Source organism: Chitinophaga solisilvae (assembly GCF_009928525.1).
Taxonomy (GTDB): domain Bacteria; phylum Bacteroidota; class Bacteroidia; order Chitinophagales; family Chitinophagaceae; genus Chitinophaga; species Chitinophaga solisilvae.
In genome coordinates this window covers 1-57,671 of the sequence record NZ_JAABOK010000025.1, presented here as the reverse complement: position 1 = coordinate 57,671, position 57,671 = coordinate 1, and the positions used below count along the sequence as shown (strand labels likewise).

42 protein-coding genes (1 of these 42 running past the window's edge) are annotated in these 57,671 nt (G+C 50.7%); 23 read left to right on the top strand and 19 right to left on the bottom strand.

Annotation, left to right across the window (positions count from 1 at the left end):
• The 5 genes in view from GWG06_RS29285 to GWG06_RS29265 are tightly spaced (at most 44 nt apart) and all read left to right on the top strand, a layout consistent with a single transcriptional unit that may run on beyond the window.
• Positions 1 to 626, top strand: the final stretch of a protein-coding gene (locus GWG06_RS29285) for a DUF4983 domain-containing protein (protein ID WP_127040444.1). 1,123 nt of this gene lie to the left of the window's left edge; 626 of the gene's 1,749 nt are visible here — the last part of the coding sequence; the start codon falls outside the window, past its left edge; the stop codon is at positions 624 to 626.
• Between the two features lie 27 nt (positions 627 to 653).
• Complete coding sequence (locus GWG06_RS29280; protein WP_160718033.1) at positions 654 to 2,114, top strand: M60 family metallopeptidase; 1,461 nt, start codon at positions 654 to 656, stop codon at positions 2,112 to 2,114.
• Positions 2,115 to 2,136: 22 nt separating this feature from the next.
• Positions 2,137 to 3,801 (top strand): LamG-like jellyroll fold domain-containing protein, encoded by a 1,665-nt coding sequence (locus GWG06_RS29275; protein WP_160718032.1) that lies wholly within the window; start codon positions 2,137 to 2,139, stop codon positions 3,799 to 3,801.
• Between the two features lie 10 nt (positions 3,802 to 3,811).
• Positions 3,812 to 5,539: a LamG-like jellyroll fold domain-containing protein gene (locus tag GWG06_RS29270; RefSeq protein ID WP_160718031.1), complete on the top strand. Its 1,728-nt coding sequence runs from the start codon at positions 3,812 to 3,814 to the stop codon at positions 5,537 to 5,539.
• Between the two features lie 44 nt (positions 5,540 to 5,583).
• Entirely contained in the window at positions 5,584 to 5,847 is a 264-nt protein-coding gene (locus tag GWG06_RS29265; protein WP_160718030.1) for a hypothetical protein, read from the top strand.
• A gap of 87 nt (positions 5,848 to 5,934) precedes the next feature.
• Here GWG06_RS29265 and GWG06_RS29260 read toward each other — a convergent pair whose 3' ends face one another.
• The gene (locus GWG06_RS29260) at positions 5,935 to 6,321 is read right to left on the bottom strand and encodes a VOC family protein (RefSeq protein ID WP_160718029.1); all 387 of its coding nucleotides are present in this window, start codon (positions 6,319 to 6,321) and stop codon (positions 5,935 to 5,937) included.
• Between the two features lie 337 nt (positions 6,322 to 6,658).
• Here GWG06_RS29260 and GWG06_RS29255 point away from each other — a divergent pair, with 337 nt between their 5' ends.
• Positions 6,659 to 8,188, top strand: a complete 1,530-nt coding sequence (locus tag GWG06_RS29255; RefSeq protein WP_160718028.1) for an alpha-N-arabinofuranosidase — start codon at positions 6,659 to 6,661, stop codon at positions 8,186 to 8,188.
• Positions 8,189 to 8,346: 158 nt separating this feature from the next.
• Complete coding sequence (locus GWG06_RS29250; protein WP_202183158.1) at positions 8,347 to 9,510, top strand: aldose epimerase family protein; 1,164 nt, start codon at positions 8,347 to 8,349, stop codon at positions 9,508 to 9,510.
• Between the two features lie 119 nt (positions 9,511 to 9,629).
• On the opposite strand, the gene GWG06_RS29245 is transcribed toward GWG06_RS29250, so the two are convergent.
• The 3 genes from GWG06_RS29245 to GWG06_RS29235 all read right to left on the bottom strand — a co-directional run bounded on the left by GWG06_RS29245 (position 9,630) and on the right by GWG06_RS29235 (position 15,189).
• Complete coding sequence (locus tag GWG06_RS29245) at positions 9,630 to 11,105, bottom strand: RagB/SusD family nutrient uptake outer membrane protein (RefSeq protein WP_235938592.1); 1,476 nt, start codon at positions 11,103 to 11,105, stop codon at positions 9,630 to 9,632.
• Between the two features lie 11 nt (positions 11,106 to 11,116).
• Entirely contained in the window at positions 11,117 to 14,179 is a 3,063-nt protein-coding gene (locus tag GWG06_RS29240) for a SusC/RagA family TonB-linked outer membrane protein (protein ID WP_160718026.1), read from the bottom strand.
• A gap of 389 nt (positions 14,180 to 14,568) precedes the next feature.
• Positions 14,569 to 15,189, bottom strand: a complete 621-nt coding sequence (locus GWG06_RS29235; RefSeq protein WP_160718025.1) for a DUF4159 domain-containing protein — start codon at positions 15,187 to 15,189, stop codon at positions 14,569 to 14,571.
• 161 nt (positions 15,190 to 15,350) lie between these two features.
• Here GWG06_RS29235 and GWG06_RS29230 point away from each other — a divergent pair, with 161 nt between their 5' ends.
• From GWG06_RS29230 to GWG06_RS29190, 9 genes are all read left to right on the top strand, one after another.
• Positions 15,351 to 16,334, top strand: a complete 984-nt coding sequence (locus tag GWG06_RS29230; RefSeq protein WP_127039967.1) for an AAA family ATPase — start codon at positions 15,351 to 15,353, stop codon at positions 16,332 to 16,334.
• A gap of 5 nt (positions 16,335 to 16,339) precedes the next feature.
• On the top strand, positions 16,340 to 17,227 hold the full coding sequence (locus tag GWG06_RS29225) for a DUF58 domain-containing protein (RefSeq protein ID WP_202183157.1): 888 nt from the start codon (positions 16,340 to 16,342) through the stop codon (positions 17,225 to 17,227).
• Positions 17,228 to 17,229: 2 nt separating this feature from the next.
• A complete protein-coding gene (locus GWG06_RS29220) occupies positions 17,230 to 18,561 on the top strand; it encodes a BatA domain-containing protein (protein WP_262888746.1) in 1,332 nt (443 codons plus the stop codon).
• Positions 18,554 to 20,686: a DUF4175 domain-containing protein gene (locus GWG06_RS29215; protein WP_160718023.1), complete on the top strand. Its 2,133-nt coding sequence runs from the start codon at positions 18,554 to 18,556 to the stop codon at positions 20,684 to 20,686. The genes GWG06_RS29220 and GWG06_RS29215 overlap by 8 nt, the downstream gene beginning before the upstream one ends.
• A complete protein-coding gene (locus GWG06_RS29210; RefSeq protein WP_160718022.1) occupies positions 20,683 to 22,131 on the top strand; it encodes a hypothetical protein in 1,449 nt (482 codons plus the stop codon). Before GWG06_RS29215 ends, GWG06_RS29210 begins: the two co-directional genes overlap by 4 nt.
• Before the next feature lie 181 nt (positions 22,132 to 22,312).
• Positions 22,313 to 23,950, top strand: a complete 1,638-nt coding sequence (locus GWG06_RS29205) for a TldD/PmbA family protein (protein ID WP_202183156.1) — start codon at positions 22,313 to 22,315, stop codon at positions 23,948 to 23,950.
• A 10-nt stretch (positions 23,951 to 23,960) separates the two neighbouring features.
• Positions 23,961 to 25,295: a TldD/PmbA family protein gene (locus tag GWG06_RS29200; protein WP_202183155.1), complete on the top strand. Its 1,335-nt coding sequence runs from the start codon at positions 23,961 to 23,963 to the stop codon at positions 25,293 to 25,295.
• 145 nt (positions 25,296 to 25,440) lie between these two features.
• On the top strand, positions 25,441 to 27,075 hold the full coding sequence (locus GWG06_RS29195; protein ID WP_202183154.1) for a TldD/PmbA family protein: 1,635 nt from the start codon (positions 25,441 to 25,443) through the stop codon (positions 27,073 to 27,075).
• A 3-nt stretch (positions 27,076 to 27,078) separates the two neighbouring features.
• Positions 27,079 to 28,416 (top strand): TldD/PmbA family protein, encoded by a 1,338-nt coding sequence (locus GWG06_RS29190; protein ID WP_127039952.1) that lies wholly within the window; start codon positions 27,079 to 27,081, stop codon positions 28,414 to 28,416.
• Positions 28,417 to 28,546: 130 nt separating this feature from the next.
• On the opposite strand, the gene GWG06_RS29185 is transcribed toward GWG06_RS29190, so the two are convergent.
• The gene (locus GWG06_RS29185; protein ID WP_235938591.1) at positions 28,547 to 28,963 is read right to left on the bottom strand and encodes a hypothetical protein; all 417 of its coding nucleotides are present in this window, start codon (positions 28,961 to 28,963) and stop codon (positions 28,547 to 28,549) included.
• 99 nt (positions 28,964 to 29,062) lie between these two features.
• Here GWG06_RS29185 and GWG06_RS29180 point away from each other — a divergent pair, with 99 nt between their 5' ends.
• Positions 29,063 to 29,881, top strand: a complete 819-nt coding sequence (locus GWG06_RS29180; protein WP_160718021.1) for an alpha/beta hydrolase — start codon at positions 29,063 to 29,065, stop codon at positions 29,879 to 29,881.
• A 141-nt stretch (positions 29,882 to 30,022) separates the two neighbouring features.
• On the opposite strand, the gene GWG06_RS29175 is transcribed toward GWG06_RS29180, so the two are convergent.
• The gene (locus tag GWG06_RS29175) at positions 30,023 to 30,739 is read right to left on the bottom strand and encodes a 3-ketoacyl-ACP reductase (protein ID WP_160718020.1); all 717 of its coding nucleotides are present in this window, start codon (positions 30,737 to 30,739) and stop codon (positions 30,023 to 30,025) included.
• Positions 30,740 to 30,826: 87 nt separating this feature from the next.
• Between GWG06_RS29175 and GWG06_RS29170 the strand changes: the two genes are divergently transcribed.
• Both GWG06_RS29170 and GWG06_RS29165 read left to right on the top strand, forming a co-directional pair.
• On the top strand, positions 30,827 to 31,693 hold the full coding sequence (locus GWG06_RS29170) for an aldose 1-epimerase family protein (RefSeq protein ID WP_160718019.1): 867 nt from the start codon (positions 30,827 to 30,829) through the stop codon (positions 31,691 to 31,693).
• A gap of 153 nt (positions 31,694 to 31,846) precedes the next feature.
• Positions 31,847 to 32,524 (top strand): hypothetical protein, encoded by a 678-nt coding sequence (locus GWG06_RS29165; protein ID WP_160718018.1) that lies wholly within the window; start codon positions 31,847 to 31,849, stop codon positions 32,522 to 32,524.
• Between the two features lie 146 nt (positions 32,525 to 32,670).
• On the opposite strand, the gene GWG06_RS29160 is transcribed toward GWG06_RS29165, so the two are convergent.
• From GWG06_RS29160 to GWG06_RS29110, 11 genes are all read right to left on the bottom strand, one after another.
• Positions 32,671 to 33,189 (bottom strand): hypothetical protein, encoded by a 519-nt coding sequence (locus tag GWG06_RS29160; protein ID WP_235938590.1) that lies wholly within the window; start codon positions 33,187 to 33,189, stop codon positions 32,671 to 32,673.
• Between the two features lie 64 nt (positions 33,190 to 33,253).
• The gene (locus tag GWG06_RS29155) at positions 33,254 to 36,379 is read right to left on the bottom strand and encodes an efflux RND transporter permease subunit (protein WP_127039333.1); all 3,126 of its coding nucleotides are present in this window, start codon (positions 36,377 to 36,379) and stop codon (positions 33,254 to 33,256) included.
• Between the two features lie 11 nt (positions 36,380 to 36,390).
• Entirely contained in the window at positions 36,391 to 37,440 is a 1,050-nt protein-coding gene (locus GWG06_RS29150; protein ID WP_160718017.1) for an efflux RND transporter periplasmic adaptor subunit, read from the bottom strand.
• 11 nt (positions 37,441 to 37,451) lie between these two features.
• Positions 37,452 to 38,831 carry a TolC family protein gene (locus GWG06_RS29145; protein ID WP_160718016.1) on the bottom strand — a complete coding sequence of 460 codons (1,380 nt, stop codon included), beginning with the start codon at positions 38,829 to 38,831 and terminating at the stop codon, positions 37,452 to 37,454.
• Positions 38,832 to 38,963: 132 nt separating this feature from the next.
• The gene (locus GWG06_RS29140; protein ID WP_127039342.1) at positions 38,964 to 39,578 is read right to left on the bottom strand and encodes a TetR/AcrR family transcriptional regulator; all 615 of its coding nucleotides are present in this window, start codon (positions 39,576 to 39,578) and stop codon (positions 38,964 to 38,966) included.
• Between the two features lie 109 nt (positions 39,579 to 39,687).
• Complete coding sequence (locus tag GWG06_RS29135) at positions 39,688 to 41,916, bottom strand: DUF4838 domain-containing protein (RefSeq protein WP_160718015.1); 2,229 nt, start codon at positions 41,914 to 41,916, stop codon at positions 39,688 to 39,690.
• Between the two features lie 22 nt (positions 41,917 to 41,938).
• Complete coding sequence (locus tag GWG06_RS29130) at positions 41,939 to 44,800, bottom strand: tetratricopeptide repeat protein (protein WP_160718014.1); 2,862 nt, start codon at positions 44,798 to 44,800, stop codon at positions 41,939 to 41,941.
• A 116-nt stretch (positions 44,801 to 44,916) separates the two neighbouring features.
• A complete protein-coding gene (locus GWG06_RS29125; protein WP_160718013.1) occupies positions 44,917 to 46,404 on the bottom strand; it encodes a glycosyltransferase family 2 protein in 1,488 nt (495 codons plus the stop codon).
• A 5-nt stretch (positions 46,405 to 46,409) separates the two neighbouring features.
• Entirely contained in the window at positions 46,410 to 47,843 is a 1,434-nt protein-coding gene (locus GWG06_RS29120; protein ID WP_235938589.1) for a glycosyltransferase family 2 protein, read from the bottom strand.
• Entirely contained in the window at positions 47,843 to 48,997 is a 1,155-nt protein-coding gene (locus tag GWG06_RS29115; protein ID WP_160718012.1) for a HEAT repeat domain-containing protein, read from the bottom strand. The genes GWG06_RS29120 and GWG06_RS29115 overlap by 1 nt, the downstream gene beginning before the upstream one ends.
• 3 nt (positions 48,998 to 49,000) lie before the next feature.
• Entirely contained in the window at positions 49,001 to 49,372 is a 372-nt protein-coding gene (locus GWG06_RS29110) for a response regulator transcription factor (protein ID WP_127039360.1), read from the bottom strand.
• 372 nt (positions 49,373 to 49,744) lie between these two features.
• On the opposite strand from GWG06_RS29110, the gene GWG06_RS29105 reads away from it, so the two are divergent.
• From GWG06_RS29105 to GWG06_RS29090, 4 genes are read left to right on the top strand one after another with little or no spacing between them, the layout of a single operon-like run.
• The gene (locus GWG06_RS29105; protein ID WP_160718011.1) at positions 49,745 to 53,140 is read left to right on the top strand and encodes a hybrid sensor histidine kinase/response regulator; all 3,396 of its coding nucleotides are present in this window, start codon (positions 49,745 to 49,747) and stop codon (positions 53,138 to 53,140) included.
• Positions 53,141 to 53,146: 6 nt separating this feature from the next.
• Positions 53,147 to 53,968: a CheR family methyltransferase gene (locus GWG06_RS29100; RefSeq protein WP_127039366.1), complete on the top strand. Its 822-nt coding sequence runs from the start codon at positions 53,147 to 53,149 to the stop codon at positions 53,966 to 53,968.
• Positions 53,969 to 53,971: 3 nt separating this feature from the next.
• Entirely contained in the window at positions 53,972 to 54,535 is a 564-nt protein-coding gene (locus GWG06_RS29095; protein ID WP_235938588.1) for a chemotaxis protein CheB, read from the top strand.
• A gap of 13 nt (positions 54,536 to 54,548) precedes the next feature.
• Complete coding sequence (locus GWG06_RS29090; RefSeq protein ID WP_127039369.1) at positions 54,549 to 55,652, top strand: sensor histidine kinase; 1,104 nt, start codon at positions 54,549 to 54,551, stop codon at positions 55,650 to 55,652.
• On the opposite strand, the gene GWG06_RS29085 is transcribed toward GWG06_RS29090, so the two are convergent.
• Together GWG06_RS29085 and GWG06_RS29080 are read right to left on the bottom strand one after the other, a co-directional pair.
• Positions 55,653 to 56,498: a hypothetical protein gene (locus tag GWG06_RS29085; protein WP_127039372.1), complete on the bottom strand. Its 846-nt coding sequence runs from the start codon at positions 56,496 to 56,498 to the stop codon at positions 55,653 to 55,655.
• 25 nt (positions 56,499 to 56,523) lie between these two features.
• The gene (locus GWG06_RS29080) at positions 56,524 to 57,324 is read right to left on the bottom strand and encodes an alpha/beta fold hydrolase (RefSeq protein ID WP_127039375.1); all 801 of its coding nucleotides are present in this window, start codon (positions 57,322 to 57,324) and stop codon (positions 56,524 to 56,526) included.
• Between the last annotated feature and the right edge of the window lie 347 nt (positions 57,325 to 57,671).

Here is a 57,671-nt window from a genome sequence, read left to right as displayed (position 1 = left end):
ACCGGCAGGTGAGAGTACAGAAGAATCTCAATGACGGCGACTGGCATTCCATCACGGGTACCATTCAGCTGGTAGGTACTACCTATGAACTGGCCGTTTTCGTGGATGGGGAAAATAAAACCACCGACCGGCTGATCGCTTCCCCTGTGGCTTCTACCACCGGCATCATCTCCCCGTCGAAAACCATCATCGGTTTCTTCCCGACCACCTTCGGGTCTACACTGGATTTCTACCCTTCCGATGTGCGTATATTCAATACCGTAGTATCCGATGAAATGATTAAAAGATGGGCTGCAAAAACCTATGTGAACCGGCAGCATCCCAATTACGGCAACCTGATCGGCTACTGGAGCTGTCTTGATGGAGAAGGCAGCCGTCTGACAGACCAGAGTCCATCAAAGAAAAATTTTGATCTCAAAGGAAAGTACGCCTGGTCCGCCTTCAGCGATATGAGCAACTACCTGTATCCGCAGATTGCCAACCAGGAAAGGTTTGTGCCGAATACGGTAGACATTCCGCTGGCAGTAATTAACTGGATGAAGGTGCCGGTGCAGACAGGCTGGGGCCTCGAAAGCAAAGGGTGGCCCGCCACTTTCAGGGATTTCCCGGTTTCCGTAATAAGATAAAAGGTATTAAAAACTAAAATCCGAACAATGAGAATATCCATCATCAGGTCCGCACTCGGTTTATCATTGCTGGTGATAGTGCTGCTAGCCTGTTCCAAGGAATATGATTTTAACGATGGTTACGATAAACCGGTGACCCTGGATACCACCGGGGTAGGGAATATTGATACCAGTATGTTTAAGATAGACAGCAGCGGGTTTCCCGAAGCCCGCCGTTTTCCCGGCCTGGTAAATGCCGTAGAGCCGCGTCTCTATAATGTGCCGGTAGAACTGGATCTGGATTATAAACTGGTATCACCGAACCTGCGCATTGCCTCCGCACCCGGCTTCTGGATGAGCACCGGCCTGTATGCCGCACCAGGAGAGCTGATAAAGGTAGTAGTACCCAAAGGCACAGAAGGCCTCAGCATCCAGGTAGGGTCGCATACCGATAACGTGAACGGTAAATTCCCGCAGCTGAGAGCCGGACTGATTACCACAGAAAAAACGCTGCTGCCGGGCGATAACTTCATCCGGAACATCTACGGCGGTCTTATCTACATCATTCCCGGCAACCCTTCCAAAAAGAAGGTAACGCTGGCATTCAGCCATGTGTGTAAGTCGCCCGACTTTGTACTGGGACAAACCACCGACGCAGCCTGGAAGGAAGCCGTACGCAAATCCCAGGTGCCCGTTGTGGAGCTTCGCAGCAAACGCTTTGTACTTACCGCTTACCGCAAGGTACTATTGGGGATGCTGGAAAATTTCAGTGCAGAAGCAGTGATGAAACTGTGGGATGAAGCGATTGAAAAAGATTACCACGAATGGTATGGCTTATCAGATAACCCTGCTGATCCGATAGATCAGGCGCCGGCTACACAGCATCGTTTTGTGCTGGATATACAGATTTCGCTTGGCAGCGGCCATAGCGGTTATCCGGCCATGGCGTACCTGGACTGGCATCCGGAATTCCTGGATACCGCCAAAATCAATGCCGGCGCATCCTGGGGGCCATTCCATGAAATAGGACATAACTTCCAGATGACTTCCATGTGGAGCTGGAGCGGCGCTGATGCGCTGACGGAAGTATCCAACAACCTGTTTGTATTCAAAATTGCCGCACGCCATGGTAAAAAGCCTCCGCGCACCTATGATGCCGGACAGAATTTTGTTCCGCCGGCACTGGCGTTTGCGGCAGGCAACGGTCCCAAGAATTTCAGTTCGCTGTCAGATGTATTTTCCCGGCTGGTGCCGTTTGTACAGCTGTTCCAGCGCTACGGCTACGGTATGATGGGATATATCTGCACCGCTGCCCGTCATGAACAACGTGTTTCCTACATCAATGAGGTAAAGAAAAATTTCTTCTACGTACATGCAAGTAAGTATGCCGGCGTAAATCTGAAACCGTTTTTTGATCAGTGGGGTATAGCCGTTTCTCCGTCTGCCGTAGATCAGGTCAGCAATCTGCCGCTGCTCACGGAACAGATCTGGTTAAATGATATCAGGTAATCATCTTCCTAAACTATTTTATATGCGAAGCATATCTGTAAAAATAATATCCGCAGCGATGATCCTGATGGCGACAGCCTGCGCTAAAGTAGCGCTGGTGCCTGACGACATCGCGAAGCAGCCGGAGTTTAAAGATAAAAGTAAAGTGTTGCTGATTGTAGTAGACGGATTAAAAGGCAGCGAGATGCGCAGGGTATCACTGCCGGTCATCAGCGGAATGTTGCCGCACAGCGCCTACAGCTTTGATGCGGTTACAGACTCCGTCAGTACAGACGGCGCAGGATGGGCAGCCATCATGACAGCCACGGGCAACAACAAACACACGATAACAGACAGCTCGCTGACAGCCAAAACACAGAGCGGCGCGCGTTATGTATCTTTCCTGGCGCTGCTGAAGCGTGCCGGCCGTAACCTGCACAGCGTGGCTGTTTCCGGATGGCCGCAGCTGCACAAAACATTACTCGCGGATGCGGGCGTTAAAATTCTGACGAAAGATGATGATGCTGCCGTGCGGGATTCTGCCGTAAACAGGCTGAAGAAAGATAATCCCGATCTGCTTATTGTGCATTTCAACGGTGTGAACAAAGCAGGTATCAGTAAGGGCTTTGATGCAGAGGTACCGGAATATGCCAGCGCCATGACTAACGCAGACGCCTATATCGGCAGTATCATGGATGCCCTGAAATCGCGCCCGGACTATGCCAATGAAAACTGGCTTACTATTGTACAGTCCACCCATGGCGGATTTCAGCAATCCTATGGCGGGGGTAGTGAGTTTGAACGCAACGGCTTTTCATTGTACTACAATCCTGATCTGAAAGAGAACAGGGCCAACTATCCGCAGATGATACGCTACGCCGTGCATATGTACGAGCAGGGCGCATCTGCCGTGAATGCGGTGCTTACAGACAACAGCGCCTATAATTTCGGCGCTTCCGGTAACTACACCATTGAAGCGAAAGTGCGCACCTATACCGGCGGCTTTACCTCCAACTATCCGGCCTTTCTGTCCAAACGTGCTTCGTTCGATGGCTATGTGCCCGGCTGGTGCTTCTTCCTGGAAGGCAGCTACTGGCAGATTAACTTCGGCTCCCCGTTGCTGCGGGCGGTACAATGCAAGGGCGCCGACATTAACGATGGCAAATGGCATCACCTCAGCGCGGTAATTTCCATGGATACGGATGGTAAAAGATGGGTAACCACCTACACCGACGGTGTCAGGAACAATAGGAAAGATATTTCCGCACTGGGCGATATCAACACCACCAATCCGCTGACAATGGGCTTTATTCCCGGGAGTATCGCGAAACCGATGGATATGTATATGAATGATGTGCGTATCTGGAACGACTCCCTGCCTGCCGGCGTCATCGCACAATACAGCTGTACCAACGAGATCACGGATAGTCATCCTTATTACCGGCAGCTGAGCGGATACTGGCCCTGCCAGGAGAAAACCGGCGCGACACTGAAAAATATGGCTCCGGGGGCAACCGGAAAAAATTTCAGCCTGAAGAATACCACCACCTGGGATTACCTCAACTACACACTGCCTTGTCAGGCTAACGAAGGCACTACCGTTGTGCCGCACACTAAGGATGTATTTGCGCAGATTGCCTACTGGCTGAATGTTCAGCTGAACAGCGAGTGGGAAACCGAAGGGCGCTTATGGCTTAAATTCTTCTAAAATTATTTTTATGCAGACATCATTCTCAAGATATACACGCAGCATCGGGCTGCTGCTGGCAGCCGGATTAATTGCCGGCATCAGCGCCTGCAGGAAAGAAATAGCACAGCAGCAGCACTACGATTCGGATACTTCCCGGCAGCTGATAGACGGCGTAAAACTCAGGAAGAAAAGGGTATTGCTCATCGGGATAGACGGCGCGCCCGGCAAGCTGATTAAAAGTATGCAGCCTCCTGTGATCATGAGCCTGACGCCGCAGAGCGTTGTTACCTGGGAAGGGCTTACCGATACCGTTTCCACGCCTGCTGCCGGCTGGACTACCATGGCCACCGGCGTTGCCTACCAGCAGCACCAGATCGGCGACAGTACACTGATACCTAAATCAGTAGAAGGTTCTCATGCTGAAATCAAATACTATAACAGCTTTATTTATTATCTGAAAGAAGATGATTTTAATACCAAAGTCACCGCTGTAACACCCTGGGAAGACCTTACCAACTTTGTACTCAACAATGCAGACAAGGTGATCCCCACGCGGCAGTCGGATGGCGACAAGGGTGTAACAGACGCTGTGCTGAAAGAACTCTCTTCCGCAAATCCGGATGTGCTTATAGCAAACTATAACAGTCCGGCTATAGCCGGTCTGCAGGCCGGTTTCAGCGATAATGCCGTATACCGCGCTGCCGTTACTTCCGTAGATACGCAGATAGGTAAACTGCTGGAAGGGCTGAAAGCCCGTAAGGCAGCAGCCGGGGAAGACTGGCTGGTAATTATACAATCCACTTCCGGTGGCGTTGCCAGCAAAATGGGTGGCAGAACCGGAGAAGAACGCAATTCCTTCACGGTGATGTATAGCCCTGTTATTACGCCCAATGCACTGATAGGTGCGCCGCTGGCAGGTAAATGTGTACGCCTGTTCGGCGATGCCCCGAACTACGTGCGTGCCGTGAACAACGATGGCGGACTGTATAACCCTGATAACCGCTCTATCACCATCGAAGCCAAGGTACGCTTTAACAAGGGGCCCAAAGGCAATTACCAGTTTTCCTGGCCGCCGTTCCTCACCAAATGTGCTTCCAGATACGGCTCCACCGTAGGCTGGTCCATGTTCCGGTCCGGAGATAAAATCGTGCTTTTTATCGCAGACGGATCACAGAAAATTGAAGTGACTTCTTCTGCCATCAATGATGGTAATTTCCACGCGGTGACCGCCACCATTGCCTACAGCTCAGACCCTGCTAACGGTAACACCTATACGGGATCTATCTATATCGACGGGGTAACCAAAGCATCAGACAAACTGGTCAGGGCAGCGAGAATAAGTTCTCCGTCGCCGCTGACGCTGGGGTATAACCCGACCAATTTCCAGGATGCCATCGATATGTACATTGCAGATGTACGTATCTGGAATACCGCCCTTCCGGAAGACGTAGTGATGGCCTATACCAACCGGTCTGATATTGACGCCGGCCATCCCAATTATAAAAACCTGATAGGCTACTGGCCCTGTATGGAAGGCAGCGGCAACCAGTTTAAGGATCTGTCGGCCTCCGGGAAAGACTTCACCGTTGAAGGCAACTACACCTGGGACCTGATCCAGGAACCGCTGTCATCCAAACTGGCAGCGCCTTCCCTGAAAGATGTAACACCCAGTATCCTGGGCTGGATGGGACTGACGCTCTCCGGCTCCAGCAAACCTCCGGGCATCAACTGGATCGTAGTAAAAGGTGTAAAATAACAACCGGTAAATTTTTATTGTTTCACTTATACAACCATTTTCTTATGAAGAAAACCTTTCTTTTTCTTGTATGCGCTATGATGGGCGCCGCTACCGTTGCCAGTGCAGCAACGGTTAAACAGCAACGTGCAGTGGTGATGGCAGCCGGCTACGCCGCTTATCTGACCTACACCGACGGCACACCGGATCTGCTGATCGGTTACTATAATACATCCTGGGAAGCGCAGGCAGCGGGCAAAGCAGCCCTGCTGGAAGCCGGCGGGCCTTACCAGGGTAACATCGGTTATTATAAGGTAGTCGGAATATAAACAACTGTTGATTGGAAGTGGAAAGCGGCTGTTCTCTGCAGGAACAGCCCTTTCTGTTTATAGCAGGAGCGCAGGATAACAACGGTATTACATCTGAAAAATATTGAAGCGGTGACCATCAGGATCCGCGAACACAAAACCATAATAACCTTCCCCGAATTCTTCCGCAGCTGAAACAATAGTACCTCCGGCCTGCTGCACGGCTTTCTCCCAGTTATTCACTTCCTCCCTGGTATCAACCGATAAGGTGAAAATAATTTCATTCCCGCTGCGGGTATCAATGATAGACCCTTTCATAGCAGGCTCCAGAATATCTTTCAGAAAGAAATGGATGATAAAATTTTCTTCGCCAAAGAAAAAGCTGGTCAGCTGCGCCGATGCTCCGTTATGTTTAAATCCCAGCTGCTGATAAAACGCTGTTGTCCGTTCCAGATCACGTACACTGAAGTTGGCCCATATTTTTTTTGCTTTCATAATCTGTAATTTTTAGGATGAATAACTTTTATTTTAATGCCGCCAACGGCAAATAGCACCATATCAAAAATAGCACATCAGTTTGTCAAAGAGCATGGTTGATTGCGAATTTTTCAGGGGGGATTTGCGTACTTTGAATTACGAATTACGAATTGCGAATTACGAATGTAAAAGCGAAGATTAAAACGAAGATTTAAGGAGATAACTATTAGATATCTCTTTTAATCTTCGTTTTAATCTTCGCTTTTACATTCGTAATTCGCAATTCGTAATTCGTAATTCAAAGAATAATTGTTATATTGACAATTATTAATTTCCTTTGTCCAAATTCCATGTTATGCGCTACCTGATCTGTAATGGGTTGCTGATCCTTATGCTGACAACCAATATTGTTACTGCACAGAATGAAATCAGTTTCCGGAAGGCGGAAGCACCGCCGGTTATCAACCGGCATATTTACGGACATTTTGCGGAGCACCTGGGCAGATGTATTTATGATGGATTTTATGTGGGCGATACTTCCCGGATAGCCAATACGGGTGGTGTGAGAAACGATGTGATAGCGGCGTTGCGGCGTTTGAAGATTCCTAATCTGCGGTGGCCGGGAGGATGTTTTGCGGATACCTACCACTGGAAGGATGGGATAGGGCCACGGCAGGAGCGGCCGTCTATTGTGAATACCTGGTGGGGGAATGTGACGGAGAGTAACAGTTTTGGCACGCATGAGTTCCTGAATATGTGCGAAGTGCTGGGAGCCATGCCTTACCTGGCTGGCAACATTGGCAGTGGCACGGTGCAGGAGCTGTCGGACTGGGTACAGTATGTGAACTTTGACGGCGTCAGCCCGATGTCGGATCTGCGGCGGGTCAATGGCCGCCCTGCTCCCTGGAAGGTGCATTTCTGGGGCGTAGGCAACGAAGCGTGGGGCTGTGGCGGGCATATGCGTCCGGAGTATTATGCCGATGAGTACCGCAAATACGCCACCTTCATGAATACACCGGATATTTTCCGTATTGCTTCCGGCGCCAACTCCGCTGATTATAACTGGACGGCCGTGCTGATGAAAAATATTCCGCTGCACCTGCTGCAGGGTATTGCGTTGCATCATTATGCCGTTATTAACTGGGACCGCAAGGGCGATGCCGTGGAATACACCGATCAGCAATACTTCCAGACGATGCAGTCAGCGTTGCGTATGGATACCCTGATACAAAAGCACAGCGCCATTATGGATCAGTATGACCCTGCTAAAAAAGTGGCGCTCGTGGTAGACGAGTGGGGGGGCTGGTATAACGTGGAAGCAGGTACGAACCCTGGCTTCCTCTATCAGCAGAATACCATGCGTGATGCGATGATTGCAGGCGCTACCCTCAATATCTTTAATAATCATGCAGACAGGGTGCGTATGGCCAACCTGGCGCAGACGGTCAACGTGCTGCAGGCCGTTATCCTTACGCAGGGCAGCCGGATGCTGCTCACGCCCACCTATCATGTGATGGAGATGTATGCGGAACATCAGGATGCTACACTGATTCCGCTGGATGTTCACAGTAACGCCTATACGCAGAACGGGCAGCAGCTGCCGGCCATTTCTGCTTCCGCTTCCGTCAATAAAAAGGGGATGACCCATATTTCGCTGGTGAATATTGATCCGGTCGCATCACAGGAGGTGGTGTTGCATACCGGCAGCAGAAGTTATACGTCGCTGAGCGGCCGTATCCTGACGGCTGCGCGGCTCAGGGATTACAATTCATTTGGGCAGCCGGAGAAGATAAAGCCGGCAGTCTTTAAACAGGCGACGCTGCATCAGCAGACGATCCGTCTTCAGGTGCCGCCTTTCTCTGTGGTGATGCTGGAATTGCAGTGATGCAGAATTGTCATAACCATGTTAACATGGCCGAATTAACAAATCAGCGGTCCGCGCTGCTGCCGCATTATACGGCGCGTCTGTACCGGTAGCTTGACTTTTCAGTGCAGAATAGCGATATTTAGATATTACTTTTCACCCAACTCTTAAACATCGTTATGGAAATGAATTTCAGGGCGCTGACGGCCCTTATGATCTCAGGAAGCGCTATGCTGGCAGCCTGCAATAACCAGGCAGCCCCAAAACAGGATGGACAGCAGGCAGTAGCCGACTCAGCCGCCGCCACTACGGTAACGCCCCCCCGCAGTTTCGGGCAGGCAGACGGAAAAGAGGTATTGCAGTACACCCTCCGCAATGCTGCGGGCACAGAAGTGAAAATACTGAACTACGGCGGTATCATCACAGATATTATCACCGCCGATAAACAAGGCAATAAAGCCAATGTGGTGCTGTCATACGACTCCCTCAGCGGCTATCAGCAAAAGGGACAGCCTTACTTCGGCGCCCTCATCGGCAGATATGCCAACCGCATCGCCAACGCAAAATTCAAACTCGACGGAAAGGAATATACACTGGCGCCTAACGATCACGGCAACACGCTGCACGGCGGCGTCAAAGGATTTGACAAGGTAGTATGGAATGCCAGCCCCTCCGGTGACAGCAGCCTGCAGCTGACCTACACCAGCAAAGACGGGGAAGAAGGCTACCCCGGCAATCTCAGCGCTACAATCGTGTATACCCTTACACCGGATAACGCGCTGAAAATTGATTACAGTGCCACCACCGACAAGGCCACCCCTGTTAACCTTACCAACCACGCCTATTTCAACCTCTCCGGAGGTAATGACAGCACTATCCTCGGACAGGAGCTTTATCTTAAAGCCAGCCGCTACACCCCCGTGAATGATAAACTCATCCCGCTGGGCCAGCTGCAACCGGTAAAAGGTACCCCGATGGATTTCACTACCGCCAAAAAAGTAGGTAACGATATCGCTAAGGTAAAAGGTGGCTTCGATCACAACTGGGTACTCGATAAAACAGCAGGTCAACTGGAAACAGTAGCCTCCCTCTACGATCCGTCCAGTGGCCGTTTCATGGAAGTGTCTACTACAGAACCCGGTATCCAGTTCTATTCCGGCAATTTCCTCGACGGCTCCCTCACCAACACCGCCGGCAGCAAAAAATACGTACAACACGCCGGCCTCTGCCTGGAAGCCCAGCATTTCCCCGATTCTCCCAATCAGTCATCTTTCCCGAACGTAATACTGAAACCCGGAGAAACGTATAAGCAAACAACAGTTTATCGGTTTTCCACGAAATAATTACGAATTACGAATTACGAATTACGAATGATAAGCGAAGATCTGAGCGATGAAGTAAATTCATTATCCGCTCAGATCTTCGCTCATCATTTGTAATTCGTAATTCGCAATTCGTAATTCTAGTAAAGTGGGTTCTGCACCAACACCCCTTTACTCCGGTCTATATCGGATTGTGGCAATGGGAAATAATAGTGTTTGGGCCGGCTGAATTTGCGCGGAGCACCGCCTCTGGTTACTTCGGTGCCATCGTAGGAGAGCTTGGGCTGCTGGTTGATGGTAACGATGTCTATCAGTTTGGCTTTGTCCCAGCGGAGGAGGTCCTGTTGTCTTTCGTTTTCACCGCAGAGTTCTACGCGTCTTTCGTGCATGAGGGCTTTCATACCGGCATTTGCAACGGGGGGAAGTGTGGCGGACGCGCGGCGGCGGATAGCCATAATTTCGGCATCTCCGGCGCCGGGGCCGTTGAGCCTTATTTTAGCTTCGGCAACAAGCAGGTAGATATCTGCTGTTCTCAGTAATGGTGTTTTTACGGAGTAGTTTAGTCCGCCGGTAGTTTTCCAGCTGCAGAATTTACGGTAGTGGTAACCGGTCCAGGAGAGATCCGGTGTTACGGTTTCGATGCTGGTACCTATGTCTATCTTATCGCCGGGCGCCATGATACAGATGCTTTTCCGCGGATCGCCGGGCTCAAATTCATCCACCAGACCTTTTACCGGGTAGAAGAAGCTCCAGCCGCTCCATTTGCGGGGCGCATGGTAGGTGATGAAATCTGATTTGGTGAGGTCGGTTGTCTGAACGGCAAACAGCATCTCGGAAGTGTTGCTGGTAGCCTGCAGGAAGTTATCGGCGTAGTTGGTGGTGAGCGCGTAATTGGCGTTGGTGATGACTTTATTTCCGGCAACGATAGCCTGATCCAGTTTTCCCCATTCCATGTACAGCTTGCATAATAAAGCCCACGCAGCGCCTTTGCTGACGCGGCCGCTGTTGACGTCGTCATATTTTTCCGGCAGTTGTTCTGCGGCTGCCTGCAGATCTTTTTCTATCTGCTGGCGCAGCTGATCGGAAGTAGCTTTCGGTTTGATGTAGTTGGTTTTGAGAAAATCGTCTTCCGTAATGATGGGCGCTTCACCGTAGATCAGCAGCAGCCGCCAGTATGCGAAGGCGCGGAGAAAGGCTGCTTCCCCCAGGCAGCGGGATTTGATGGCCGCATCAATATTGGTGATGCGGGGAATATTGACCAGTGCGGCGTTGGCGCGGTTGATCAATTCATACTTCCATCTCCAGCCAAAGTTTACGGAAGGGCTGGTGGCGTCGTAGGTAAAATCTTCTATCTGTGAGTCGAAGTCATGGTCGCCGCCGCGTACCTGGTCATCTGAACAGTTATCAAAAACAAATTCATTAAAGCCGGTAAAATCTTCTTCCAGCAGTACATTATAGATGCCGGTGATGCCATCGATGGCCTGATCCTGGTTACGCCAGTAGTTGTCGGATGTATAGTTGCCCTGTGGTTTTATATCCAGCACGCTTTTGCAGCCTGTGAACAGGAGGGATGCGCTGATACCGGTATACAGGAGAATATGTCTGATGCTTTGCATGGTAGTCATTTTTAGAAGTTAATGGAAGCGCCAAAGGTGAAGGTGCGTGCCTGCGGGTAGGCTGCTACATCTACGCCACGCTGGCGGTTGCCGTCGGTAGTGCCGTTAAAACCCAGCATAGGGGTAAGGCCTGAATAACTGGTGAGGACGAACAGGTTCTGTGCAGCTACGTATACGCGTACATCAGAGATGCCGCTGCGTCCCCAGGCGCTGGCTGGCAGCGTATATCCCAGCGCTACATTTCTCAGGGAGAAATAATCCCCGCTTTCCACGAAGCGGTCGGATACGCGGTTGTTCTGGTTAACGCTGCTGAGTGTCATACGCGGAATACTGTTGCTGGTACCAGGACCATGCCAGCGCTGCAACATTTCAGCGTACATGTTGAACGGCGCATTAGGATCAGTACCGCTCATTCTGTCGGCATTATAGAGCTTTACACCGCCTACGCCTGCAAAGGAAAGGCTCAGGTCAAATCTTTTGTAGCCGGCGCTCATCTGGATGCCGTAGGTTACTTTCGGATTGGGACTGCCCAGGTTGGTGCGGTCATTGTCGTTGACAACGCCATCGCCGTTCAGGTCCAGGAAACGTACATCGCCGGGTTTGATGTTCGCTTTGTTGGGATCCTTGGTGATATTGGGATCGCTGTTTATTTCTTCCTGTGTCTGATAGATCCCGTTTGTTTTCCAGCCATAGAAAGATGCCAGCGGCTGTCCTTCATAGGTGCGGGAGATCTCCTGCGACTGGCGTCCGTAGCGGGTAGCGGAGATGAAGCTGTTAGCTTCATACAGTTTGGTGACTTCATTTTTAATGAAGGACGCATTGGCAGCGATATTATAATGGAAATCCTTTTTACCGCCCTGGTAGCTCAGTTCCACTTCCCATCCCCTGTTGTTCAGCTGTCCGATGTTCTGGTCAGGAATGGCGGCGGTGCCATGCAGGTCCATGGCGGCAGCTGGCACCAGCATGTCTTTCGTGTTCTTGTTGAACCAGGTGATAACCGCGTTGAGTTTATTATCAAAGAAACCGGCTTCCATGCTGATGTTGGTCATCTCTGCCTTTTCCCACGTGATGTACGGGTTTGGCAGGCGGGAGTTCCAGACACCGTTGAGTGATTGTCCGCCGATGGTATATCGTTTATCACTGTTGACAGGAGAGAGGTACTGGAATTCAGTGACGTTCTGGTTACCGAGTTGTCCCCAGCCACCGGTAATTTTCAGGTTGCTCACGAAGCGTACATGATCTTTGAAGAAACGTTCGTCTGAAACGCGCCATCCTGCGGAGAAGGCGGGGAAGTAACCCCAGCGGTTATCTGGTGCAAACCGGGAGGAGCCGTCGGCACGGAAGGTAACGGTGAGCAGGTATTTATCCATGAATCCGTAGAAGCCGCGTACAAATCCGGAGGCGATGGCACTTTGGGGTTTGAAGTTACCGCTGGCATCGCGGATGCTGTTGCCGTTGTCGAGAATGCGTACGTCGGGAGATTCATCGGAGAGGCCCCAGCGTTCAGCGCGGAAGTAGTCGCCGCGGAATGTCTGCTGTGAATAACCGCCGGTAAAGGTGATATGATGTTTCTGGGAGAAGATTTTGTTATAGGTCAGGAATATTTCGGAGAGTTCAGCGCCATTGGTTTCATTCCGTTTCCAGAGTTCTGCATGGTCGCGGGTACGTGTCTGGTCCAGTACTTTGGGAACGAAGGAAGATTGGTTGATGATGTTGCCGTCGTAGCCGTAATTGGCGCGTAATGTGAGTCCGTCGAGTAGTTGCAGTTCTGCATATACGTTTGCCAGCAGGCGGTAGTTCTTTTCGGTATTGTCGGTAGTCTGTGCGGTGAAGAGGGGATTATTGACATCGCCCAGTTCGTTGCTGGCCTGGGAGGAGCCATAGCTACCGTCAGGATTGAGTACGGGTATCGCCGGATTAAAGCGCAGTGCGCTGAAGATAAGGCCTGTCTGTGCGGAGTAGGTATCAAATCCCTGGCTCTGGCGGTAGGTGAGCTGGAGGTTTTCGCCTACTTTCAGGCGTTTTCCCAGTTTATGTTCGGAGTTGACACGGGCTGTATATCTTTTGAACCAGGTATTTTCGACAATACCTTTTTCATCATAGTAGCCGGCGCTGAAGAGATAGTTGGAGGTGCTGTTGCCGCCGCGCAGGTTTACGTCTGCGTTGGTGATCTGGCCGGAGCGGAGGAGGGCGCGTTGCCAGTCGGTACGTTGGGTGGCATAGTAAGCATCCTGCCATACCGGGTCAACGGGTTTGCCGTCGTTGGTATAGCGTTCTCTTTTCAGCATGGCGAGGTCCGGAGCTTCCAGCAGGGGGACGTAGCGGATGGTATTGGTGATCCCTTTGTATACGTTGACCGAGGCTTTTAATTTTTCCCCGTAGTTTCCTTTTTTGGTGGTGATGATGATGACGCCGTTGGCTGCACGTGTACCATATATTGCGGAGGAGGAAGCATCTTTCAGTACTTCCATGGAGGCGATGTCGTTGGGATTGATATCACTGAGGCCGCCGGCGGGCACGCCGTCCACGATAATCAGTGGCTCGGAGTTGTTGATGGTACCGGTACCGCGTATACGAATATTGGGGGTACTGCCGGGTTGTCCGTCTGACCGTACTATATCCACTCCGCTGACGCGGCCCTGCATGGCCTGTGCGGCATCGCTGACAGGGAGGTTTTTGATGTCAGCGCCTTTGAGGGAGGAGATGGTGCCGGTAACATCGCGGCGGTTCTGCACACCGTATCCTACCACTACTACTTCACCCAGTCCTTTGCTGGCGGCTTGCAGGGCAATGTTAACAATGCTTCTGCCACCGATAGGGACGGTCTGTGGTTCATAGCCCAGGAAAGAGAAGTGCAGGGTGGCAGCGTTGGCTGGCAGCTGCAGTTTGTACCGGCCGTTCGCATCCGTGATGGCGCCGCTGCCGGCGCCGGGCACGGAAATATTAACGCCGGGCAGCCCGGTGCTGTCAGCCGCGCCGGTTACTTTCCCGCTGATGACCTGCTGTGCGGCTGCCATGATGCTCAGGCATACGCATACCAGCAGTATGCTTAGGATTCTAAGTGAGTACCTCATAATGATGATGAATAAGAACGTTGGTGAAATGGTAAGAAGAAATTGATTGCATTCCGGGATTGCTTTACTATATCGATTTAGCGAAGCAGGTTGACTTTGGCATAAACGGGTTTCTCAAAGAAGGATGAAAAGTTGCAGGTAGTTTTTCAGGCGATGGCAGTTTTAGTTTGAAAACAAATTACAGTATTCTTCAAATGTAAGTATATAGTTTTTTCGCAAATCAAGATAGTAGGTTAAATAATTGCGAATTACGAATTGCGAATTACGAATGTAGAAGCGAAGATTAAACCGAAGATTAAAGGAGGTAACTATCAAACATCTCCTTTAATCTTCGGTTTAATCTTCGCTTCTACATTCGTAATTCGCAATTCGTAATTCGTAATTCATAATTAAAGCATGGCGTACATCACTATATTCACCCCAAACTTCGTATTATCTTCTGCCAGGAAACGTTTATTACGGAAATCATAATCCCATTCGCAGCCGTAATCCTTATTGCTGTATAATACCCCTATGCGGCCGTTCACTTCAATGGCTTTGAGGTAGTCGTGAATCAGGTCGTCGCCCCAGCCGTTCAGCTCAAAGGAGGTATTGGGCGGTCCTTTCTCGAATTTGAAAAATGTGTTGTAGACAGGATGCGTATTCGGAATCTTCTTCAGCGCCTGCGCCCCGAATAATTGCCCCATCTGCGTTTCAAAGGAGCGCGCAAACAGTCCGTCTATATCGTGGTTGCAGTCGTCCGCAAAAATAAATCCGCCGTTCAGCACATATTGTTTGAAGTTGGCAGCTTCCTGCGCATCAAATTGTACGAGCTTGTGACCACTCAGGTAACAGAACGGATACTGGAAAATTTCATGGCTGCTGAGGTCAATGACTTTTTCCTGCGGAGCTACCTGCAGGGTCGTATACTCAATCAGAGAATTGAGGATATTGGAAGGCATGCGCTGATCTGTATCCCAGTCGCCGGACCTGTATCTTAATCGGACAAATGTAAATGTGTTCCCTTGCATGCGCTTATCATTGGCTGTTACCGTCAATCTAAAATTTCTTAAATTTCATATTTTTATTTTGTTATTTAAGCAATTATTATCTGTATTATCTGGATATTTTACACCAGCGGAAACACTTAGCTGAAGGGAATATCATTATGCCAAAATCTTAAAACAGCAAAATGGGAGTACAAATACTGGATAAGTTACCGCAGCTGAAACAGGAAATCAGAAAAGTGATTGTAGGTCAGGAAGCTGTGCTGGATGAAGTGCTGGTAGCAATGCTGGCCGGCGGGCATTGTCTGCTGGAAGGCGTACCCGGCCTCGCCAAAACGCTGATGGTACGTACCCTGTCACAGGCCCTGCACCTTTCTTTCCGGCGCATTCAGTTTACCCCCGACCTGATGCCGACCGATATTATCGGTACGGAAGTTCTGGAAGAAGATCATGCTACCGGTAAACGCTTCTTTAAATTTAACAAAGGCCCCCTGTTTGCCAATATTATTCTGGCAGATGAAATCAACCGTACGCCGCCTAAAACGCAATCCGCGCTGCTGGAGGCTATGCAGGAGTTTGAAGTAACCTACGCCGGCCAGACCTATAAACTGGACAGGCCCTTCTTTATCCTGGCTACACAGAACCCGATAGAGCAGTCCGGTACCTATCCTTTACCGGAAGCCCAGCTGGACCGCTTTCTGCTATATGTAAAAATCGGCTATCCTTCTGAACAGGAGGAAACAGCTATCCTGACAGGTACTACCGGTACCCGCCAGACGCAGGTACAGCCTGTATTACATGCTGCTGACATCTTACAGCTGCAGCAGCTGGTAAGAGAAGTAGCTGTCGATGAGGAACTGGTGGGCTATGTCAGCCGCCTGGTACGCAATACCCGGCCGGATACCAGCAACATTACCTTTGTTAAGGAATGGGTACGCTGGGGCGCAGGTCCCAGAGCCGGACAGGCACTCATCCTTACCGCCAAGGCGCATGCATTGCTGCACGGACGATATGCCGTTACCATGGCTGATATCAGCGCTATGGCCTATCCCGTACTGCGCCACCGTATCCTGATGAATTTCAGGGCTGAAGCAGAAGGCGTATTCCCCGATAAAGTAACGGAAACATTGTTGCAACAAACTGAACGTACCGCGACCCGCATGGCCTGATTATTATGAGTAACCTGCTTGATCCTAAAATACTGCTGTCCATTAAGGACCTGCCGCTCGCTGCTAAAACAGCGGTGGACGGCTTTATGGCCGGTATGCATGCCAGCAGGGTAAAGGGCGCAGGACTGGAATTCAGCCAGTACCGCAGCTATCAGCCGGGAGATGACCTGCGCTGGCTCGACTGGAAAATGTATGCACGCTCTGACCGTTATTATATCCGGGAATCAGAGATGGAAACCAGCATCAACATCAGCTTTGTAATTGATGCCAGTAACTCTATGCGGCATACGGAAGACGGTATAGAGAAAATGCAGTATGCCCGTTATCTCGCCGCTTCGCTGGGTTACCTGGCACACCTGCAGGGAGATGCTGCCGGCCTCGCAGTGCTGCATCACGGAGAACTCTTTACCATGGCTGCCCGCAGAGAAGCCCAGCATATGGCCCGCTTCTATTACCAGCTGGAACAGATACAGCCCGGCGGATCATTTACACCACCGGCCAATTACCGTAACCTGTTCTCCGGCCCGCATAAAAAACAACTGCTCATCTTCATCACCGATTACTACGAACAAGCCGGTGAAATTTCCGCACTGTTGCAAACACTCGCAGCCCCCGGTCATGAGGTCCTGGTATTTCACCTGACCGGAAAAAGAGAACAGGCAGGCGATTTCAGCGGTTACGATACCGTGGAGGATCTGGAAACGGGAGAACGCCTGGAAATCAGCGGCGCTATGGAACAGGAATTATATCAACAGAAATTTAACCGGCACATCGGCGCCCTGCGTACTCAACTGCTGCAAAAACAGATCAGCTACCGGCAGTTGCAGTTACAGGACCCGCTGGATGCGGCCCTGCGCGATTTTCTGAATCAGCGTAATAAAATAAGACGATAGTATTGCTGCAACTCTTAACACCCATATGGATGCTACTGTCAGCCGGAATAATAGTTCCGGTGATTATCCATTTGTGGAACCGAAGACCCGCCAGGATACTCAGAGTAGGCAGTATATCACTGATAACGGCAACGGCTGTACGTCATTCCCGCAGCTGGCGGGTATCCGACTGGTGGCTGTTATTACTGCGTTGCCTGCTGATTCTCCTGCTGGCCTTACTGCTAGCTGAACCGGTATGGCGGCAGCCACTCGCTTCGCGCCACCAGAAAGGCTGGGTGATAGTGGAGCCTGCGGTATACAACATTTTCCAGCCACAGGTGGATTCCCTGCTGCAGCAAGGTTTCCAGCTGCGTACCTGGGATACCGGCTTCCGGCACTGCCGGAAGGAGGAGCTGTTTGCCCCGCCGGCCGATTCCGCTCCACCACCTTACTGGACCCTGCTCCGCAAACTGGCCACCAAAGTGCCGGCTGATTTTAGTATTTATCTTTTTACCGGTAATCAGCTCCGGCGTTTTCAGGGCGAACGCCCGGCACTGGCCCTCAACCTCCGGTGGTACATGGCGCCGGCAACAGATACCCTGCTGCAATGGAACGCTGTCAGCTATCCGCTGGCAGGCGACAGCACCCGCATATTATATGGACGCAGCTCTCCGGATGCTATCTTCTTTATACCACGCGATACGCTCACCACTGATACCGCCGGTCTCCGCTTCACTGTGTATACCGACCGCTTCCCGGATGATGCCCGCTACCTGCAGGCCGCCCTGCTGGCTATTCAGCAATACACCGGAAGAAAAATAAAGATAGTAACCGTTACCAATGTTGCTCAGCTGCCTGCTCAGCAGGACTGGCTCTGGTGGCTCTCGGAACAACCTGTTCCGGCTGCAGTGAAAGCAGGGCATATCCTGAAGTATGCCACCGGCAATCCGCAGACGAATAATGGATATATAACCGGAACGGATATACGTATATTTAAAAGCATCCAGGCGCCGGATTCTATACCAGCCATCTGGAGAGACGGCTATGGTAAACCGGTGCTGTCGGCAGACTATACCCTGTATACCCGTTTTCACCCGGCCTGGTCGGACCTTGTCTGGCAGGAATCGTTCCCGCAACAGCTGCTGCAGCTGATATTTCCGGTTGTTACAGATCCCGCCCACGACCTGCGCCGGATAGATCCCGCGCAGGCGCAGCCTGCCACAGGCAAGAGCAGACATACTGCCGGCAGCATGGAAGATATACCGCTGGATAAAGCCTGCTGGCTGTTATTCATGCTGGTGTTCTGCCTGGAAAGATATTTATCACTCCGAAAGAAAGTAACAAGGGATGCATAACAGTCAGGCATATACGATTATTGATAACATCCGCGCAAAGTGGGTGCGTCATCAGGTATATAGCAGCCTGCTGTTGTCGGCCGCCGTGGCGCTGCCGTTTATATTCACCGCCACCTGGCAGGCTCCTGTACTGGTACTGGGGCTGTCCATGCTGACTTTTCTGTATGCCAGGTCACCCTGGAAACTGCAGCAGGAAGAAGTGGCCCGCTATCTGAACCAGACTTTCCCGGACATGGAAGACAGCGCCGCGCTGCTGCTGAAATCACCGGAAACATTATCAATGCTGGAAAAGCTACAGACGGAAAAGATCACACCGGTGCTGCATTCGCTGCAGCTGCCCCGGACGTTCTACCGCCCGCTGCGGCAGGCAGCTACGGTACTGGGCGGCTCCGTGCTGCTCTGTGCCATCTGGGGGATCTTCCTCACCAGCGTGATAGTGCCGTCTAACCAGCAAATTACCTTGCCTGTCACCGGCAACGAAACAGCCACTATACCGCCCGGTATCAGTAAGGTGAAGGTAAGCATTCATCCACCGGCCTATACCGGGAAAGCAGTCCGCACACAAGCAGGTTTAAATATTATAGCAGAAGACAGCGCCATAATCCGCTGGGAACTGCATACCAGTGGCGATGTAAAGGAACTGGCACTTTGGTTCAACGACAGCACACGCCTGCTTCCGGCGCCTGACAAAGACAGCACTACGTGGACGGCTACACGTACTATACGTAAGTCCGGCTTCTATGAAGTGCGGGTCAACAAGGTCCGGTCCCAGCTATACCAGCTGCAGATGAAACCTGACCAGCCTCCCGTAATCCGGATGCTGTCACCTGAACCCTATACAACCATCGACTTCGGCGCTTCTGCTAAAGTAAATGTGCGGGCGGCGCTGACAGATGACTACGGCATCCGGCAGGCGCAGATGCACCTGACTATCGCCAGCGGAAACGGGGAATCAGTGAGGTTTAAGGAACAGCAGCTGTCCTTTGACAATAACTTCAGCGCGCATGCTCCGGCTTACCAGCTGGCCAGGCTGCTGAACCTGACCACCCTGGGACTCAAACCCGGCGATGAGCTGTATTTCTATATCACGACGACCGATACCCGCTGGCAGCAAAGCCGCTCAGATGTATATATCGTTACCCTGCCGGATACTGCGCGCCTCTTTAGTATGGACGGCCTTGTCAACGGTGTGAATTTCAAACCGGAATACTTCCGCAGTCAACGGCAGATCATCCTGGATGCAGAACAGCTGCTGAAAGACAGGGACAGTCTGGGAAAGGAAAAATTCAACCAGCGCAGCAACGAACTGGGGACCGACCAGAAGCTGCTGCGTCTTCGCTATGGTAAGTTCCTGGGAGAAGAAAACGAATCCAATATCGGCGATGCCCGTGTTGCGGCAGAGGAGGGGCATGATCATGACCACGGTCACGATCATGAAGAAGCAGCTGCTGACCCGAAAGATTTCGGGAATGCCGCCAGAATACTGGATGAATTCACAGACAAGCATGATAATGCGGAAGATGCCACCTTCCTTGACCCCGCTGTGAAGCAACAGCTGAGGGCTACGCTCACCGAAATGTGGAAGTCAGAACTCCAGCTGCGGATGTATAAGCCGCAGGATGCGCTGCCATTCGCGTACAAGGCGCTGCGGCTCCTGAAAGATCTGCAGCAGCAGTCGAGAGTATATGTAGCTAAAACCGGCGTCAAAACCACGCCGCTGAAGCCGGAAAAGCGTCTTACCGGAGAACTGGATAAAATACTGCCCGCAATAAAAAAGGAAACGCTGCGCAAAACAGATCCGCAATCGGCTGTTCGTATAGCCTTATCAGTTATAGACGGTCTGCGAGCCGGCGAAAAGTCCGGCGATCCGGCAATACTGCAGCAGGCAACGCAACTACTGGCTGCGAGGGCTGCCGCTTCCCCGGCAGCATTCCTGTCTGCCCTGGAAGCCATGCAGCGTATTCAGCGGAATCAGTTTACCGGCAGGGACCTGCGCCAGGCGCAACAGGGGTTGCAGCAGATGCTGGATACGCCCTCTCTGCTGCCGCAGCAGACTAACGGCGCAGCAGCAGAAAATCTTCCGCAACGATATTTTAAAAACCTGAAAACCGGTAGTAAGCCATGATGAGCTGGAACTATATCGTCCCCGTATGCGCATTGTTACTGCTGCTGGTCCTGGCAGCAGCGGAAGTGCGCCGCCCGCGGAAGTCCCGGCTGGCTGCCCGCCTGCTTGCCACCACAATAGCTGTGGTATGCGCGGTGCTGCTGATCCTGCCTTTATCTTCAGGAAAGAAAATGATCGTTCCGGATACCGCCACCGGCATAGTAAAACCGGTGGAGAAAAAGGGTATCATCGCCTGTAACTGGCCCCGGCAGCTTGTTACAGGTCATGAATGGATAGTTCAGGGAACCTACCGCAATACCTTGCACCAAAAAGTATGGCTGCGCCTCAGCGCCTTTGATACAGAACTGGATTCACTACAGGTGCCCGCAGCGGAAGCCGCAGCCTTTACGCTGCGTGCCACACCGTTGCACAGAGGCCGGGCCGTATACCGCATTACCGCTATGGCCGGCAGCGATACGCTGGAACAACAGCAGCTGCCGCTGGAAGTAATGCCACTAACGCCAATGGCTATACTTTTTCTGGCAGTCTCGCCGGACTTTGACAACCGCTTCCTGGCTGACTGGTTATCTGCCGAAGGCAATGCGGTAGCTATGCGTACAGGAGTATCAAGAGATAAATATGCAACCCGCTTCTCCAACTTTCCGCAGCAGTCGCTGGAACAGCTGTCGCCGGCATTGCTTGATAAATTCGATGTGGTGATAGCCGACGCGGCCGCTGTTACGGCCGCCACGCGTCAATACCTGGAGCGCGCCGGCATTGGACTGATACTGAAAGGCGATTCTGCCGGCACGCATCCCCGGCCGGCGTCACTGTGGCTGCCGGGTAACCGGCCGCTGGGGAGCTTGCTGCTGGACCCCGCTACTGCGCTGCGTGTGGCGCATGATGCGCTGCCCCTCGTACAGGACAGCCTGCGCCAGACCTATGCCGCGGTGAGCCTGGCAGGAGCCGGAAAGCTGGTACGTACGCAGGTTTTCAATACCTATGCCTGGCTGCTGGGAGGCCAGGCCGGCGCTTACCGCAGATATTGGTCTGCTTTGCTGGAAGCCGCCGCCAGGAAAAAACAACCTGCCGGAAAAATTATCGTGTCACCGCTCTTCCCCCAAATACATCAGCCGATGGAAGTACAGCTGGAAACGAAGGCAGCACCGCTGCTGCGCGCCGGAAATACGCGGCTGTACCCCGAACAGGACCCTTTCCTGCCGCACAGCTGGAAGGCACGCTACTGGCCTGCTAAAACAGGATGGCAGCTGCTGCAGAGCGATAGTGTTATGCAATGGACATATATATATAATCAGGATGAGTGGCGGAACATGCAGAACATCACATCTTCGTTGCATACTGCCGCCACAGCGCCTTTGCAGACAAATACGCCATTGTCCCGCTGGTGGTGGATTATACCGCTCTTTGCCGCTCTCGCTTTTTTATGGTGGGAACAGAAATTGTGACGAGTGGTGAAAAATAATAAGAAAAAAAAATTAGCTTAGGCTTCAGTTAGGGTTACAAGGTTTTATGCTCATGAGATAACAAAGATTGTACTATGCCGTCAGCATTATTGTTTGTGTATGGAATTACAGATACCCGTAGAAATCAACTAATCTAAATCAAACTAAACCGGAGGATTTTCTATTGAAACGTAAAGACTTTATCCAGCTTTCCGCAATGGGACTGGGCGCGCTCGTTCTGCCGAATCTGACTGCGTTCGGCAATCCTGTAGATCCATCACGTTTTCTGAATGATGGTATTGACGTGAAATTAAAAAAGCAACTGGCTGACGTGGCGCTCAACGCCGCCCGCGCTAAAGGCGCTACCTATGCGGACGTACGTATAGGAAGATACCTGAACCAGTTTGTTGTTACCCGGGAAACCCGTGTGCAGAATGTGGCCAACGCCGAATCCTTCGGAGTAGGTATCCGCGTGATTGCCAACGGTTGCTGGGGATTTGCCGCAACGAACAACGTTACAAAGGAAGCCATCGCGAAGGCGGCGGAAAGAGCTGTAGCGGTAGCAAAAGCCAATTCCCGCGTAGTGGCTGCCCCCGTGCAGCTGGCGCCTCAGGAGGGCTATGGCCAGGTGTCATGGAAAACGCCGATTCAGCAGAATGCTTTCACCATCCCTGTAAAAGACAAGGTAGACCTGCTGCTATCCGTGAATGACATCGCACTGAAAGGCGGCGCCAACTTCGTCAACTCCGCTATTCTCGCTATCAACGAACAGAAATATTTTGCATCTACCGACGGTTCTTATATCGATCAGGATATTCACCGCCTGTTCCCGACTTTCACCGTTACCAAAACAGACAGGAATACCGGTAAATTCGAAACACGCAAATCCCTCAGCTCCCCTGTGGGCATGGGGTATGAGTACCTGACACCTACCGCCGACAATAAAGTGGGGGGCGTGGTTACAAGGTATAAAGACCGCTACGATATGCTGGAAGATGTAAAAAATGCTACCGCAGATGTAGACCAGAAACTGAAAGCTAAATCAGTAGAACCAGGTAAATACGACCTGATACTGGATCCTTCCCACCTGTGGCTGACTATCCACGAGTCCGTGGCGCACCCTACAGAACTGGACCGCGTACTGGGTTATGAAGCCAACTATGCCGGTACCAGCTTCCTCACACTGGATAAATGGAAGTCCGGTAATTTCCACTTCGGCAGCAAAATAGTGAATGTGGTGGCAGATAAACTGCAACCCGGCTCACTCGGCGCTGTAGGCTACGACGACGAAGGCGTGAAATGCGGTCAATGGGACCTGATTAAAGACGGTGTACTGGTTAACTACCAGGCTATCCGCGATCAGGCGCACATCATCGGACTGAATAAATCTCAGGGCTGCTGTTATGCGCAAAGTTGGGCGGATGTTCAGTTTCAGCGGATGCCCAACGTGTCATTACAGCCAGGTAAGGATAAACTCAGCGTAGATGATATGATTAAAAATGTAGAGAAAGGTATTTATATAATAGGAGACGGCTCTTTTTCAATAGATCAGCAGCGTTATAACTTTCAGTTTGGCGGGCAGACCTTCTATGAAATCAAAAACGGCCAGATTGTAGGTATGCTGAAAGATGTTGCCTACCAGGCTAATACACAGGAGTTCTGGAACAGCTGTACTGCCATCGCAGATAAAAGCGATTACCGCCTGGGTGGCGCCTTTAACGATGGCAAAGGCCAGCCGGGTCAGTCCAACGCCGTATCCCACGGTAGCTCCACTACCCGCTTCAATGGTGTAAACGTTATTAACACAGCAAGAAAAATCTGATCTCACTATTATGGCTATATTAAAAAAGGAAGAAGCAAAAGCTGTACTTGAAAAAGTACTTGCATGGTCTAAAGCAGATGAGTGCGAGATAACCCTGAGGGGAGAGGAAGGAGGAAACATCCGCTATGCCCGCAACGCCGTGTCTACCGCCGGCGATATTGACAATATCACCTTATCCGTTACCTCCACTTTCGGCAGGAAATCCGGTACCGCCACCATCAACGAACTCAATGACGATGCCTATAAACGTGTAGTGCAGCGTGCTGAGGAACTGGCGAAGCTGGCGCCGGAGAATCCGGAGTATATGCCGCTGCGCGGTCCGGAAACGTTTAAGGAATCAAAAATGTATGTGCCCGCCACCGCTGCCATGACGCCGGATTCCCGTGCAGAAGCCGTAGCGAAAAGCATCGGCGTGGCAAAAGAAGCCAATCTTGAAGCAGCGGGGTTCATTGAGAACTCCACCGACTTCATTGCCATCATGAATTCAAAAGGTTTATTTGCTTATGAAACAGATACCAGCGTGGTATTCACCATTACCACCCGCAACAGCGCCGGAACCGGTTCCGGCTTTGCTGCGCGCGGATATAATGACGTAAGCAAACTCGATACCCTCGAAGCTACCCGCATTGCGGCACAGAAAGCCAACAGCTCCGCCAGCGCCAAAGCAATCGAGCCGGGAAAATATACGGTCATCCTCGAACCGGTAGCAGCCACCTATATGCTGGAAAATATGTTCCGCGGACTGGATGCCCGTAACGCTGACGAAGGCCGCAGCTTTATGAGCAAACCCGGCGGCGGTAACCGTCTTGGCGAACAACTCATGGACGAAAAAGTAAGCATCTACTCTGATCCTTTTCATCCTGACCTGCCTGCCAGCACCTGGAACCGCGAAGGGTTCCCCCTGGAAAAAACCATGTGGATAGATAAAGGCGTCGTGAAAAATCTCGCCTACTCACAATACTGGGCAAAAAAACAAGGGGTGAACCCCATGCCTATGCCCTCCAATATCATTATGGACGGCGGTACAGCCAGCCTCGATGAACTGATCAAAAGCACTGAAAAAGGTATTCTCGTGTCACGCCTCTGGTACATCCGCCTGGTAGATGCCCAGACACTGCTGCTGACTGGCCTCACCCGTGACGGAACTTTCTACATCGAAAACGGTGAAATCAAACATCCGATCAAGAACTTCCGCTTCAACGAAAGCCCTGTTATCATGCTTAACAACGTAGAAGCCCTCGGCAAAGTGGAAAGAAGTGTGAGCATTGAATCGTACCGTAGCTATCTGATCCCGCCCATGAAGATTAAGGATTTTACGTTTACCTCGTTATCAGATGCCGTTTAACATGAATTATGAATTATGAGTTATGGATTATGAGTTAGCGCGAAGATATATGCGAAGGTGAATAATCGTGTTCGCATATATCTTCGCGCTAACTCATAATTCATAATTCATAATTCGTAATTCCCAAAAAACACCCATTCGCTCCATGAAAAGAAGAGACTTCCTCCACTACGCAGGAATGGGGCTGGGCGCAGGACTACTTGCCCAGTTGCCCTTAATAGGGAAAGCGATCCCTGTTGATACCCCCTGGTACACAATCGACACCGCAAAGAAAAAAGAACTGGCTGACGTGGCGCTGAATGCCGCCCGCAGCAAGGGTGCCACGTACACCGATGTACGGATAGGCCGCTACCTGAATCAGTTTATTATCACCAGAGAAGAAAAAGTGGAGAACGTAATCAATACCGAATCCTATGGTATTGGTATACGTGTACTGGCCAACGGCTGCTGGGGCTTTGCTTCCACAGATCAGATGGATAAGGACAGTATTGCCCGTACGGCAGCGCTGGCAGTATCTATCGCGAAGGAGAACTCCCGCCTTATTACTACTCCTGTAGAACTTGCCCCGCAAAAGGGTTACGGAGAGGTGAGCTGGAAAGCGCCTATCGAAAAAAATGCTTTCGATGTACCGCTGAAAGAAAAAGCAGACCTGCTGTTGTCTGTCAGCGACGCAGCCCTGAAAGGCGGCGCTAATTACGTAGGCTCCTTCCTGTTCCTGGTGAATGAACAGAAGTATTTCGCCAGCTCCGACGGTTCTTACATCGATCAGGATGTACACCGTATCTGGCCAACGTTTACCGTGACCAAAATCGATGCCGCCACCGGCAAGTTCGTTACCCGCGATGCGCTGAGCGCTCCGCGCGGTATGGGGTATGAATATCTTATGCCACGCGAATCCGATAAAATCAGAGGCGTAACTACGTTGTACCGTGACCGTTATGATATGCTGGAAGATGCCCGTCAGGCGGCTACGCAGGCAACAGAGAAACTGAAAGCCAAATCCGTAGAACCGGGTAAATATGACCTGATCCTGGATCCTTCCCACCTGTGGCTGACCATCCATGAATCCGTAGGCCACCCGACGGAACTGGACCGCGTACTGGGCTATGAGGCCAACTTCGCCGGCACCAGCTTCCTCACCCTGGATAAGTGGGAATCCAAAAAATTCCAGTTCGGCAGCCCGCTGGTAAATATTGTGGCAGATAAAACACAACCCGGCTCCCTGGGCGCTGTAGGCTATGACGACGAAGGCGTGGCTACCCAGAAATGGGACCTGATTAAAGACGGTGTGCTGGTGAACTACCAGGCTATCCGCGATCAGGCGCACATCATCGGCCTGAAACAATCGCAGGGATGCTGCTACTCACAAAGCTGGTCTGACGTACAGTTCCAGCGTATGCCCAACGTATCCCTGCAGCCGGGTACAGCTAAGCTGACGCCTGCAGAGATGATCAAAAACGTGGAAAAGGGCATCTTTATCGTCGGCAACGGCTCCTTCTCCATCGATCAGCAACGCTATAACTTCCAGTTCGGCGGACAGCTCTACTACGAAATCAAAAATGGTGAAATCGTTGGTATGCTCAACGATGTGGCCTACCAGAGCAATACCCAGGAGTTCTGGAATTCCTGCAAGGCTATTGCGGATCAGCGCGACTACCGCCTGGGCGGCTCCTATTTTGATGGAAAAGGCCAGCCCGAACAAGTGAGCGCCGTATCACACGGCTCTGCCACTGCGCGTTTCAACGGAGTAAATGTTATTAATACAGCCAGAAAAATTTAATATATGCCGATACTTAATCAGCAGGAAGCGCAGGCATTATTGAAAAAAGTGCTTGCCTACAGCAAAGCCGATGAATGCGAGGTAATCATCTTCGCCAGCAATAGCGGCAACCTCCGCTATGCCCGCAACGCAGTATCTACCAGCGGCGCCAATAACACCGGCAGCCTGATTGTATCTGCCGCCTTCGGAAAAAGGCTGGGTACCGCTACCATCAATGAATACGATGACGCCTCCCTCGAAAAAGTGGTGAGAAGGGCAGAGGAGCTGGCCCGCCTGGCTCCCGAAAATCCGGAATACGTACCGTTTTTAGGCCCGCAGCAATACGAAAAGCCATCTGCCTCATTCAACGATAAGACAGCCGCCGTTGACCCTAAATTCCGCGCGGATATAGTGGAGAAAAGCCTGTCTATCACCAAGAAAAATAACCTCGTAGCTGCAGGCTACCTGGAGAACAACCAGGGATTCGCCAGCATGATGAATTCCAAAGGCCTTTTTGCCTATAACAGCTCTACCGGCATCAGCTTCAGCATCACCCTGCGCACGGAAGACGGACTTGGCTCCGGATATGCCTCCAAAGCATACAACGATGTTACCAGGCTGGATGTAGATAAACTCACCTCCAGCGCAGCCCGCAAAGCAGCCGGCTCCAAAAATGCCAAAGCCATCGAGCCAGGTAAGTATACCGTTATCCTGGAACCAGCCGCGGCTATCGTACTGATAGAAAACCTGGTCAACAACCTCGATGCCCGCAGCGCCGAAGAAGGCCGCAGCTTCCTGAGCAAAGGCGGCGGCAAAACCAAACTCGGAGAAAAACTGATGGACGAAGCCGTTACCATCTACTCCGATCCATGGCACCCCGAAATGCCTACCTCCTTCTACAACCAGGATGGCAGACCCCAGGAGAAAATTACCTGGGTAGACAAAGGCGCCATCAAAAACATGTATTATTCCCGCTACTGGGCACAGAAAAATAAAGTGAAAGCCATCCCCGGACCGGACGCCTTCATCATGACCGGCGGTACCGCTACCCTGGATGAACTCATCAAATCCACAGAGAAAGGCATCCTCGTGACCCGCCTCTGGTACATCCGCTCCGTGGACCCGCAGACACTGCTTTACACCGGCCTTACCCGCGACGGAACTTTCTACATCGAAAACGGTGAAATCAAATACCCGGTTAAAAACCTCCGCTTCAACGAAAGCCCCGTTATCATGCTCAACAACGTGGAAGCCCTCGGCATCCCCGAACGCACAGTCAGCGGCGAAAGCAACGGTAATGCTATGATCCCGCCAATGAAACTGAGGGATTTTACGTTTACGTCGTTATCAGACGCGATTTAACGGGAATTGCGAATTGCGAATTACGAATTATGAATGAGGAGCGAAGACATAAGCAAAGAAGTAAATTCTTTATCCGCTAATGTCTTCGCTCCTCATTCGTAATTCGCAATTCGTAATTCGCAATTCTTACTTACGCCTCAATAATCTCCGTTTCCTCCTTATTCCTCGGCTGCCACCATAGGTAAAAATACATCAGTATCAGCAGACCGGTGATAAACGGGATTAATGCAAGATGTTTATACGTAATGCCGCCCCAGATGTGGTGTTCGTCGAAATGGAAAAATTCGCTGATCATCCAGTAGGAATTGGCGCTGATCCAGACGGAGATAGCTACGTTATGGCATAGCTCAGACATGAATTGCCGCGTGCGCCAGGCAATGACGATGGATATAATCAGGGTGGGGAAGATCATGGCAACGCCCAGCGGCTTCCAGATCATACACCAGCTGATATCTTTCAGCAGCCAGAAAACAATGTGCATGTTCTCCATCTTCCGGAAACTAAGGGGTATACTGTACACCGGCGATCCGGTTCCATTCTTGCTCATTGGGAAAATTTAGATTTGTTGATAAGGACGCAAAAATATAAAATCAGCAGCATTCCCGTCAGGAATTTTGCATGAGGATAAATGGTTATATTCGTTATTATGAACGAATTTTACTGGTCAGCCTGCAATGCCCGCTTTCACGGGATCAGTTGGATTCCTGACAACTTCAGCAGGGTTATGATTATCATTCATGGTATCGGAGAAGATATCAGCCGCTACGATCAGGTGGCTGCTTTCTTCCAGGCACAGGGATTTGCGGTTACCGGCATCGATCACTACGGGCATGGCAAAAGTGATGGTAAACGGGGCCTGACCCCCGGATTTGAATATATGTTCGATTACCTCTCTGATTTCCTGACGCATGTACAGGAGCTGTACAAAAAGCCGGTGGTCATGTATGGCCACAGCATGGGAGGTGGGGTGCTGACCGGCCTGCTGCTCCGGAGAAAGCCTCCCGTACAGGCAGCCGTTATATCTGCGCCGGCGCTGATTGTAGCCAAACGTCCCGGCGCCTTTCTGAGAGGAGTGCTGCGGGTGCTCAGCGCTGTCGCGCCCAATGTCCGCATCAATCAGGGACTTGACATCAATAAAATCTCTCATGACCCGGAAGAAGTAGAGAAATTCAGGCATCACCCCCTGCGCCACGATAAAATGAGCTTCCGCCTGGTCAACGATATGATCCGGAACGGCCTATGGTGCCTGGAACACGCTTCGGACCTCCAGACCCGCTCCCTGCTTATCCACGGCGACGAAGATGCATTCACCTCCGTCGATGGTTCCCGCCTCTTCGCCCAAAAAGCCCCGGCCAGCCTCCTGACCTACAAGGAATGGCCCGGCGACTACCACGAAATGCATAATGAAACCAACCGGAAGGAAATACTGAGTTATGTGGCAGGGTGGCTTTCGGGTTTAAAGTGAATTACGAATTAAGAATTGCGAATTACGAATTGCGAATTACGAATGTAGAAGCGAAGATATAAGCGAAGAAGTAAATTAATCTTCGTTTTAATCTTCGCTTCTACATTCGTAATTCGCAATTCGTAATTCGTAATTCACTTCTTATGGGTTCGTCGACCACAACTCCGCTGACTTCACCACAATCCTTCTGTTCAGCTTCAGCTGAGATACTACGATTTCCGCGATGTCTTCCGGCTGCATTACTTTTTCCGGGTTGCCATCGGTGAGGTTGAGGTTTTTGGCCATATCGGTAGCGATAGTGCTGGGAGCGAAGGCACTTACCCGGATGTTATGTTTTCTTACTTCCAGCATCAGGGATTCCGTCAGGCCCAGCAGACCGAATTTGGAGGCGCTGTAGGCGCTGGTGACAGGCGCACCGCGTTGTCCGGCCGTAGAGGAGATGTTGATGATGTCTCCGGTCTTCCGTTCTATCATAGAAGGAAGTATGGCGCGGGTTACATAATATACGCCCAGCAGGTTTACCTTGATGATATCTTCAAACTGTGCCGGGGTAAGATCCATAAATCCACCGAAAGCGGCTATACCGGCATTGTTGATGAGTATGTCAATAGGGCCTGTTTCCTTTTCCAGGGTGATGGCTGCTGCATTTACTGCTTCCAGGGAAGCTACGTCAGCTACTGCAAAGGCCGCTTTTACGCCCAGGGCCTTCACTTCGGCGGCTACCTCTTCCAGTGCGCCTGCGCTGCGCCCCATCAGGGCAATATCCACGCCTTCTTTTGCCAGCGCAATAGCTATGGCACGTCCGATTCCTTTACCACCGCCGGTGATCAGCGCTTTCTTTCCTTTTAATGACTCCATAATTTTAATCGTTAGATACCCCGCAAAGGTAAAGACGCTGTTCCTAATTCGTATTTTTTTATCTTTAACTTTCTATAAAGCATCCGTATGAAAATTTCAAATGACCGGCTTACCATTACAATAGCGGCTGCAGGCGCAGAATTGCAGCATATTGTTCACAATGACTCCGGACTGGACTATATGTGGGGCGCCGACCCCGCCGTATGGGGAAAGAAAAGCCCGGTACTGTTCCCTATTGTAGGCGGACTGAAAAACAATACCTACACATATAACGGGCATGAATATACGCTGGGCAGACACGGTTTCGCCCGCGACCAGGTGTTTACGGTTACAGAACAGAGAGATACGCATATCACGTTCACCTTAACGGATAACGAGGCTACCCGTAAGGTATACCCTTTCCGCTTTGCCTTTCATGTGCGCTATACCTTACAGGACAGCCAGCTGAAGGTAACCTACATCGTGGAAAATACTGGTGATAAGGAACTGCTCTTCTCTGTCGGCGGCCACCCCGCATTCCGTATACCGCTGGTAGAAGGAACCTCCTATGAAGATTATTATCTTCATTTCAACAGAAAGGAGAATACAGGCCGTTACCCTTTATCCGCCGCCGGGCAGATAGAGCTGACACCCATACCTATGCTGCAGGATACGCAGGAATTACCCCTGCACAAATCCCTGTTCCTCGAAGATGCCCTGGTATTTAAAAACCTGGCCTCTTCCGCCATCAGCATTAAAAGCAATAAAACCCCGCATGGCCTGGCCATCTCCTTTGAGGGATTTCCCTATATGGGCATCTGGGCCGCCAAAAACGGCGATTTCGTTTGCATAGAACCCTGGTGTGGTATAGCAGACAATGTATCCGCTACCGGCAACCTGAATGAAAAAGAAGGCATTAACAGGCTGTCGCCGGGAGAGCAGTTTGAGAGAACGTGGGAAGCGGAGTTTTTTTAAATAATTACGAATGATTTAAATAATTACGAATTACGAATGATGAATGGCGAGTTAAGCGCGAAGATTTAAGCGGATATTCAATTATTTATCCGCTTAAATCTTCGCGCTTAACTCGCCATTCATCATTCATCATTCGTAATTCAAAGCCAACAAATGAATTACCAGATTATCGCCAACGAAACCGCCTTACAACATTTCATCAACTGGTTGCCTGAGTGCAACGAACATGAACAATATTATCTCTGTCTGCTGGCGCGTTCCAAATACCTGCAGGGAACCATGCATACAATGAAAGCCGATAAACAGCAACTGAAGCGGTTTACGAGCCGGAAGGAAGATATGCTGGATAAAATAAAACAACTGGAATGTGCGGCAGGAACTTACCGGCACAACGGGCAACCTGTCCCGCAGGAGGCGCTGGCACTCTATATCAGCATCAATCCCCGCGATCTGTGGAAGGCAACATTTGCTTCCCTGGTAACATTTGCGGAAAACATCCGTCAGCAACAGCTGACAAAAAATCCTCATCAGGAGGTGATGAGCGAAATACAAAAATCCTGCAGCAACAAATACTATATGGATATTGACGTAGACCGTAAAGATCCGGCCATCCTGGAAACTATCAGCAGCTATATCAATCCGTCCTGCCTGACTATCCTGGAAACAAGAGGCGGCTACCATGTACTTATAGAACTGGCCGCCATAGATCCCTCCGTAAAGAAAACCTGGTACCGGCAGATCACCGCTCTTCCGGACGTAGATCAGAGCGGAGATAACCTGATTCCGGTGCCGGGGTGTGTGCAGGGAGGTTTTGTACCATTTTTTAAATAATTACGAATTACGAATTGCGAATTACGAATGCAGAAGCGGAGATTTAATCGAAGATGAATAGGATGAAGGATTAAATGTCTTCCTTTCTCTTCGATTAAATCTCCGCTTCTGCATTCGTAATTCGCAATTCGTAATTCGTAATTATTTTAAAAGTTATAGCCTGCTTTCAGTCCCCAGAATCCATGCGTGCCGTCTTTAAACCAGGCTTCATATTTTGCTTGAACATCCAGGCCGAGGAAACGGATACCTATTCCCGGTGCAAACAGGGCGCCGGTGCCGTTGTTGTAGTCGCCGGTGAATTGGGCGGTACCACCTTCCACTTTTACGTACAGGAGGCTGATCAGTTTGTATTTCAGACCGAGTCTGAACGGAATTACTTTGGCGGAAGGGATGTCTGCAAAGACGCCGTTACCTATGTCCATTGATTTGCCGTTGAAATACATGAAGCCAATGGAACCCACGGCTGTTAAACCTGCCACCAGCTTTACGTCCGCTCCCAGACCCAGGCCATAGCCGGTTTTGTGGGAGTTGCTGAAGTCGCCGGTAGGGAAGCCCGCTTCTACATAAGGTCCGATGCTGAAGCGTTTCAGCTGTGCCTGTGCTGACTGTACACTGAAGCATACTGTCAGCAGTATCGCAAAAAATGCCAGGATGTTTCTTTTCATAAGATCAAATTTTCAAAAGGAATGGTTGTGATGATTGACAATCAGTCCTAAAAATAAGGAAGAATTATGAATTACTCATCGCTAATTGAGAATGACCATTTACGGACCTTACTTCCCTGTTGGCTTCCGGCGTATCTTCCGGGTCGGGCAGTTCAATTCTGGGTGGTATCATTTTGTAGATCACCGGCGTAACCACACGGGAGAGCAGGGTAGAGCTTATCAGGCCGCCAATCAGGACGATGGCCAGTGGGGCAATCATCGGGTTGGAGGAAATCGCGATGGGTATCAGGCCGCCGATGGCAGTGAGCGAGGTGAGTACGATAGGCAGGAATCTTACTTCGCCGGCTTCGCGGATCGCTTCGTCCAGCGGTTTACCCTGCATGCGCAACTGGTTGGTGAAGTCTACCAGCAGGATGGTGTTCTTTACTTCTATACCCGCCAGGGCTATCAGACCTATTACCGCCATGAAGGAGAGGGAGTTGCCGGTCAGCCACAGGCCGGCCGCCGCGCCCACAATGCCTAATGGTATTACGGAAAGTACGATCAGCGTACTTTTGAATGTTTTAAATTCCAGTACCAGTACAGCGATGAACAGGAAGATGGTAACGATGATGATGCTCATAAATCCACCGAAGGAGTTGTTGCGGCTCTCCACTTCACCACCCATCTCATAAGTGTATCCGGCGGGGAGTTTCATGGCATCCATTTGCCTGATTACTTCCGTGATGACACGGTCTGTCAGGAATCCTTTCTTTACGAAGGCGCCGACAGATACCACCCTGTTTTTTTCCTGGTGATGGATACTGAGGGGAGAAGTCTCCAGCTGCAGGGAGGCTACCTGCGACAGCGGAATGGCAGTGCCCTGGCCGTTGTTGATAAAGAGATCGTTGAAGACATCCATCGTGGGCTTGCCGTTTTTCTGTTTGGTAAGCAGCACATCGTAGTCGTTATCATTTTTATCATTGTATTTACCGAGGTTGATACCGGCAATGGCTAAACGAACGGCCCTGTCAATGTTGGCGGTCGGAATACCCAGCTGCTGTGCCTTTTCCTTATCAATGGCTACACGTACATCTGATTTCAGGTTACTTACCGGGTTGTTGATGTAGATAGTACCGGGTGTTTTCTCCAGCATTTTTTCCACATTGGAAGCAAGGGTGCGGAGGCTGTCCAGATTATCGCCGAAGATCCTGACTTCTACGGGGGCGGTCACCGGAGGGCCCTGCTCAAAATTTTTCACCTCTACTTTCGCGCCGGGGAAAGGCGTCCACTTCTGCCGCAGCTTTTCTATCAGCGCAATTTTGGCTGAAGGATTGGTATGCGGGTCCAGCTGCACAAATATCTGCGCATAGTCGCTGCGTTCATTTTCCTGTACTTCGTTGTAATATATACGGGGATTGCCTTTGCCAATATTGCTGGCATAGTATTTTATACTTTTTTCCTGCTGCAGCTGCGCTTCAATTTTTTCTACGATGTTGTTGGTGTATTGCAGGTTTGACTGTGGTGGTGCAATGATATTGATGAGGAACTGCGGCTTTTCAGATGCGGGGAACAGCCCGAATCCAACGATTTTCATCAGTACCAGCGATCCGCCGAACAATACCAGGGATACGATGATGGTCAGTACCGGGCGCATCAGCGCTTTGTCCAGCAGGCGCGCATAGCTGCCATGGATCAGCTTTTTGAGCAATCGCATGAAGAAGTTGCCCTCCGGGTTGCCGGTATGTTCTTTCAGCAGGCGGCTGGCGAGGAAAGGGATGATGGTCAGTGAAACCGCCATGGATGCCAGTACGCTGAAGATGACTGCCAGCGGCATGCTGCGTATGAAGTCACCGCTGCCTTCCGGTAAGAATACAATTGGCATGAAGGCGATGATGAGTGCGGCGGTGCAGCCTACAACAGCCATGCCTATCTGGGAGGTGGCTTTCAGCGTGGCTTGCATGCGGCTGTGTCCTTCCAGCATCCAGCGTTCTATGTTTTCTATCACCACAATGCTGTCATCTACCAGGAGGCCGAGCGCTACTACCAATCCTACAATGCTGAGCTGATTGAGGTTGTAGCCGAACAGCTGTAACAGCACAATACCAATGGAGAGCGAAAGCGGGATGGAGATCATCACAATCAGCGCCGGCCGTTGTCCTAATGGTAACAGTGTAAACGCTACCAGCAGGATGGCAATGAGAAAGTCCTTGCCAAGGCCGCCCAGGCGGCTGTTTACCGCTTCTGCCTGATCAAAGTACTGTACCAGGTCGATATTGGCCGGCAGTGTTTTTTTGAACTTCTCGATGACAGGCAGGTACTGTTGCTGTGTTTTACTGATGTTTTCCCCGGTTTTCTGTGCCGCTGATACAGATACGCTGCGGTGGCTGTTCAGGCGGGCAAAATACTTCTCGTCTTCAAAGCCGTAGTATATGCGGGCAATGTCTTTCAGGAAGATATTTTTGCCGTTGGCAGCGGTGACAATGGTGTTACTGATTTCTTCGATAGACTGATAATTGCCGCTGGTTTTGATGTTGAAGCTCCTTTCGCCGGCATCGATGCTGCCACCGGGAATGTTGGCCATTTCACTCTGTACGGCGCTGATAACGGTGTTGACCGGCAGATGCAGCTGTGCCATTTTATCCAGTTCCAGTTCCACGCGTACCTGTTGTTCCGGAAGGCCGTGGATCTTTACATTTTTCAGGCTGGGAATTTTCTCCAGGTCTTCCTGCAGTTTTTCTGCATAGTAACGGAGCTTTTCCCTGGGCGCATTTTCTGAGATCAGGGCTGTCTGCAGTACATTTACGTCAGAAGGTTCCTGTTTCTTTACTTCTATGCTGTAGATGTCTGCCGGCAGGTCTTTTTTCTTATTGTTGACTTCTCTCACCAGTTCCTGGTATTTCTGGTCTACATCGGAGCTGTATTTGTATTCCACCTGCATAACGGCTACGCCGTCGTTGATAGCGGTACGAACGTGTTTGATATCATCAAGTCCGTAGACTTCTTTCTCCAGCGGATCTACCACAAGGTCTTCCATGTCTTTCGGGCTGGTGCCGGGGTATATCACCACGACGGAGAACTGCGGGGCCCTCATTTCAGGGTCTTCGGAGCGTGGCATATTGAGGATGGTTGTGATGCCGAGCACAATGATCATCAGGAAGATTACCAGGGTGAACTGGTAGTTTTTAACGGCATAACCGGATATTTTCATGATACTGGAAATTATTGGATGATACGGATGGGAGATTGATCCTTCAGGTAGGCGGAGCCGGAGATGATGAGTGCAGCTGCGTGTTCCATGCCTTCGCTGATGATGACGTTGTCTTTTTCCATGCCGGCGATGGTCACCGGAATTTTATGTGCGGTTTTGTTATCGTTGGTGATGAATACGTATCCGCTGGCGCCGTTGCCGTCGAGCAGGGCGGCGTAGGGAATGCTCCAGGCGGATCCGCTGCCGGCGCCGCCGGTGGTGATGCGGCACCTGCCGAACATACCGGTGGCAATGGCAGCGGGCTTTTCTCCCTGCAGCTGTACATCTATGATAAAGGTGCCGCTGGCGGCATCGATACCTTCTGCTTTACGTGTAACCATGCCTGTGAGGTCGCTGCCGGGCAGGGCGGCCGTTTCGATGGTAGCTTTATCGCCTGTTTTCACCTGTGCCCATTCTTTATCGGTAACGCCTATACGTAGCATCCAGTGTGCGTTGCGGGCGCCGTTGATCTGTAATACGGGTGTGCCGGAGGTGATGTATTGGCCGGCGCTGGCGAGCTTGTGGAGTACGTAGCCGTCTTTGGTGGCACGGATGGCGGAATAGCTGCGGTTGAACTGTGCGGTGCTGAGTTGCTGCCGGGCCAGTTCCAGTGCGGTTTTGCTGTTCTGCAGCTGTTCCAGGGTAGCTACGCTGTCATTGTGCAGGTTGAGCGTGCGCTGGTAGTCGCGTTGCGCTTTTTCGTAGCCCAGCTGCGCCTGCTGTACCTGTGCATCTATTTCAGTCAGGTGGAGCGTAGCCAGTACCTGCCCGGTTCTTACGGCATCGCCTTCTTTCACGAGGATATTATTGATGATACCGTTTGTTTTGAAAGACAGATCTACTTCATCATCGGTGGTAAACTGACCGGAGGCGTTGATGACGCCGGCAGCGCCCTGTCTGGCCAGTGGCATTACTTTCACCGGGATAATTTCGGTGTTGACAGCCGTGGTTTTTTCCGCAGGTTTGCTGCCGCAGGAAAAAAGCAACACGGATAATGGAAGCAGGAGCAAAGTATTTTTCATGGAGGTAGATTTTATTGTTGATTGAAATCGATATTGTAAGATGCCTGTGCGCGTTCTACGGCAGCATAGGCTGTTTGTACGGCCGCCTGTGTAACGGCTGTCTGCAGCTGTGCCTGGGTAAGCTGGTTCTGTGCGTCCAGGAGTTCTATGTACAGCAGCTGCCCTTCTTTATAGATTTTCAGCTGATCCCGGTAGTTGCGGCTGGCAAAGGAAAGCTGGCTTTGGGCAGAGCGGTAGTTGTCAACGGTTGTGCGGTAATCATTCATGGCCTGAAACAGTTGCAGCTGCAGTGCATCGGTCGTCTGTGATGCGGTATTGCCGACTGCCGCCAGATCCAGCTGCGCCTGTTTGATTTTATATTTGTTCCGGTTGGAGCTGAAGAGGTTCCACTCCAGGTTGATGCCGAAAAGATAATAGCGGGAGGTATTGTCGAAACGCGCGCCCATGGCTTGTGAGCCGAGGTCTATGAAGGTGCTGAGTTTAGGTATCAGGTAGGACCGGTCCAGTTTTTCGTTCAGACTGTACATGGCGGCGGCACTTTTGATTTCCTGGAGTTCTTCCCGGCGGCTCACATCGCCGGTATTAACGGCAACGGGTATACGCAGCAGGTTGCTGTCCAGTTCTATGTCTTCTTCCAGGGAGCGGTTCAGCAGGAAGTTGAAATATGCTTTTGCATTCTGCTGTTCGTTCATGGCCTTGCTGATAGCGGCATCTGTCTTTTCTTTTTCTGTCTGCGAACGGTATACTGCCGTGTTGTTGCGGATGCCGTTGCGCACCATGCTTTCGTTGATGCGGATGTTTTCCCGTATGAGCGATAGGGCGTTGTTATAGATGGCTACCGCCTGTGATGCCTGGTAGTAGCGGAAGTAGGCGCTTTTAATATCCTGTACCAGCGCGCGTTTGTAGACATTCATAGCTGCCTGCTGCCGGCTGATCTGTTCTCTTTTTATTTTCTGATTGTAATATATCTCAGCGTTAAGCAGCGGCAGGCTGGTCCTGAACTTCGCGTCGTAGAAGTTGTCCGGGTTGAGTAGCACGGAAACGTTTTCCACCTTAGGGAAGTTATGTGAACCGGTGAGCTGGTTCAGTGAAGCATACACGGGGTTGAGCAGGTCGCCGATGGGCATGTCTATGGTACGGCCGCCGCCTGCTTTGGTGTAGCTGGCCAGGAAGGTAACGTTGGGACCAAACAGGCTTTTGGCTTCCTGCAGGGCATACATGGCTTTTTCCATGGTGAAGCGCTGATCTTTCAGTCCTTTGTTTTGCTGAAAGGCCTGTTGTATGTATTGATCCAACACGGTGTTTGGCGGAGCGGGCTGCTGAGCGGATACGCTGACGGCCGCGCATAGCAAGCCCATTAACAATGCTCCTTTTGTGATGCATGTTGACATAATGAACAGTGTTTATTGATATCGAAAAAAATAAAGCCCGAAAGGCTTACTAGTCGTTGTTAATATGGTGAACGGTGTTTAGTTTGGGTGCTTAAAAAAAGGCCGTAGCCTCTTTTTAAATATGTGATGCGGTTATGCTTTGATGATCCGCAGGTATTCGTTAATGGCGTCTTCCATGCCTTCTTCCAGGTCGGAACCGGATAGCTTGCAGACTTTAATACGGCAACGGAGATCGAGACTGATTAATCCGTGCAGGAAACCCCAGACGGAGATAGAAGCAACAACGGCGTTTTTAAAGCGAACCAGTTTATTGTCTATACACTCCTGCATCAGTTGCTGCAAAGCGTCGTAGGCATTATCCCCGTTCTTCCAGTCTTCTTCATCTTCTTCTGCATTCATCGGATCATTGATGATGAACATCAGGTCATATAACTGCGGATTTTCCCGGTAAAAATTGACATATGCCCAGGCCATCTGCTTTAGCCGCCTGTACGGATCCTTCTCGGTAACCGCTTTCCTGAAATGCTCTGCCAGCGCGTCAAATCCTTCGCTCTGCACATCATACAGCAACTCATCCTTATCCTTGTAATACAGGTATATGGTAGCCGGGCTATATTCAATCTTGTCTGCAATTTTCCGGATGGACATCTTGTCGTATCCCTCTTCCACAAACATCTGAATGGCAGCATCTACGATCTTCCGGCGCATATCTGCCTTTTCCCGCTCTTTTCTTTCTGCTATGCCCATTTAATTATATTTACAGTGCAAATATACTAAACAGTGTTTAGTGTCCAAATATTTTTTCGCGGAAATACGGGAATAAAGCCTGAAAGCCTTGCGGGACACGGGAAATATTTTATTCCACCGTTACCTCATCACAGCACAGCGCCGCCTTCTTCCCGGGAGTAGCACGCCAGTCGGGCAAAGTACCCGGGCACACAGCGCTTACCCTTATATAACGCGCGTTTTCGCCGCTAACCGCAAAATTGAAATGACGGATCTGCAGGGCATCATCTTCCTGCGGCGGCGCTACGGGCTGTGTGCCTGCCACCGTATAATTACTGCCATCGGCAGATACTTCTACGGTAATCCTTTCCGGCAGGAAGATATAATGACGCGGATCCAGCAGGAAATTCAGGGAGATCTGCCCGATACGCTTACTGCTGCCCATATCTATGGTGGCAATCATATCCTTACCATAAGTGAACAGCCAGTTATAGCTGAAATCTTTTCCACCGGTAAGGCCGTCGGTCAGCGTTTGTTCTTTCATCGGACTATACTCCGGCGTATACGGATTTACCAATGTCACCTTCGCACCGAAGGCCAGGCTCTTCACCCATTTGCGGGCCAGCAGTTCATCCCATTCCTGCTGATAGGCGTCGGGCGACAGGCCGCCTTCGGCTAACTCCGTTACCCCGGCGGCTTTACAGGCAGCCACGAATTTTTTTATCCTGGCAGGCCATTTGGCAGAAACGCTGCCATCCGGCTGCAGGTAACCATACCGGCCGGTGCCATACACCCGCGATTGCTGCAGCACCGTATATTCCAGCGGCAGCCGGGCACGGTACACGCGCTGCAGAAAAGCGGTATCGCCTTCAGCAGTTGCTTCTGCCTTGTCCAGCAACGCAGAATATTCATCAATACGCGCCGGCGATAAGTAATCCTTTGCATTAAACACCGGATTGCCATATATATCCAGTACAGCATGCGTACTTTTTACAGCAGCACTCAACGCCTGCATATATTTTCCGATCCATGGGCCGGCCTTACCGTAATAGCCGTTCAGGAAACTGCTGTTGACCTTCGTCATATCTGCATTGGGATTCCATAACAGTTGCGCCTGTACGAAACTGTTATACTCCGCCATATCGCTGTAAGTTTCTCCGCTGCCCTGCGAAAAAACACCTTTTACATGATGCTTTGCAAAGTACTGCAGGTTGGACTGCAGGTTATCATAATCCGGGAAGGGGGCGAGGTAGTTGGTGAACTGTGTGGTATAATCCCAGATGAACAGGTTTTGCGTAACAGCCTCCCAGTCTTCCAGATTTTTCCGGAAACCTGCGGCGGAAGCAGCGGCAGCGAGCGGTTCCTGCCGGTATGCATCTATTGTGCTCAGCATAATAAAGACATTCCGTGTGGGCTTTGTTTTTAACGGCGCCTTAGCGGTATATCCATACGCCAGCGTGGTAAACTGCTGCTCCGGGAACTGCGCCGCTATTTTATTGACAAAGCGGATCAAAGAACCCTGCGGACCGCCCTCTGCTGCATCCGCCTTTTTACAGTCGTCGCAGGTACAGGCCCCGCCGCCGTCTTCCGGCGCCACCGACCAGTACATAGCATCCGGATTATCGGCAATAGCCTTTTTGAAATAGGCTACCGCCAGCTCATATACTTTTTCATTGCTCAGGCAAAGCTGCATCGGCTGCCGCTTTCCGTTGACCAGCGAGAAATATTCGGGATGCGTGGCAAAATATGTTTTAGGAGGAACGAGCTTGAAAAAGGAATGCCCCCACAATCCCCACAGGTCTTCAAAACGATGCAGACCATGCCATTCCAGGTATTCCGGATCCAGCGAAGGAGGATAATAGGTTTCCCGGTAAACAAATGCGGGTGATTGCGTTACCGCCAGTCCGCCGGGGATGCGTACCTGCTTGGAGGCCGGTACAACGGCGGGCACGCCCGCATCCTTACGGCAACCCATATACGTTTCCAGCAGGTAGTACACGCCGTATACTACGCCTTTGCCACTGCCACCGCGGATAAACACCTGCCTGCCGGCCGTACCGATATGGAATCCTTCCCCGGCAATCTTCTCCGGCCCGCTGCTGTGCGCTGTGCTGCCTATAAATACCGCCGGCTGATCCTTATAGCTGTTCTCCCGGATAACGGGCAGTTTCGCGCCGGAAATCTGCTGCACATACTGTTGCAGGATAACGGCGGCCCTGTCTTCCGCCTTTGTCGGCGAAGCCGGAATCACAATACTGTAACTGCTGCTGCCCTGCTGCACCAGGTTGATGTCTGCGGCGGACTGCTGCGAGCAGGCGCTATGCAGCATCATCGTCATCGTTAACAAAAAACTGTTCATCCTCGTAAGCATTGTTTGTCAGTTAAAATTTGCGTTGAAAGACCAGGTAAATATCATACTGATTGCGATAGGCGGCATCGCTCACCTTCTGATTGATCCAGGTACCGAACAGCCCTACCGTAGTCCTGTATTTAAATACTTTCTGATAGCCTGCGCCCACGCTGTGTGTCAGCAGCCCGGTGAGCTGCGGAAACTGAATCAGGCGGCTGCGGTCGTCCGGAGACGTTCCCAGCCCGGCTATCAGCGTCACGAAATCCTGGCGGCGGTTCAGATAATAGCGGGTCGTGAGATTGAATGAACTGTTGAAATCACCTTCTTCACTGATGAAATATGCACGGAGGTTCACCCAGAAATCACCGAAGGGTTTGGCCACCGAGGTCACAGCAGAAAAGCTGGTCACGCTGTCCAGACTCAGGTAACGGCCGCCCAGCTCCACTTCCAGGTCTTTACCGAATGTTTTGAATAAGGAGTAGGAGGCGCGCAGCTGGGGGAACACCACTTTGTTGGAATAAGCTAGCAGCGCATAGGAATACAGTTTCGGGGTATGGGTGTAATACATTTCTGCTTCTCCCTGTAATCCGTTGCCGGTCTGCCTTCCGGCGTAGTTCAGGCGGAAAGCATAGGAGCCGCGCCTGAAGAAGTGCCGGTATTCTGCGGTAGCAATATTGTATTTGTCATCGGTGTAATCATAGCTGGAATGCAGGAAATACAGACCGAACTGATTCTTCAGCGTTTTACTTTCGAGATAGTCGTGATAGTCAATGTTGGCGGCTGTATTATTGATCTTCACCACGGAATCTGCTGCCAGCGCGGCTGCCGCGAAGTCTTTCTTGTTTTCCAGCGTGATGGCGCGTTTCAGCTGAAAGTTCTCGTTGCCGGGATAAAATTTTATTCCCCGGTCAGCATAGGCGAGTGCGCTGTCATAACGTTGCTGCCCGTTCAGGATGTTGATGCTGTAAAGCAGCGCCAGCGAGTCTTTGCTGTTGAGCGCCAGCACCTGATTGAAGGCTGCCAGCGCACTGTCTGGCTGCTGATTGCGCTGATAGGCGCTCCCCGCGGCCATCAGGCTGCTGATATACGCCTGCTTGTATTTCAGCGTATAGGGGTAACGGTTAGACAGCTCTCCGGTAATGGCGGCGGCGCCGTTATAATCTTTCATTTCCTGCAGGACAGATGCTTTTTTCAGCAGCAGGTCGCGGTCATTGGGATAGTATTCCAGCGCTTTGCCGGCATACCACAGGGCGCTGTCTGCCTGTCCGGTAGCGCTTTGCAGGTTAATCATATAATCCAGCGCCTCCCTGTTACCGGGCGATGCTGCCAGCACCTGCCGCAGCGGCTGTTTGGCCAGATCAAATTCATCTGCCTTCATCAGCACCCTGGCAGAGGTAAGTAACAGATCGGTGAGGTTGTTGTTCATACGGGCATCGTTGGGATGCCTGGAAGCCAGGCTGGCAGCTATGGCAGCGGCTTCTTCGTATTTCCCGGTTTCTGTGAGCAGCGTTGATTTCTTCAGCAGAAATTTCTCGTTGTCCGGATAATATTTCAATGCCTGCTCAGTCACCCGCAGTGCGGCATTATTATCTTTCATGGCGATGTAGGTATTGGCGGTGAGATCCAGCAGGGTAGAATCTTCCGGGCTCATATCCAGTCCCCGTTCAAACGTTGCCAGCGCCAGATCATTTTGCTGTTGTGCCAGAAATTCCCGTCCGCTCTGTGTTTGCAGGAAGATAAATCTTTCTTTCAGGGACGGGTTGGGAGAACGCTGGTAAAGCAGTCCTGCAAGGTCTGCAGCTGTGCTGAATTTCCGGTCGGCTTCCAATGCATCCAGTTTCAGCGTCAGCAGCTTTGTATCATTCGGGCTGTTCTTCAGTCCCCGGTTGATCCATACCATAGCCTCGCGGTAGTTGCCGCGTACCATGCACCAGGTAATGACTTTGTCGAGGGCTTCGCGGTTGCCGGGATTTTTCTCCAGCACGCCCTGGTATAATGACAGCGGGTCTGTGTTGGTATAGTAGGCGGCGGCTTCCATGCGCAGCGATGTCTCCAGCGCGCGCACCTTGCCGTCTGACGGATATTTGCGTAATATCTCCTGCAATACGCTGAGGGCATTGGCATAGTCGTGCTGCTCCTGCAGGATGCTCATCTTGCGCATCAGCAGGTCATAGGAGCCGGGAGAAGATACCAGTGCATCATTCACCTGGTCCAGCGCGCCGCTGTAATTGCCGGTCTTCAGCGCCACTGCCAGCCCGGCTTCACGGGCTTCGGCATTACGGGGATCTGCTTCGAGTACCTTATCATAGCTCTGGCGCGCCATGCCATTATTGCCCAGCTGCTGATAATACCGGCCGCTGACCATATGGTGCTCTATATACGCCCGCTTCACCAGCGTATCCTGCGGGTATTTGTCCATCAGTGTGGCAGCCAGGTTGTTACCCTGATACACTTTATGCTGTACATCTAGTATACCCAGTTTTTTCAGCATGAATTCCAGGCTGCCCGGAAAGTGATAAAGGGCCTCGTCTGCAAAGCAGAGCGCTTCTTCATATCTGCCGGAAGATAATTCCACATTGATAGCATAATGGTAGGCATCACGATAGGTAGGATTCTTCATCAGTACCTGTTTGATATATTTCCGGGAGAGATCATATTGTTTGGTCAGCATATACAAACGCCCCAGCAGCAACTCCTGGTCAATGAAGTCGGGTTGCGCTGCCAGCGCCTGCCTGGACAGTTCTATCGCCTTGCCGTAATGTCCCTGCTTTGTTTCCTGCACTGCCTGATTATACAGGGCTTCCGGATTGGTCTTCTGTTTAAAAATCTGTGCCTGCGCCTGCAACGTCACACATACTATAAAGCAGGAAAGCAAATGTTTTAAGACAGCCATATAAAATATTTAGTGATTTAATTATTTAGTTATGTGGTCATTTGTGCGTAGAAACAGCTCTTTCAAATAACAAAATCTCAAATGACAAAATCTCAAATAAAACCTGGAACTGGAGGTCACGTTTTCTTCTTCCCAAATCCCTGCCGCTGCATATTCCCCCAGGAGGTTTTCTTCCCGGTGAGGAAGAACCAGTATCCCCGCAGGGCAAAGAATACGATCAGCGGATGATAGATCAGCGGTTCAAGGAAGGCCATCAGCGCCAGTCCTATCACCTCTCTCCAGGTCTTGTAGTAGCCGTAGGTGAGCTGATCCCAGCAAACGGCGAGGGTGGTAATCATGACGGAATAGAGGTACACAAATATCAGCAGGATAAGGGCGTACAGCCAGTTTACCTGATGTGTAGCGATCAGGTAGATGTAATAGATGATACCTGTAAATTCTATGATGGGCGCCAGGAATTCGAAGAAGAGATTATAGGGTAATACTATCATCCCCATTTTTTTGTAACGGGGATTGAACAGTATTTTACGGTGTATGGTAATGATTTCTGAAAGGCCGCGGCCCCAGCGGGTACGCTGGCGGCTGAAGACTTTCATATTGGGTGGTCCTTCCGTCCAGCACTGGGTGGTTGGAATATAGCGGATGGCATATTTCAGGTTGTTGTCTATCATGTAGGCATTCATGCGGGTGATGATGTCCATATCTTCCGCAAAGGAGGCATGGTCATAGCCACCGGCCTTGATAGCTATTTCCTTGTCAAACAGGCCGAGGCCGCCGGATACGTTAGGTACGCTGTTCATCATGCTCCAGCCCATTTTCCCCAGTACGTAGGCACGTATATATTCCATTTCCTGGAAGCGGGGCAGTACTTTTTCCGGCGGACGAACACGAACGATGACGCCTTCATCCACTTCGCAGGAGTTGGCAATACGGAGGGTAGCGCCGGTAGCAATTACGCGCATACTGTCTTCCTCGATGTGTACGTAACCACATTCGGGGCATGGCTCGCCTACTTCTTTCACTTTTCTGTAATCCTCTGCCATAAAGGGTTTGATCATACGCAGCAATGTATCTCTTTCTATGATACAGTCTACATCCGTACAGAGGAAGTAGTCAAAAGAGGCGGCATTGATGCCGGCATTGGAGGCATCCGCCTTACTTTTCCCGTTCACTTTGTCGATTACCAGTAGTTTATCGTAGGCGGTATTAACGGATTTGAATATACGTTTTACAGGTTGTGTTTTGATGCGTTCATTATAGGCGAAATCCACTTCCACCAGCTGGAACTCGTGAATGAGTTTATCCAGGGTGTCGTCTGTGCTGCCATCGTTCACGATAATCACTTCAAAGCGTGTATAGTTCAGCGTGAGCAGGGAGCGTACGTTGGAAATGATGGTCACGCCTTCATTGAAAGCGGGAGCTATCACGGAAATGCCGGGTGTGAGCGGCGATTCCAGCAGCTGATAATAGTCGGTAAAGCTGCTGCGTTTGCGGAACAGTTTAATGCCGCGGTAAGACTGTATGGCCAGTACGGCGTACATCAGCAACATCATACAGCCATAAATAAACACGCCGCCTTCGAAAAAAGTCTTGATTGTATCCATAGCCGTTATGATTTCTTTTTACCAAAGCCTTGCCGCTGCATGTTTCCCCAGGTGCTTTTCTTGCCGGTGAGGAAATAATAATATCCCTGCAGCGAGAAGAATACAATCAGCGGATGATATAGCAGAAATTCCATGAAAGGGGTCATACAGAGGTATAACACTTCTCTCCAGGATTTGTAGTAACGGAAGGTGATCTGATCCCACAGGATGGCGATCGTGGTAATCATGACTGAGTACGTGTATACGAAGAGCAGCAGCAGCAGGGCATAAGGCCAGTTGATGTAGCCCATGATGCTGAGAACGATATAGACGATGATCCCGGTAAATTCTATGATGGGAGCCAGCAGTTCGAAGAAAAAGTTGTACGGGAAGATGACCAGCCCCATTTTGCCGTAGCGGGGGTTGAAGAACATCCCGAAGTGGGCGAAGGTCAGCTGCGCCAGCCCCCTGGCCCAGCGGGTACGCTGCCGCCTGAATATCTTCAGTGAGGTAGGAGCCTCAGTCCAGCAGAGGGTTTTAGGGATATAGCGGATGGCATAGTCGATACGGTTGTCATAAGCGTAGCGGCACATGCGCGTCATCAGTTCCATATCTTCCCCGAAAGAGCTGTGGTCATAGCCGCCGCAGCGGATGGCTATTTCCTTGTCGAAGAGGCCCAGGCCTCCGGATACGTTGGGAACGCAGTTCAGATAGCTCCAGCCCATTTTCCCCAGTACAAAGGCGCGGATATATTCCACCTCCTGGAAGCGGGGGAGCAGTTGCCTAGGGGGCCGCATGCGGGTCATTACGCCTTCGTCGAACTCGCAGGAGTTGGCGATGCGCAGGGTGGCGCCGATGGCGATCACTCGTTTTTTAGGTTCCTGCATCACGGGTTTGATGAGTTCCAGCAGGGTGTCTTTATGCAGGATGCAATCCACGTCGGTACAGAGGAAATAATCGAATGTCGCGATGTTGATACCGGCGTTGACGGCATCAGCCTTGCTTTTCCCATTTACCTTATCGATCACGAGCAGGCTGGAATAGGCCGGGTCGGTGGACTTGAATACCCTGCGTATAGGCTGGGAACGGATCTTTACGGTAAAGGCAAAGTCTACCTCCACGAGTTTGAATTCATCCACCAGCTGTTCCATGGTATTGTCCGTGCTGCCGTCATTGATGATAATGATTTCGTACCGGGGGTAGTTCAGCGTGAGCAGGGAGCGTACGTTGGAGATGATGGTCAGGCCTTCGTTGAAGGCGGGGGCGAGTACGGTGATGCCCGGCGCCAGCGGGGACCCGGCCAGCAGGTTAAGCTGATGGTAGCTGCTCCGTTTAACATATTGCCGTACGGCAATAATGGAAAGTATTGCCAGCATGGCGTAGGTGAGTAGTAACACCAGGCCGTATACGAAAATGGCGCCTTCATAAATCCTGGCCAAAGTTTCCGCTATTCCCGTCATCAGTATTTAATTAAAGGATTCATGCAATGTTTGAGGATGCGCAGATTTTCCGGAGACGAGGTCGCCAGCAGTTCATCGATCACCTGTTTGGCGAACCATTCGTTTTTGACAAGTGATTTGGCGGCGCTCTTGCGGAGGTCGAAGTCAGTAGAATGCAGGAACTCCGTTTTCAGGAAGTCAATATTCCTGCCGCTGCTGATACGTCCGATGGCTTTGAGTATCTCTATCTGGCAGTGCAGGGGTTGCGAGGTGTAAATACGTACCAGCTGATCTTCCGCTTCGGCTACTTTCAGTTTGCCCAGGCAGTTGATGGCATCTGCACGAAGGTAGTGGTCGCGCGTATCCAGCAGTTTGATAATAGCCGGAACGGCTGCGAGCTGATTGTAATGTACAACCAGTTTCAGGCAGAAGGATACCACGCTTTTATTGCCGGAATAGGTGATCCAGCGGGCGAAGTTGGGGATGGCAATGCCTTCCGTGGTGGTGATGATACGGAAAAGCTCCACCTGATCCCACATCAGCAGCGGATCGGTGACTACGTCAAAGAATTTGAAAGGCTCGTTTTTACTGAGCTTGATATAGGCGTGACGCGCCGCTGCACGTAACTCCCGGTTACGGCTGTTGGTCAGCGGTAGAATGGTCACGTCGGCGATGGACATGTTCAGGCTGGTCAGTTCCACCAGTGCCTGCACTTTTTTCTCCCATCGCCTGGACTTCATCTTCTTCATGGTGTCTTTGTCCAGTTCCAGCTGAATGTACAGGTTGCGCAACAGATTGCCCATATTTCCCCGCACGTTACGGCGGAAGTGGATGATGCGGTCTGTCAATGCCTGCCTGGCCCATGGTCGGTCCAGCGGCAGCCGCTGAAACGGCTCCAGGTTCAGCGGCACCTGGTCGGCCGGAATATCCTGCTGCATGTCAGGATTGGTGAGCACCTCATCAATGATCAGGTTGTCGATTTCAGGCAGCAGCACAGACAATTTTTTGTCCCGGCGGTATCCACGGTACCGGCTCCGCAGAATGGAGTAGTAGGCCAGCGCAGTTCCGGTTATAGCTACCACAATAAACACCATAGCTATCTGTATGGCCAGCGGAGCATTCCGGAATATCGATTCAATGGTGGAGGGAAATGCTGATAGTTGTAATAACGCCATGCATTAAGTATTCTTCATGAGTAATCTTTTCACCCTGATCAGCAGTTCTGCCGGCAGGATAGGCTTCTTCAGAAAATCGTCTGCGCCCAGTTTGAAACCTTCCATAATCATATCTTCATTACCTGCGTTAGATACAATAATAACAGGTATGGGCCTGGACTGGTTCTTCACTTTGCTGAGAATCTCGAACCCGTTCGCATATGGCATCATAATATCTGTTATGATGAGGTCGTAGTCAAAATTGGTGGCTTCCAGTTTCAGCAAGGCTTCTTTCCCGTTGGATACATGATCCAGCTGGTATTCGGTAGCAGGCAGAATGCGCGCTACTATCTTGGGCATTATCTCATCATCCTCAATTAACAGTATTTTACTCATCGTGGCTTGATTTATAGGATAAACACCTGGTGCTATCCGTCAGTTTAGTTGTTGTGATTGTATATTTTTTTTTGGGTTGCGGCATAACAGACAAATTGAATGCCGGTTATTGCCGTTTTCTGAAAAAGATAAACCGGTAATGATTTTCTTTCTGTAGATATATACTTAATTTCCGCTTTCGTTAGATTTCCTCATCAAAAAATAAAGTCTGAAATTATTATATATTATTATATTATAGTATTCATATTATTTTACAAACATATTGAAAATGAGGTCATTTGACTACTTTTACAGCAGATTTATAAAATGATTAAAAAAAGAAGCTTTTTATTACTGCAAACCTAATTATTCTACCCGTTGTTATCATCAGATATGAAAATTTCTTTAGTAAACAGACTGTACCTGGGATTCACTATCGTGGTGTTGCTGGTAATACTCGGAGGATTTTTATCCTGGCGTACCTATAAGACGCAGGTGCATGAAGCCAGATGGGTACAGCATACGTATAAGGTATTATATCAGGCGGAACAGGTGCAGCACCTGATCTATGATCTGGAAGCCGCCAGGAGAGGCTACAGAAGTACATTTGATCATAAATTTCTGGACCCGTATGAAGCCGGGGTGCCAAAAGTACGACCGGCGCTGAACCAGCTGCGGAGCATGGTGACGGATAACCCCCGCCAGGAGAAAAATATCACGGAACTGGAAACAGCCATCAATGGCATGCTTCGGTTCTGGGATGACCTGGACCATTTCCATTTTGATAAAACATTCTCCCAGAATACCATTATCACTGATAAGGAAGTGGTGCTGGTAAACAAGGTACAGGATGCCATTGACGCCATCAGCAATGAAGAAAGAAGGCTGCTGACCATCCGGGAGCAGGAAAATAGTCATTCTATTGACCGGGCAATCGCCACGCTTATCATCAACAACAGTTTTATACTGCTGGTAGGTTTTATCCTGATGCTTGTTACCTGGAAGGAATTTAAATCAAGAATTGCCGCCCAGCAGCAGCTGAATGATAAGCTGCAGGAAGAACAACGGCTGAATAAGGAAACAACGGAACAGAACTGGCTGCTGTCTGTTACCAACGATATCAAGGACAGTCTGCAGGGTATCAGTAATGTACACGACCTGACCCGCAATTCCCTGGGTACCCTTACCTCTGTTGCCGGCTTTGAGGCAGGCGCCTTCTATCATTACGATGAAAGAACAGCGAAATTACGTATGTACGGCAGCGTTAGTATGCCGGCGACTGCGCCGCAGGAGTTTTCCTGCGGCGAAGGGCTGACCGGACAGGCGGCTGCCGGTAAAAACATTCAGGTTTTCCGCAACCTTCCGCAGGATTACTGGCAGATAATTGCTGCCTCCGGCGCCTTGCGCCCGGAAACACTGGTACTGGTGCCCCTGCGGATAGACGGCGAACTGCTGGGCGTTATAGAACTGGCGGCTTTCCGCCCCGTATCAGACCTGGATCTCCGGTTCCTGGAGCTGGCGGCAAAAGATATTGCCGTAGCCCTGAATGCGACCAATGCCCGCGAAAAAGTGTTAACGCTCCTGCAACAGGTGCAGGAACAAAAGGAAATACTGGTAAGCCAGCAGGAAGAACTGCGCCAGTCCAACGAAGAACTGAGCCGGCAGTCAGAAATCCTGCAGGCTTCTGAAGAAGAGCTGCGGGTGCAGGAAGAAGAACTGCGTCAGGTGAATGCGGAAATGACGGTAAAAAATATTGCGCTCGAAGCCGCCCGGAAAGACCTGGCAGAGAAAGCCACCGAGCTGGAAGCCAGCAGCCGGTATAAGTCAGAATTCCTCGCCAATATGTCCCACGAGCTGCGTACCCCGCTCAACAGCGTGCTCATACTGGCAAAAATGCTGGAAGAAAACAAGGACCATAACCTGCAACCGCGTCAGGTAGAATATGCCACCATCATTCATAAGTCCGGCTCCGACCTGCTGCGCCTTATCAACGATATACTGGACCTTTCGAAAATAGAAGCCGGCAAGGTAGAACTGACGCCGGAAGATGTGACCGTTGCCGGTATCATCGATGACCTGAGCGACCTGTTCGATGTGGTGGCACAGGAGAAAAAGATACGGTTTGATAAAACCGTGATGCCGGACGTACCTGCGGTGATCCATACCGATAAGCTGCGGCTCGAACAGGTGATCCGCAACCTGTTATCCAATTCGTTTAAATTCACGCCTCCCGGCGGACATATCACCATGCGCTGGGTAATGCATCCCGGAAATGCCCTGCACATCAGCGTTACAGATACAGGTCCGGGTATACCTGCAGAAAAGCAGCAACTGATTTTTGAAGCCTTCAGCCAGGCAGACGGCGCCACCACCCGTAAATACGGCGGCACCGGCCTGGGGCTGTCCATCAGCCGTGAACTGATGCTGCTGCTGCAGGGAGAAATACGGCTGGAGAACAGCAGCGCTGCCGGCAGTACCTTTACCATCGTTATTCCGGCCGGTACCGCCCAGCTGCCGCCATCGGCGCTGCACAAACCCCTGCCGGTTGCCGCTGAACCAGCGCCCGCAGAACCGGTTATTCAGCAGCCCGCCGCTCCGGGCGATGACCGCAATACTATCCGCAAAGGCGATAAGCTGATCCTCATCATTGAAGATGATATCTTCTTCGCAGACATCCTGCGCGACTTTGCACGCAATAAGGGATTTAAGACCATCGTAGCGCATAACGGACAGGATGGCCTGTTCTATGCCCGCAAATACCTGCCGGCAGCTATTATCCTGGATATGAACCTGCCGGTGATAGACGGCCACAGCATTCTTAAAATACTGCGCAGCTCCGAAGAACTGAAACATATCCTCGTACATGTGGTATCCGGCGCAGACCTGCCGGCAGCGACCGTAGGTAACATCAACGGCTATACGCAGAAACCTATTGAAACCCGCGACCTGGAAGGGGTATTCTCCAATATCAGCCTGCAGCTGCAGGCCCGGCTCAAACAGGTGCTGCTGGTATCTTCCGGCCCCCTGGCAACGGATCCGCTCATCGCCGCCAAAAGCCAGGAAAGAAACCTGGAAACACAGTATGATATTGTTACCAGCGTTGCCGCCGCCCCCGCCTTCCTCTCCGGAAAAAAATATGATGGTATCATCCTCGACATCGGCACTGACCTGCAAACCGGGCTTACCCGGCTCCGGGAGCTGACGGAAATGCCCGCTGCTGCCGACACACCGGTGATCGTTTACATTGACCAGGATATTTCTTCTGCAGAAGAACAGCAACTGAAAAAATATGCCGCTGCCATCGTACGCAACTCCTCCTTCTCCGCAGACCGCCTGATGGATGAACTGGAACTGTTTCTCTATAAAATCGAAAAGAAGGTAGTTGCCGCCACGCCACCATCACCGCAGCATTCCCTGCTGGAAGGCAAAACGGTACTGCTGGCAGATGACGACATGCGCAACGTATTTTCTATCAGCGCGCTGCTGGAAGAACAGGGAATACGCGTACTCACTGCCGCCGACGGTCGCGAAGCCCTGTCTGTACTGGATAAAAACCCCGGCATCCACCTGGTGCTGATGGATATTATGATGCCCGAAATGGACGGTTTTGAAGCCATGAAACATATACGGGCTGATGTAAGATTTGTACAGCTGCCCGTAATTGCGCTGACAGCCAAGGCGATGGCGGGCGACCGGCAGCAATGTATTGACGCGGGCGCATCAGATTATATTACCAAGCCGGTAGACAGCAGTAAATTATTGTCATTACTCCATGTATGGTTATCGTAAACACCTATGGTAGAAGAAATCAGCAACCGGGAATTATCGGATATCGTACAGCTGGTGAGAACCAGGTACGGATACGACTTTACGGATTATGCCCCGGCTTCCCTCAAACGCCGTTTCGTACGCTTCATCGGGCATGTGCGGCTCAACAGTGTACGGGAGCTGCTGACGCGGCTGGAGAATGATCCCGTTTTCTTCCGGCGGATGACCCAGTTCATCACCGTCAATGTTACCGAGATGTTCCGCGACCCGCCATTTTACAGGGATATGCGGGAGCTGGTATTACCCCGGCTGGCATCTTATCCGATTATTAAAATATGGCATGCCGGATGCGCCACGGGAGAAGAGGTCTTCTCCATGGTCATCCTGCTGCAGGAAGCCGGATTGCTGGAACGGTGCCGTATATATGCCACAGACCTCAACGCGGCCAACCTGGAAAAAGCCGGACAGGCCATTATTCCGCTCAGATACATGAAGGAATACACCCAGAATTATATACTGGCAGGCGGCCTGCAGGACTTTTCCAATTATTATACCGCCAGGTACGATCATGCGATCATCAGCCCGGCCCTGCGAAAAAATATTATCTTCTTTCAGCATAACCTGGTAACAGATCAGGTGTTTAATGAGTTCCACCTGGTCTGCTGCCGTAATGTGTTCATCTATTTCAACCGCCGGCTGCAGGACCGTGTCATCGGCCTGTTCCGGGAAAGCCTGGCGCCGTTGGGATATCTGGCACTGGGACTGAAAGAATCAATGATGTTCACGGAAGAACGCCGGCACTTTGAAGAAGTCAGCGATTCCAGCAAAATTTACAGGCGAAAACTATAGCTATTGCAGGTATTACCCTCCATCGGAATGGTGGCCATCGGCGGCTCTGCGGGCAGTCTGCCGGTATTGGTACAGTTGTTGAATAGTCTGCACCAGCCGTTGAAATGGCCGGTAGTGATTATATTGCACCGGCTGAAAAATGTGCAGAGCGAATTGCATAACCTGTTATCGGCAAAGATTCCGATTACGGAACCGGTAGATAAAGAACCGGTGGAATCCCGGGTATACCTGGCCCCGCAGAATTATCACCTGCTGATAGAAGAAGACCGGACGTTTTCACTGGACTACTCCGAACCGCTGCATTTCAGCCGGCCTTCCATCGATGTCAGCTTTTTCAGCGCAGCAGCCATCTATCGCCGGCATGCACTGGGCATACTGCTCAGCGGCGCCAATAAAGACGGCGCAGCAGGCATACAGCGGATTATCAGCCATGGCGGAACCGGCATTGTACAGCAACCGGATACCGCCCTGTTCAGCAATATGCCGCAGGCAGCGCTGGACCTTTCCCCACAGGTACAGGCCATGACAATAGATGGCATTACCGGATATTTGAATCAACTGAGATAATAAACAACAAAACATGAGCGAGCAACAACAGAACATGTTCAGCATTTTATTGGTAGATGACAAAGCAGAGAATCTCGTATCGTTGGAACATATGCTGGAAGCGGATAACCGGGTATTCTTCCGGGCCGGTTCCGGTAATGAAGCCCTGAAAATTGCCCTGAAAAACAGTGACATCGGGCTTGTTATGCTGGATGTGCAGATGCCGGATATGGACGGCTATGAGGTAGCCCGGCTCCTGCAATCCAATCCCAAAACAAAACATATCTCCATCATCTTTGTCACCGCTATCAACAAGGATGAACAGAATGTATTACGCGGCTTTGAAGAAGGTGCAGTGGATTATCTCCCCAAACCCCTCGATGTCAATGTTACCCGCGCGAAAGTGAATGTATTCGAAAAATTGTATTTCTATCAGCAAAACCTCAGACAGGCGATGGCAGATAAAGAAAAAGTGAACAAGCAGCTGGAAAGGTTTATGTACGTGGTGGCCCATGACCTCAAATCCCCGTTGTCAGGGGCTATCAGCCTGCTGACGCTGATTAATGAAGATGAACGTATACAACAGGCCCCGGATTTAAAGGAGTACATGGGCATTGTGCTAGGCGCTACCAATCACCTGACGGAAATGATTACCTCTATGCTCGACTATACCCGCCAGAGCGATATTTCACATACCATTGAACCGGTAGATGTGCAGACGCTGATTACGGAGCTGTCGCGCCTGTTGTTTCCGCCCGCGCATATACGTATCACTACAGAAGGCGTGCTGCCGGTATTACAGACCACCCGTCTGAAGCTGCAGCAGGTATTTCAGAACCTTATCTCCAACGCTATCAAATACAATGATAAAAAGGAAGGCAGCATTATCATCGGTGGGACAGATAAGGGAGAATTCTATGAGTTTTATGTGAAAGATAATGGTCCGGGGATAGAAAAGCGGGATGCCGACCGCATCTTTAAATTGTTTGAACGCGTGGATAACAATGCGAAAGAAGAAGGCACCGGTATCGGGTTGAATATTTTCAAGCTGCTGGTAGAAGAGCAGGGAGGGAAGATATGGGTAGAGTCCAGTCCGGGAGAGGGCAGTACTTTTTATTTCCAGTGGCGCCACTCCTGATTATTCTTCAAAAATCCAGAGCCGGCCGTTGACCTGCTGGGAGGTGACAGGCAGACAGGATACGCGGTAGGTTTTTGCGGCAGGTGCGGCCATCTGCCATTCCCATCCTGTGATAGACTTATCCGGCGAGGAGAACAGGTGAATGGCCGTATTGTAAATTTCTTCCGTGTTGGTAGTTTTATTGCGCAGCTGTGTCATGGCGTCCGAGAGGATGGCTGGCAGCTGTTCGCCGGGACCGGACAACTGCAGTAAATCAGCCGCCTGCTGGTTTACCCAGCCGGAAAACCCATCATTGTTGATGAATATAACAGCATGGGGCAGGGTATGCAGCACAGCGGCAAACCGCATGGCGATACCCTGAAAATACAGCTGTTGCTGGGATTGCGTAAGGATCTCCTTCAGCCGCAGGCGGATGGTTTCCGTACATTCCTGGAAAGGCTGACTGAACTCCTGCGGCTCGCTCCAGCCCAGAATAATCACACTGTTATGCGGCTCCGTATTTACCGGAATGATTACGGCAGAAGAAAGTGCGCGCAGCAGCTCCGGAAATACGTTCTCCGGCTCCGGCGGAATCACAGGCCAGTAAATGCTTTTGAAGGCATGTTTATACAGCAGCTTCCTCACCGGGTCCGGATTCAGTACAATATCATTGAGAAAAACGGGAGAAGCATTTTTTACCTTCGCCGTGTTTTCATCTTCAAATTCAAGCTGCAGTGCAATATCAGCTTCCACCAGGTTTTTTACCAGCGATATACTGAATGCAAGGAAAGAGGAGATATGTTTTTCCTTATCCCATCTGCTTGTCTGATTAATGAAATTGAGTGCTTTCCGTTCCCAGCTGATCACGATAGAAATTTAAGTGTGAAGATATTTACAAAAACGATTGCAACGCACCAATTACTTCTGCGGGTGCGCTGATATGCGGAAAATGTCCCTGTGTCTGTACTTTAATGCGTTTGCTGCCGGGGATATGCTGTTCCATATACTCACTTACTACCGGTGGTACGGCAATATCATTGGCTGTCTGGATAATCAGTACGGGTTTGCTGACTTTAGCCAGTTCCTGCCGGTGATCCAGGTGAAAGATAGCTCTGGCCACCGAAACGGCAATGTCCGGCCTTATTTCCTTCAGCGTCATGGCAAAGGCTTCAGCGAGTTCAGGACGCTCCTGGTTTCTCATGGCGAGTGCAGAAAACCCGATCGCCCATGCCTGGTAATTGGTCTCCATTGCTTCGAACAGGGATTCCAGCGCTGCATCATCGAAGCCGCCGGTATAATTTGCAGCGGGATCATCCAGGTAACGGGGGCTGGAACCCATGAGCACCACCTGCTCAAAATAGTCCGGGTTTTTAATAGCGCTGAGCATACCAATCATACCGCTTACAGAGTGCCCTACAAAGGTCACGCGTGGCAGCTGCAGTTCCTGCAGAATATCCATCAGGTCTGTCACATAGCCATTGGTGGTGGCATAACGCATAGGGCTGAACGCCGCCAGATCTGCCTGCCCTCCGCCAACATTATCATACAATACAATGCGGTAATCCTTTTCAAAAGCGGGTATAACCTGTGAAAATGATTGCTGGTCAATACCAAATCCATGACCCAAAACGAGTGTCTGCGCTGCATCCTGATTCCCCCGGATATGAATGTTGTTTTTTCTGATAATGCTCATACGGAAGTAGTTTAGTTGAGGTTTTAGTTTGATAATCAGCAGCGGATAACGAGAGATTGTATCAAATATAAGGAGTTTTTAAGTTAATTGCGAATTACGAATTGCGAATTACGAATGTAATAGCGAAGATCAAAACGAAGATTGAAGGTGATACTCAATACTTATTCCCCTTTAATCTTCGTTTTGATCTTCGCTATTACATTCGTAATTCGCAATTCGTAATCATTGGTGTCCGGTAAAAATCAGACCTACTACAAGAAAAAAGGGGGCAATTGCCCCCTTTTTTTGGTAGATTTAAGTTACCACACTTTAAAATACCATGAATAAAGGTACTTATTTTACCGGAC

Excerpts from the sequence above, each read along its gene's own strand:
- GWG06_RS29255 (WP_160718028.1), top strand. The coding sequence starts at position 6,659 with ATGCGCTACCTGATCTGTAATGGGTTGCTGATCCTTATGCTGACAACC.
- GWG06_RS29225 (WP_202183157.1), top strand. The coding sequence starts at position 16,340 with ATGAGTAACCTGCTTGATCCTAAAATACTGCTGTCCATTAAGGACCTG.
- GWG06_RS29240 (WP_160718026.1), bottom strand. The coding sequence starts at position 14,179 with ATGAGGTACTCACTTAGAATCCTAAGCATACTGCTGGTATGCGTATGC.
- GWG06_RS29145 (WP_160718016.1), bottom strand. The coding sequence starts at position 38,831 with ATGTCAACATGCATCACAAAAGGAGCATTGTTAATGGGCTTGCTATGC.
- GWG06_RS29090 (WP_127039369.1), top strand. The coding sequence starts at position 54,549 with ATGAGCGAGCAACAACAGAACATGTTCAGCATTTTATTGGTAGATGAC.
- GWG06_RS29275 (WP_160718032.1), top strand. The coding sequence starts at position 2,137 with ATGCGAAGCATATCTGTAAAAATAATATCCGCAGCGATGATCCTGATG.
- GWG06_RS29180 (WP_160718021.1), top strand. The coding sequence starts at position 29,063 with ATGAACGAATTTTACTGGTCAGCCTGCAATGCCCGCTTTCACGGGATC.
- GWG06_RS29080 (WP_127039375.1), bottom strand. The coding sequence starts at position 57,324 with ATGAGCATTATCAGAAAAAACAACATTCATATCCGGGGGAATCAGGAT.
- GWG06_RS29135 (WP_160718015.1), bottom strand. The coding sequence starts at position 41,916 with ATGAACAGTTTTTTGTTAACGATGACGATGATGCTGCATAGCGCCTGC.
- GWG06_RS29170 (WP_160718019.1), top strand. The coding sequence starts at position 30,827 with ATGAAAATTTCAAATGACCGGCTTACCATTACAATAGCGGCTGCAGGC.
- GWG06_RS29260 (WP_160718029.1), bottom strand. The coding sequence starts at position 6,321 with ATGAAAGCAAAAAAAATATGGGCCAACTTCAGTGTACGTGATCTGGAA.
- GWG06_RS29130 (WP_160718014.1), bottom strand. The coding sequence starts at position 44,800 with ATGGCTGTCTTAAAACATTTGCTTTCCTGCTTTATAGTATGTGTGACG.
- GWG06_RS29230 (WP_127039967.1), top strand. The coding sequence starts at position 15,351 with ATGGGAGTACAAATACTGGATAAGTTACCGCAGCTGAAACAGGAAATC.
- GWG06_RS29280 (WP_160718033.1), top strand. The coding sequence starts at position 654 with ATGAGAATATCCATCATCAGGTCCGCACTCGGTTTATCATTGCTGGTG.
- GWG06_RS29245 (WP_235938592.1), bottom strand. The coding sequence starts at position 11,105 with ATGCAAAGCATCAGACATATTCTCCTGTATACCGGTATCAGCGCATCC.
- GWG06_RS29100 (WP_127039366.1), top strand. The coding sequence starts at position 53,147 with ATGGTAGAAGAAATCAGCAACCGGGAATTATCGGATATCGTACAGCTG.
- GWG06_RS29270 (WP_160718031.1), top strand. The coding sequence starts at position 3,812 with ATGCAGACATCATTCTCAAGATATACACGCAGCATCGGGCTGCTGCTG.
- GWG06_RS29160 (WP_235938590.1), bottom strand. The coding sequence starts at position 33,189 with ATGAAAAGAAACATCCTGGCATTTTTTGCGATACTGCTGACAGTATGC.
- GWG06_RS29125 (WP_160718013.1), bottom strand. The coding sequence starts at position 46,404 with ATGGATACAATCAAGACTTTTTTCGAAGGCGGCGTGTTTATTTATGGC.
- GWG06_RS29115 (WP_160718012.1), bottom strand. The coding sequence starts at position 48,997 with ATGGCGTTATTACAACTATCAGCATTTCCCTCCACCATTGAATCGATA.
- GWG06_RS29200 (WP_202183155.1), top strand. The coding sequence starts at position 23,961 with ATGGCTATATTAAAAAAGGAAGAAGCAAAAGCTGTACTTGAAAAAGTA.
- GWG06_RS29165 (WP_160718018.1), top strand. The coding sequence starts at position 31,847 with ATGAATTACCAGATTATCGCCAACGAAACCGCCTTACAACATTTCATC.
- GWG06_RS29175 (WP_160718020.1), bottom strand. The coding sequence starts at position 30,739 with ATGGAGTCATTAAAAGGAAAGAAAGCGCTGATCACCGGCGGTGGTAAA.
- GWG06_RS29150 (WP_160718017.1), bottom strand. The coding sequence starts at position 37,440 with ATGAAAAATACTTTGCTCCTGCTTCCATTATCCGTGTTGCTTTTTTCC.
- GWG06_RS29110 (WP_127039360.1), bottom strand. The coding sequence starts at position 49,372 with ATGAGTAAAATACTGTTAATTGAGGATGATGAGATAATGCCCAAGATA.
- GWG06_RS29140 (WP_127039342.1), bottom strand. The coding sequence starts at position 39,578 with ATGGGCATAGCAGAAAGAAAAGAGCGGGAAAAGGCAGATATGCGCCGG.
- GWG06_RS29210 (WP_160718022.1), top strand. The coding sequence starts at position 20,683 with ATGATGAGCTGGAACTATATCGTCCCCGTATGCGCATTGTTACTGCTG.
- GWG06_RS29190 (WP_127039952.1), top strand. The coding sequence starts at position 27,079 with ATGCCGATACTTAATCAGCAGGAAGCGCAGGCATTATTGAAAAAAGTG.
- GWG06_RS29120 (WP_235938589.1), bottom strand. The coding sequence starts at position 47,843 with ATGACGGGAATAGCGGAAACTTTGGCCAGGATTTATGAAGGCGCCATT.
- GWG06_RS29215 (WP_160718023.1), top strand. The coding sequence starts at position 18,554 with ATGCATAACAGTCAGGCATATACGATTATTGATAACATCCGCGCAAAG.
- GWG06_RS29250 (WP_202183158.1), top strand. The coding sequence starts at position 8,347 with ATGGAAATGAATTTCAGGGCGCTGACGGCCCTTATGATCTCAGGAAGC.
- GWG06_RS29105 (WP_160718011.1), top strand. The coding sequence starts at position 49,745 with ATGAAAATTTCTTTAGTAAACAGACTGTACCTGGGATTCACTATCGTG.
- GWG06_RS29155 (WP_127039333.1), bottom strand. The coding sequence starts at position 36,379 with ATGAAAATATCCGGTTATGCCGTTAAAAACTACCAGTTCACCCTGGTA.
- GWG06_RS29185 (WP_235938591.1), bottom strand. The coding sequence starts at position 28,963 with ATGAGCAAGAATGGAACCGGATCGCCGGTGTACAGTATACCCCTTAGT.
- GWG06_RS29235 (WP_160718025.1), bottom strand. The coding sequence starts at position 15,189 with ATGCAAGGGAACACATTTACATTTGTCCGATTAAGATACAGGTCCGGC.
- GWG06_RS29265 (WP_160718030.1), top strand. The coding sequence starts at position 5,584 with ATGAAGAAAACCTTTCTTTTTCTTGTATGCGCTATGATGGGCGCCGCT.
- GWG06_RS29195 (WP_202183154.1), top strand. The coding sequence starts at position 25,441 with ATGAAAAGAAGAGACTTCCTCCACTACGCAGGAATGGGGCTGGGCGCA.